Annotated in this window: 57 protein-coding genes and 1 pseudogene (1 of these 58 cut by a window edge); 27 read left to right on the forward strand and 31 right to left on the reverse strand. The window is 71.7% G+C overall.

The annotated features are described in order from the left end of the window. A pseudogene (locus tag ACIBR0_RS10875) lies at positions 1-294 on the forward strand (2-oxoacid:ferredoxin oxidoreductase subunit beta); the annotation flags it as partial. An 88-nt stretch (positions 295-382) separates the two neighbouring features. On the opposite strand, the gene ACIBR0_RS10880 reads toward ACIBR0_RS10875, so the two are convergent. The 3 genes from ACIBR0_RS10880 to ACIBR0_RS10890 are packed head-to-tail and all read right to left on the reverse strand — an operon-like array spanning position 383 to position 2,136. Further along, on the reverse strand, positions 383-562 hold the full coding sequence (locus ACIBR0_RS10880) for a ricin-type beta-trefoil lectin domain protein (RefSeq protein WP_396714887.1): 180 nt from the start codon (positions 560-562) through the stop codon (positions 383-385). Between the two features lie 16 nt (positions 563-578). Further along, positions 579-1,724 carry an RNA polymerase sigma factor gene (locus ACIBR0_RS10885; RefSeq protein WP_396714352.1) on the reverse strand — a complete coding sequence of 382 codons (1,146 nt, stop codon included), beginning with the start codon at positions 1,722-1,724 and terminating at the stop codon, positions 579-581. 4 nt (positions 1,725-1,728) lie between these two features. After that, positions 1,729-2,136 (reverse strand): YciI family protein, encoded by a 408-nt coding sequence (locus ACIBR0_RS10890; protein ID WP_396714354.1) that lies wholly within the window; start codon positions 2,134-2,136, stop codon positions 1,729-1,731. 214 nt (positions 2,137-2,350) lie between these two features. Here ACIBR0_RS10890 and ACIBR0_RS10895 point away from each other — a divergent pair, with 214 nt between their 5' ends. The 4 genes from ACIBR0_RS10895 to ACIBR0_RS10910 are packed head-to-tail and all read left to right on the forward strand — an operon-like array spanning position 2,351 to position 5,112. Beyond that, complete coding sequence (locus ACIBR0_RS10895; protein WP_396714356.1) at positions 2,351-2,680, forward strand: PadR family transcriptional regulator; 330 nt, start codon at positions 2,351-2,353, stop codon at positions 2,678-2,680. Positions 2,681-2,692: 12 nt separating this feature from the next. Beyond that, positions 2,693-3,550: a pentapeptide repeat-containing protein gene (locus tag ACIBR0_RS10900; protein ID WP_396714358.1), complete on the forward strand. Its 858-nt coding sequence runs from the start codon at positions 2,693-2,695 to the stop codon at positions 3,548-3,550. A 12-nt stretch (positions 3,551-3,562) separates the two neighbouring features. Continuing rightward, on the forward strand, positions 3,563-4,354 hold the full coding sequence (locus tag ACIBR0_RS10905) for an ABC transporter ATP-binding protein (RefSeq protein ID WP_396714360.1): 792 nt from the start codon (positions 3,563-3,565) through the stop codon (positions 4,352-4,354). After that, positions 4,351-5,112: an ABC transporter permease gene (locus ACIBR0_RS10910; RefSeq protein WP_396714362.1), complete on the forward strand. Its 762-nt coding sequence runs from the start codon at positions 4,351-4,353 to the stop codon at positions 5,110-5,112. The genes ACIBR0_RS10905 and ACIBR0_RS10910 overlap by 4 nt, the downstream gene beginning before the upstream one ends. A gap of 118 nt (positions 5,113-5,230) precedes the next feature. Here ACIBR0_RS10910 and ACIBR0_RS10915 read toward each other — a convergent pair whose 3' ends face one another. Genes ACIBR0_RS10915 through ACIBR0_RS10925 form a run of 3 tightly spaced genes read right to left on the reverse strand, consistent with a single transcriptional unit; the run spans position 5,231 to position 7,535 of the window. Then, the gene (locus ACIBR0_RS10915; RefSeq protein ID WP_396714364.1) at positions 5,231-6,220 is read right to left on the reverse strand and encodes a transporter; all 990 of its coding nucleotides are present in this window, start codon (positions 6,218-6,220) and stop codon (positions 5,231-5,233) included. Then, positions 6,217-7,107, reverse strand: coding sequence for an ABC transporter ATP-binding protein (locus ACIBR0_RS10920; RefSeq protein ID WP_396714889.1), 891 nt, complete (start codon positions 7,105-7,107; stop codon positions 6,217-6,219). Before ACIBR0_RS10920 ends, ACIBR0_RS10915 begins: the two co-directional genes overlap by 4 nt. A gap of 20 nt (positions 7,108-7,127) precedes the next feature. Next, positions 7,128-7,535, reverse strand: a complete 408-nt coding sequence (locus tag ACIBR0_RS10925; RefSeq protein ID WP_396714366.1) for a GntR family transcriptional regulator — start codon at positions 7,533-7,535, stop codon at positions 7,128-7,130. Positions 7,536-7,698: 163 nt separating this feature from the next. On the opposite strand from ACIBR0_RS10925, the gene ACIBR0_RS10930 reads away from it, so the two are divergent. Further along, positions 7,699-10,836, forward strand: a complete 3,138-nt coding sequence (locus ACIBR0_RS10930) for a BTAD domain-containing putative transcriptional regulator (RefSeq protein ID WP_396714368.1) — start codon at positions 7,699-7,701, stop codon at positions 10,834-10,836. On the opposite strand, the gene ACIBR0_RS10935 is transcribed toward ACIBR0_RS10930, so the two are convergent. Together ACIBR0_RS10935 and ACIBR0_RS10940 are read right to left on the reverse strand one after the other, a co-directional pair. Next, entirely contained in the window at positions 10,820-11,569 is a 750-nt protein-coding gene (locus tag ACIBR0_RS10935) for an ABC transporter permease (protein WP_396714370.1), read from the reverse strand. The genes ACIBR0_RS10930 and ACIBR0_RS10935 overlap by 17 nt on opposite strands. After that, positions 11,566-12,507: an ATP-binding cassette domain-containing protein gene (locus tag ACIBR0_RS10940; RefSeq protein WP_396714372.1), complete on the reverse strand. Its 942-nt coding sequence runs from the start codon at positions 12,505-12,507 to the stop codon at positions 11,566-11,568. The genes ACIBR0_RS10935 and ACIBR0_RS10940 overlap by 4 nt, the downstream gene beginning before the upstream one ends. A 138-nt stretch (positions 12,508-12,645) precedes the next feature. On the opposite strand from ACIBR0_RS10940, the gene ACIBR0_RS10945 reads away from it, so the two are divergent. Further along, positions 12,646-13,299 carry an MOSC domain-containing protein gene (locus ACIBR0_RS10945; protein ID WP_396714374.1) on the forward strand — a complete coding sequence of 218 codons (654 nt, stop codon included), beginning with the start codon at positions 12,646-12,648 and terminating at the stop codon, positions 13,297-13,299. Between the two features lie 50 nt (positions 13,300-13,349). Here the strand turns inward: ACIBR0_RS10945 and ACIBR0_RS10950 are convergent, their stop codons facing one another. Next, positions 13,350-13,847, reverse strand: coding sequence for a nitroreductase/quinone reductase family protein (locus ACIBR0_RS10950; RefSeq protein ID WP_396714376.1), 498 nt, complete (start codon positions 13,845-13,847; stop codon positions 13,350-13,352). A gap of 206 nt (positions 13,848-14,053) precedes the next feature. On the opposite strand from ACIBR0_RS10950, the gene ACIBR0_RS10955 reads away from it, so the two are divergent. Then, positions 14,054-14,581 carry a hypothetical protein gene (locus ACIBR0_RS10955; protein ID WP_396714378.1) on the forward strand — a complete coding sequence of 176 codons (528 nt, stop codon included), beginning with the start codon at positions 14,054-14,056 and terminating at the stop codon, positions 14,579-14,581. A 4-nt stretch (positions 14,582-14,585) separates the two neighbouring features. Here ACIBR0_RS10955 and ACIBR0_RS10960 read toward each other — a convergent pair whose 3' ends face one another. Continuing rightward, the gene (locus tag ACIBR0_RS10960; RefSeq protein ID WP_396714380.1) at positions 14,586-14,783 is read right to left on the reverse strand and encodes a hypothetical protein; all 198 of its coding nucleotides are present in this window, start codon (positions 14,781-14,783) and stop codon (positions 14,586-14,588) included. 88 nt (positions 14,784-14,871) lie between these two features. After that, a complete protein-coding gene (locus tag ACIBR0_RS10965) occupies positions 14,872-15,951 on the reverse strand; it encodes an epoxide hydrolase family protein (protein ID WP_396714382.1) in 1,080 nt (359 codons plus the stop codon). Positions 15,952-16,064: 113 nt separating this feature from the next. Here ACIBR0_RS10965 and ACIBR0_RS10970 point away from each other — a divergent pair, with 113 nt between their 5' ends. Next, positions 16,065-16,544: a MarR family winged helix-turn-helix transcriptional regulator gene (locus ACIBR0_RS10970; protein ID WP_396714384.1), complete on the forward strand. Its 480-nt coding sequence runs from the start codon at positions 16,065-16,067 to the stop codon at positions 16,542-16,544. Between the two features lie 30 nt (positions 16,545-16,574). Here ACIBR0_RS10970 and ACIBR0_RS10975 read toward each other — a convergent pair whose 3' ends face one another. The 3 genes from ACIBR0_RS10975 to ACIBR0_RS10985 are packed head-to-tail and all read right to left on the reverse strand — an operon-like array spanning position 16,575 to position 17,988. Then, positions 16,575-17,333, reverse strand: a complete 759-nt coding sequence (locus ACIBR0_RS10975; protein WP_396714386.1) for a cellulose binding domain-containing protein — start codon at positions 17,331-17,333, stop codon at positions 16,575-16,577. A 24-nt stretch (positions 17,334-17,357) separates the two neighbouring features. Beyond that, positions 17,358-17,732 carry an MmcQ/YjbR family DNA-binding protein gene (locus ACIBR0_RS10980; protein ID WP_396714388.1) on the reverse strand — a complete coding sequence of 125 codons (375 nt, stop codon included), beginning with the start codon at positions 17,730-17,732 and terminating at the stop codon, positions 17,358-17,360. Positions 17,733-17,784: 52 nt separating this feature from the next. Next, on the reverse strand, positions 17,785-17,988 hold the full coding sequence (locus tag ACIBR0_RS10985) for a winged helix-turn-helix domain-containing protein (protein WP_396714389.1): 204 nt from the start codon (positions 17,986-17,988) through the stop codon (positions 17,785-17,787). 237 nt (positions 17,989-18,225) lie between these two features. On the opposite strand from ACIBR0_RS10985, the gene ACIBR0_RS10990 reads away from it, so the two are divergent. Further along, on the forward strand, positions 18,226-19,344 hold the full coding sequence (locus tag ACIBR0_RS10990) for an MFS transporter (RefSeq protein ID WP_396714391.1): 1,119 nt from the start codon (positions 18,226-18,228) through the stop codon (positions 19,342-19,344). A gap of 53 nt (positions 19,345-19,397) precedes the next feature. Here the strand turns inward: ACIBR0_RS10990 and ACIBR0_RS10995 are convergent, their stop codons facing one another. From ACIBR0_RS10995 to ACIBR0_RS11015, 5 genes are all read right to left on the reverse strand, one after another. Continuing rightward, the gene (locus tag ACIBR0_RS10995) at positions 19,398-19,862 is read right to left on the reverse strand and encodes a MerR family transcriptional regulator (protein ID WP_396714393.1); all 465 of its coding nucleotides are present in this window, start codon (positions 19,860-19,862) and stop codon (positions 19,398-19,400) included. Beyond that, positions 19,862-21,361, reverse strand: coding sequence for a SulP family inorganic anion transporter (locus ACIBR0_RS11000; protein WP_396714395.1), 1,500 nt, complete (start codon positions 21,359-21,361; stop codon positions 19,862-19,864). Before ACIBR0_RS11000 ends, ACIBR0_RS10995 begins: the two co-directional genes overlap by 1 nt. A gap of 374 nt (positions 21,362-21,735) precedes the next feature. Next, entirely contained in the window at positions 21,736-22,035 is a 300-nt protein-coding gene (locus tag ACIBR0_RS11005; protein WP_396714397.1) for a BON domain-containing protein, read from the reverse strand. A gap of 19 nt (positions 22,036-22,054) precedes the next feature. Beyond that, positions 22,055-22,681, reverse strand: coding sequence for an STAS domain-containing protein (locus tag ACIBR0_RS11010; protein ID WP_357031971.1), 627 nt, complete (start codon positions 22,679-22,681; stop codon positions 22,055-22,057). 47 nt (positions 22,682-22,728) lie between these two features. Beyond that, the gene (locus ACIBR0_RS11015) at positions 22,729-23,145 is read right to left on the reverse strand and encodes an STAS domain-containing protein (protein ID WP_396714399.1); all 417 of its coding nucleotides are present in this window, start codon (positions 23,143-23,145) and stop codon (positions 22,729-22,731) included. Between the two features lie 153 nt (positions 23,146-23,298). Here ACIBR0_RS11015 and ACIBR0_RS11020 point away from each other — a divergent pair, with 153 nt between their 5' ends. From ACIBR0_RS11020 to ACIBR0_RS11030, 3 genes are read left to right on the forward strand one after another with little or no spacing between them, the layout of a single operon-like run. Further along, positions 23,299-23,988, forward strand: a complete 690-nt coding sequence (locus ACIBR0_RS11020) for a response regulator transcription factor (protein ID WP_357031977.1) — start codon at positions 23,299-23,301, stop codon at positions 23,986-23,988. Beyond that, complete coding sequence (locus tag ACIBR0_RS11025) at positions 23,985-25,340, forward strand: sensor histidine kinase (protein WP_396714401.1); 1,356 nt, start codon at positions 23,985-23,987, stop codon at positions 25,338-25,340. Before ACIBR0_RS11020 ends, ACIBR0_RS11025 begins: the two co-directional genes overlap by 4 nt. Then, positions 25,337-25,900 (forward strand): GerMN domain-containing protein, encoded by a 564-nt coding sequence (locus ACIBR0_RS11030; RefSeq protein ID WP_396714403.1) that lies wholly within the window; start codon positions 25,337-25,339, stop codon positions 25,898-25,900. Before ACIBR0_RS11025 ends, ACIBR0_RS11030 begins: the two co-directional genes overlap by 4 nt. Before the next feature lie 25 nt (positions 25,901-25,925). Here the strand turns inward: ACIBR0_RS11030 and ACIBR0_RS11035 are convergent, their stop codons facing one another. After that, positions 25,926-27,605 carry an ABC transporter permease gene (locus ACIBR0_RS11035; RefSeq protein ID WP_396714405.1) on the reverse strand — a complete coding sequence of 560 codons (1,680 nt, stop codon included), beginning with the start codon at positions 27,603-27,605 and terminating at the stop codon, positions 25,926-25,928. Then, on the reverse strand, positions 27,602-28,501 hold the full coding sequence (locus tag ACIBR0_RS11040; RefSeq protein WP_396714407.1) for an ABC transporter ATP-binding protein: 900 nt from the start codon (positions 28,499-28,501) through the stop codon (positions 27,602-27,604). Before ACIBR0_RS11040 ends, ACIBR0_RS11035 begins: the two co-directional genes overlap by 4 nt. Before the next feature lie 312 nt (positions 28,502-28,813). Here ACIBR0_RS11040 and ACIBR0_RS11045 point away from each other — a divergent pair, with 312 nt between their 5' ends. Then, positions 28,814-29,599, forward strand: coding sequence for a hypothetical protein (locus ACIBR0_RS11045; RefSeq protein ID WP_396714409.1), 786 nt, complete (start codon positions 28,814-28,816; stop codon positions 29,597-29,599). Positions 29,600-29,936: 337 nt separating this feature from the next. Here ACIBR0_RS11045 and ACIBR0_RS11050 read toward each other — a convergent pair whose 3' ends face one another. Beyond that, positions 29,937-30,323 carry a DUF2267 domain-containing protein gene (locus ACIBR0_RS11050; protein ID WP_396714411.1) on the reverse strand — a complete coding sequence of 129 codons (387 nt, stop codon included), beginning with the start codon at positions 30,321-30,323 and terminating at the stop codon, positions 29,937-29,939. Positions 30,324-30,530: 207 nt separating this feature from the next. Between ACIBR0_RS11050 and ACIBR0_RS11055 the strand changes: the two genes are divergently transcribed. Beyond that, positions 30,531-31,097 (forward strand): TetR/AcrR family transcriptional regulator, encoded by a 567-nt coding sequence (locus ACIBR0_RS11055; RefSeq protein WP_396714412.1) that lies wholly within the window; start codon positions 30,531-30,533, stop codon positions 31,095-31,097. On the opposite strand, the gene ACIBR0_RS11060 is transcribed toward ACIBR0_RS11055, so the two are convergent. Both ACIBR0_RS11060 and ACIBR0_RS11065 read right to left on the reverse strand, forming a co-directional pair. After that, a complete protein-coding gene (locus tag ACIBR0_RS11060; protein ID WP_396714414.1) occupies positions 31,094-31,957 on the reverse strand; it encodes a diacylglycerol/lipid kinase family protein in 864 nt (287 codons plus the stop codon). The genes ACIBR0_RS11055 and ACIBR0_RS11060 overlap by 4 nt on opposite strands. Before the next feature lies 1 nt (position 31,958). Further along, on the reverse strand, positions 31,959-33,524 hold the full coding sequence (locus ACIBR0_RS11065) for an FAD-binding oxidoreductase (protein ID WP_396714416.1): 1,566 nt from the start codon (positions 33,522-33,524) through the stop codon (positions 31,959-31,961). Between the two features lie 46 nt (positions 33,525-33,570). On the opposite strand from ACIBR0_RS11065, the gene ACIBR0_RS11070 reads away from it, so the two are divergent. Together ACIBR0_RS11070 and ACIBR0_RS11075 are read left to right on the forward strand one after the other, a co-directional pair. Continuing rightward, positions 33,571-35,097: a glycerol-3-phosphate dehydrogenase/oxidase gene (locus ACIBR0_RS11070; protein ID WP_396714418.1), complete on the forward strand. Its 1,527-nt coding sequence runs from the start codon at positions 33,571-33,573 to the stop codon at positions 35,095-35,097. A gap of 183 nt (positions 35,098-35,280) precedes the next feature. Continuing rightward, the gene (locus ACIBR0_RS11075) at positions 35,281-36,513 is read left to right on the forward strand and encodes a trypsin-like serine peptidase (protein ID WP_396714420.1); all 1,233 of its coding nucleotides are present in this window, start codon (positions 35,281-35,283) and stop codon (positions 36,511-36,513) included. A 91-nt stretch (positions 36,514-36,604) separates the two neighbouring features. Here ACIBR0_RS11075 and ACIBR0_RS11080 read toward each other — a convergent pair whose 3' ends face one another. From ACIBR0_RS11080 to ACIBR0_RS11090, 3 genes are all read right to left on the reverse strand, one after another. Beyond that, positions 36,605-37,252 carry a hypothetical protein gene (locus tag ACIBR0_RS11080; protein WP_396714422.1) on the reverse strand — a complete coding sequence of 216 codons (648 nt, stop codon included), beginning with the start codon at positions 37,250-37,252 and terminating at the stop codon, positions 36,605-36,607. Positions 37,253-37,658: 406 nt separating this feature from the next. After that, positions 37,659-39,251 carry an MFS transporter gene (locus ACIBR0_RS11085; protein WP_396714424.1) on the reverse strand — a complete coding sequence of 531 codons (1,593 nt, stop codon included), beginning with the start codon at positions 39,249-39,251 and terminating at the stop codon, positions 37,659-37,661. Positions 39,252-39,297: 46 nt separating this feature from the next. After that, positions 39,298-39,996 carry an SDR family oxidoreductase gene (locus ACIBR0_RS11090; protein WP_396714426.1) on the reverse strand — a complete coding sequence of 233 codons (699 nt, stop codon included), beginning with the start codon at positions 39,994-39,996 and terminating at the stop codon, positions 39,298-39,300. A 115-nt stretch (positions 39,997-40,111) separates the two neighbouring features. Here ACIBR0_RS11090 and ACIBR0_RS11095 point away from each other — a divergent pair, with 115 nt between their 5' ends. After that, complete coding sequence (locus tag ACIBR0_RS11095; protein WP_396714428.1) at positions 40,112-40,591, forward strand: winged helix-turn-helix transcriptional regulator; 480 nt, start codon at positions 40,112-40,114, stop codon at positions 40,589-40,591. 45 nt (positions 40,592-40,636) lie between these two features. Here the strand turns inward: ACIBR0_RS11095 and ACIBR0_RS11100 are convergent, their stop codons facing one another. After that, complete coding sequence (locus ACIBR0_RS11100; RefSeq protein WP_396714430.1) at positions 40,637-41,233, reverse strand: DUF6518 family protein; 597 nt, start codon at positions 41,231-41,233, stop codon at positions 40,637-40,639. A gap of 19 nt (positions 41,234-41,252) precedes the next feature. Between ACIBR0_RS11100 and ACIBR0_RS11105 the strand changes: the two genes are divergently transcribed. From ACIBR0_RS11105 to ACIBR0_RS11130, 6 genes are all read left to right on the forward strand, one after another. Then, positions 41,253-42,350, forward strand: a complete 1,098-nt coding sequence (locus ACIBR0_RS11105) for a threonine/serine dehydratase (protein WP_396714431.1) — start codon at positions 41,253-41,255, stop codon at positions 42,348-42,350. A 78-nt stretch (positions 42,351-42,428) separates the two neighbouring features. Further along, the gene (locus ACIBR0_RS11110; RefSeq protein WP_357034185.1) at positions 42,429-42,881 is read left to right on the forward strand and encodes a Fur family transcriptional regulator; all 453 of its coding nucleotides are present in this window, start codon (positions 42,429-42,431) and stop codon (positions 42,879-42,881) included. Beyond that, positions 42,878-45,154 carry a catalase/peroxidase HPI gene (katG, locus tag ACIBR0_RS11115; protein WP_396714433.1) on the forward strand — a complete coding sequence of 759 codons (2,277 nt, stop codon included), beginning with the start codon at positions 42,878-42,880 and terminating at the stop codon, positions 45,152-45,154. Before ACIBR0_RS11110 ends, katG begins: the two co-directional genes overlap by 4 nt. A gap of 540 nt (positions 45,155-45,694) precedes the next feature. After that, positions 45,695-47,626, forward strand: a complete 1,932-nt coding sequence (locus tag ACIBR0_RS11120) for a glycosyltransferase (RefSeq protein WP_396714435.1) — start codon at positions 45,695-45,697, stop codon at positions 47,624-47,626. Beyond that, positions 47,623-49,251, forward strand: coding sequence for a glycosyltransferase family 39 protein (locus tag ACIBR0_RS11125; protein ID WP_396714437.1), 1,629 nt, complete (start codon positions 47,623-47,625; stop codon positions 49,249-49,251). The genes ACIBR0_RS11120 and ACIBR0_RS11125 overlap by 4 nt, the downstream gene beginning before the upstream one ends. Further along, positions 49,248-50,285 carry a glycoside hydrolase family 6 protein gene (locus tag ACIBR0_RS11130; protein WP_396714439.1) on the forward strand — a complete coding sequence of 346 codons (1,038 nt, stop codon included), beginning with the start codon at positions 49,248-49,250 and terminating at the stop codon, positions 50,283-50,285. Before ACIBR0_RS11125 ends, ACIBR0_RS11130 begins: the two co-directional genes overlap by 4 nt. Positions 50,286-50,304: 19 nt before the next feature. Here the strand turns inward: ACIBR0_RS11130 and ACIBR0_RS11135 are convergent, their stop codons facing one another. Continuing rightward, a complete protein-coding gene (locus ACIBR0_RS11135) occupies positions 50,305-51,243 on the reverse strand; it encodes a helix-turn-helix domain-containing protein (protein ID WP_396714441.1) in 939 nt (312 codons plus the stop codon). 98 nt (positions 51,244-51,341) lie between these two features. On the opposite strand from ACIBR0_RS11135, the gene ACIBR0_RS11140 reads away from it, so the two are divergent. Beyond that, a complete protein-coding gene (locus tag ACIBR0_RS11140; RefSeq protein WP_396714443.1) occupies positions 51,342-52,466 on the forward strand; it encodes a saccharopine dehydrogenase family protein in 1,125 nt (374 codons plus the stop codon). Here the strand turns inward: ACIBR0_RS11140 and ACIBR0_RS11145 are convergent. Together ACIBR0_RS11145 and ACIBR0_RS11150 are read right to left on the reverse strand one after the other, a co-directional pair. After that, complete coding sequence (locus ACIBR0_RS11145) at positions 52,364-52,726, reverse strand: RidA family protein (protein ID WP_396714445.1); 363 nt, start codon at positions 52,724-52,726, stop codon at positions 52,364-52,366. The two genes, ACIBR0_RS11140 and ACIBR0_RS11145, sit on opposite strands and share 103 nt — an antisense overlap. A gap of 442 nt (positions 52,727-53,168) precedes the next feature. After that, positions 53,169-53,660, reverse strand: coding sequence for a MarR family winged helix-turn-helix transcriptional regulator (locus ACIBR0_RS11150; RefSeq protein WP_396714446.1), 492 nt, complete (start codon positions 53,658-53,660; stop codon positions 53,169-53,171). 112 nt (positions 53,661-53,772) lie between these two features. Here ACIBR0_RS11150 and ACIBR0_RS11155 point away from each other — a divergent pair, with 112 nt between their 5' ends. Then, entirely contained in the window at positions 53,773-54,822 is a 1,050-nt protein-coding gene (locus ACIBR0_RS11155) for an LLM class flavin-dependent oxidoreductase (protein ID WP_396714447.1), read from the forward strand. Then, positions 54,815-54,979 carry the beginning of an LLM class flavin-dependent oxidoreductase gene (locus tag ACIBR0_RS11160; RefSeq protein WP_396714449.1) on the forward strand. 867 nt of this gene lie beyond the right edge of the window, so the window shows 165 of its 1,032 coding nt (coding positions 1-165); it begins with the start codon at positions 54,815-54,817; its stop codon lies beyond the right edge, outside the window. Before ACIBR0_RS11155 ends, ACIBR0_RS11160 begins: the two co-directional genes overlap by 8 nt.

Here is a 54,979-nt window from a genome sequence, read left to right on the forward strand (position 1 = left end):
CACCCACCCGGCGGCTTCGGCCTGGAAGTCCAGGACACCACCTCCACCCCCGCCGGGGACATCGTCGTACACGACGCCACCGTCAACGACCCCGCGTACGCCTTCGCGCTGTCCCGCCTGCCCGGCTTCGACCTGCGGAACACCCCCATCGGCGTGTTCCGCTCGGTCGACCGCCCCTCCTACGACAGCGTCGTGCAGCAACAACTGGCCACCGCCCGAGCCACCATCACCGAAACCCCCGAACAGCAACTCGCCGACCTCCTCAACAGCGGCGACACCTGGACAATCGTCTGAACGTGTCCGTCGTCAGCGCCGCGTGTGAGCGCCATGGGTGGGCGTCCCGCTCGCCGCGACCACGGCGAGCGGGACGCCACCGCGTGAGTCAGCCGCGCGACCACCGTTGGTTGGCGGCGCCGTGGCAGGTCCAGAGCAGCACCCGGGCGGTGTTGCTCGTCGCCGCCCCGGCGACGTCGAGGCAGAGCCCGGACTGCTCGCCGACGACCGTGCCGTCGGCCCGCCAGGTCCACCGCTGGTTGGCCGACCACTGGCAGTCGTAGATGATCGGACGAGACGATGGGTCAGCGCCCCCGGCGGGCGTTGAGCCGGGCGGCCTGGCGCGTCAGGTGGTCGCGCTCGGCGAGGTTGGGGGCCTTGCGGGCCGCCTCGGCGTACAGGCGGGCAGCCCTCGTCAGGTCGCCGTCGCGCTCCTGGAGGTACGCCGCCACCGCCGTGTGGCGGGGGAGTGAGTCGTCCAGCGCCGCGAGCGCCGCCAGCCCGGCGCGCGGTCCGTCAGCCTCCCCGACGGCCACCGCGCGGTTGAGCCGGACGACCGGGCTGTCGGTCAGCCGCGCGAGTTCGTCGTACCACTCGACGACCTGCACCCAGTCGGTCTCCTCGGCGGTGGGCGCGTCGGCGTGCAGTGCCGCGATGGCGGCCTGGGCCTGGAACTCGCCCAGCCGGTCACGGGCCAGGGCCGCCTGCAGGATCTCGACGCCCTCGGCGATCGACGTGGTGTCCCATCGGCGGCGGTCCTGCTCGGCGAGCGGCACCAGGCTGCCGTCGGGCGCGATCCGGGTGGCGCGGCGGGCGTGGTGCAGCAGCATGAGCGCGAGCAGCCCCGCCACCTCGGGGTGGTCGATCGCGGCCGCGAGCTGCCGGGTGAGCCGGACGGCCTCGGCGGCGAGGTCGACATCGCCCGAGTAGCCCTCGTTGAAGACCAGGTAGAGCACGCGCAGCACGGTGGCGACGTCGCCGGGCTGGTCGAACCGTACGTGGGAGACGGTGCGCTTGGCCCGGCTGATGCGCTGCGCCATGGTCGCCTCGGGCACCAGGTACGCCTGGGCGATCTGGCGGGTGGTCAGCCCGCCGACGGCGCGCAGCGTGAGCGCGACCGCGGACGACGGCGTCAGCGACGGGTGGGCGCACAGGAAGTAGAGCTGGAGCGTGTCGTCGACCGCGGGCACCGGCCCGGGCGCCGGCTCCTCGTCGACGAGGTCCTCACGCCGGCGGCGGGCGGCGTCGGACCGGGTCGCGTCGAGGAACCGGCGCCAGGCCACGGTGACCAGCCAGCCCTTCGGGTCCCGCGGCGGGTCGGCCGGCCAGACGCGGATCGCCTCGACCAGGGCGTCCTGCACGGCGTCCTCGGCCGCCGCGAAGTCGGCTCCGCGGCGGACGAGGACACCGAGCACGGTCGGCGTGAGGCTCCGGAGGAGGGCCTCGTCCATCAGGTCACTCCGTGATCGTGGGCGGCGCGGTCAGGAAGGGGCGCACCTCGAGCCACTCGTGCAGCGGCTTCCCGCCCGCCCCCGGCGCGGCCGACAGCTCCCCGGCCAGCTCGAGGGCGCGCTCGTAGCTGTCGACGTCGATCACCATCCAGCCGGCGATGAGGTCCTTGGTCTCGGCGAACGGGCCGTCGGTGACCGGCGGGCGCCCCTCACCGTCGTACCGGACGAATGTCCCCTCGGGGGCGAGGGCCTGACCGTCGACGAACTCGCCGGTCCCCTCGAGCCGGGCCGCGAAGTCGTGCATGTACCGCATGTGCGCCGAGATCTCCTCCGGCGTCCACTGGTCCATGGGCACGTCGTTGACCGGAGTCGGACCGCCGCGGTAGTGCTTGAGCAACAGGTACTTGGCCATGGTGCTTCTCCTCGATGCCGATGCGACCCATTCTGGTCACGCTCACCCCAGGGACGGAGCCGGCCACGGGTTCTCGACATCCCGTCCGCTGATCTCCTGCTGCCTCTGGCCCGACCTTCCCGCTAGTACCACATGCGTCGGTGTACCCCGCCTCGCCAACTACCTTGACAGTCACAGTACCTCGACCATAAGGTGTGTCCTCGGAGGTGCTGATATGGGCACGAGCAAGGTCACATCCGATCTGCTGCGTGGGAACACCGACACAATGATCTTGAAGCTGCTGGCGGAATCGGACCGTTACGGCTACGAGATCGTCAAGTTGATCGCCGAGCGCTCGCAGGGCGAATACGAACTCAAGGAAGCCACGATGTACTCCAGCGTCCGACGCCTGGAGGCGGATGGCGACATCACGTGGTACTGGGGCGACGAATCGCAGGGCGGACGCCGCAAGTACTTCCGGATCACGGACAAGGGCAGAGCGACCTACGCACGCAACAAGACCAACTGGGAGTACGCCAAGCGCGTGCTCGACACATTGCTCTGAGGGGACAAAGCGATGAACGACAAACTGAACGCGTACGTGGACGGCGTCTTCGCCCCCTACGAGGGCGCGAGGAGCGTCACCGAGTTGAAGGCGGACCTCCTCGCGGACCTGCAGGAACGGTTCCGTGAGCTGCGCGCCGAGGGAAAAGACGAGGCGACGGCGTTCGATCTGACCATCGACAGCATCGGCGACATCGAGGAGACGGTGCGAGAGGTGTCGAATCTCTCCCGGGTCCTCGAGCGGCAGATGGTGACGCGGTTCGATGCGAGCGATCTGAAGGAGAGTGACTTCTCGGGCGTCGCAGTGCGGGACGGACGGTTCGAGGCGAGTGCGCTGCGCGGCTCCGACTTCTCGAACGCCGAGATCGCCGGCGCCAAGTTCAAGAGCAGCGATCTGGCGGACACCAACTTCGACGGTGCCCGGGTGAGCGATGCGAACTTCACGACGGCCGATCTGGCGCGCGCCAGCTTCCGGAGGGCGCGCCTGGTCCGCACCGACTTCAGCATGTCGGGGCTCGCTGGAGTCCGGTTCGCCGACGCCGCGCTCACCGATGTCGCGTTCCGCAAGACCGACCTGAGGGGCACCATCCTCGAACGCTGCACCTTCAACGGGGTGGACTTCTCCTACTCCGACCTGCGTGGCCTCAACTTCGACGGAGCCGCCTTCACCAGCGTCACGTTCGACCACGCGGCCCTCGAAGGCATCACGTTCCGGGGCGCGATCCTGCGCGACTGTTCCTTCCGCGCGTCGAGCAGGAAGTACTACAAGGCCCTGCGCACCGTGAACTTCGACGGGGCACGCATGGACAAGCTGACCTACGCCGGCCTCAAGAGCTTCAAGGTCGAGCCGTCCAACGTGATCGTCGAGTAGGGAGACACGGGCATGGACACGTCACCCCTCGCGATTCACGTCAAGGGATTGCACAAGTCCTACCAGAAGCTGCATGTCCTCAAAGGCGTGGACTTCGCGGTGGCCAGCGGGAGCATCTTCGCGCTGCTCGGCTCGAACGGCGCGGGCAAGACCACGGTCGTACGAATCCTCACCACCCTGCTCAAGCCGGATGGTGGCACGGCAAGCGTCGGTGGATTCGACGTTCTGTCCCAGCCGGCGCGGGTCCGGGAATCGATCAGCCTGACCGGGCAGTTCGCCGCGGTCGACGAGATCCTCACCGGCCGGGAGAACCTGGTCATGCTGGCCAGACTGCGGCAGGTGAAGGACCCCCGCCGGGTCGCGGGCGACCTGCTCGAACGATTCGGCCTCGCGGGTGCCGCCGGCCGCAGGGTGTCGGGCTACTCGGGCGGCATGCGCCGCCGCCTCGACATCGCGATGAGCCTCGTCGGAGACCCGCCGATCATCTTCCTCGACGAGCCGACCACCGGACTCGATCCGGAGGCGCGCATCGACGTGTGGCAGGAGATCCAGAATCTCGCGGCCAGCGGGACGACGGTCTTCCTCACCACCCAGTACCTGGAGGAGGCCGAGAAGCTGGCCGACCAGATCGCGATCCTGCACGACGGCACGATCATCGTGTCCGGCACGTTGGCGGAACTGAGAAGGCTGCTCCCTCCCGCCAGGGTGGAGTACGTGGAACGGCAACCCACCCTGGAGGAGATCTTCCTGGCGACTGTCGGAGGCGATGGGACTCCCGGCGGCGACAAGGAGGAGCAGCGATGACCACGCGTGTCCTCAGCGACACGGGCGTGATGCTCGGGCGTTCCCTGCGACACGTCACCCGCAGCACGGACACCATCATCACGGTGACGATCATGCCGATCGCGTTCATGCTGCTGTTCGTCTACGTGTTCGGCGGCGCCATCCAGTCCGGGACCGACAACTACACCACCTATCTGCTGCCCGGCATCCTGCTCATCGCCATCGCGAGCGGCGTCTCCTACACCGCCTTCCGATTGTTCAACGACCTGCAGAGCGGCATCTTCGAACGGTTCCACTCCATGCCGATCGCACGATCGTCCGTGCTGTGGGGACACGTGCTGACGTCTCTGGTGTCCAACGCCATCTCCGTGGTGATCATCGTCCTGGTGGGGCTCCTCATGGGCTTCCGCTCGTCGGCAGGAGTGCTGGCCTGGCTCGCCGTCGCCGGGATCCTGGCGCTGTTCACCCTCACGTTGACGTGGGTGGCGGTGATCGCGGGCCTGGGGGCGTCCTCGACGGACGGCGCCACCGCCTTCTCCTACCCGATCATCTTCCTGCCCTTCGTGAGCTCGGCGTTCGTCCCCACCGACACGATGCCCGGGCCGGTGCGGGCCTTCGCGGAGAACCAACCGGTCACCTCGATCGTCAACACGATCAGGGCGTTGCTGGAGCAGCAGCCGGTCGGCGGCGACATCTGGGTCGCGCTCGGCTGGTGCGTCGGCGTCCTCATCGTCGCCTACGCGTTCGCCATGGTGGCCTACCGGCGCAGAATCGCCTGACAGATCGGAAACGATCCGCCGGCCGGCCGGGAGTACCGCAAGGTGTGAGTAGGTGATCGCCGAAGGCCCGCTGACCGACTGGCCGGCCCCGCGGGTCCCGGCGACCACCGGGTCCGGGCTACGCGATGCGGCGCACCCGGCGGACGGCGAGGTAGAGAAGCAGCACGGCGAGCGCGACGAAGAGGCCGGTCTCGATGCCCTGGAACAGCCAGAACCGGTCCGCCGGTTGGTAGAGCTGCCAGTTGTACGCGCCCGGTTCGACGCCCAGCTCCGCACCGCAGGGCCGGCCGTCCGGGGCGGTCACGCCGGGCGGGCACTGGATGCGGGTGTCTTCCGCCACCAGCGTGCCGTCGGGGTTGCGGACGCCCTGGGCGAGGATCCAGCCGCCCCGCTCCGCCTGCGGTCCGTCGGTCCCGACGATGGGGAAGGTGAGGGTGCGGGCAGGCTGGTAGTGCGGTCGGGCCAGGATCGCCACCGCCGCCCGTACGCCGATGAAGGCGGCCAGGGTGACGCCCATCGCGGGCAGCATCCGCTTCCAGACGGTGCCGGCGACGATGCCGAGGGCCACCGCGAAGAGGGTGTAGCCGATCGGGACCACGCCCTGCAGGTCGAAGACGATCATGCCGAGTCGGCCCTCGCGTGCGGCCTGGGTCAGCGGCTCGACCCACCAGGACATGCCCAGCCCGTAGCCGACCGCCGCGAGGACCGCTGCCGCAGCGACCACCCCGAACTTCACCACCGCCCAGCGGGTGCGGCCGACGCCCTGGGTCCAGACGAACCGGTGCGTGCCCTGCTCCACCTCGCGGGCGACCAGCGGGGCGCCCCAGAAGAGGCCGACCAGCACCGGAAGGGTGAGCAGCAGCACCGCCACCAGGTTCAGGCTGCGGTAGCGGTTGGTGAACCGGTGGAAGCCCGCGTCGCAGGTGTCCCGGATGGTCGCGGCGACATTCGGATCGGCGAGTTGACGTACACAGTCGGCGAGGCCGAGGTCGGCCCAGGTGTTCCGCATCGACAGGCCGATCGGCACCATCAGGGCGGCCAGCGCGGCGAAGCCGAGCAGGGTGAACAGCGCCTGCCTGCGGTGTTGCCGCCAGGTCAACCAGATCATGCCGGCACTCCCCACTCGTCGTGACTGGTCCGCGTGCTGCCGTCGGCGAGGTACGCCAGCACGACGTCCTCCAGGCCGACCTCGCGGACGGTCCAGGCGGGATCGGTGATCGGGCCGTCGGTGCGGACCAGCAGGGTGGACTGCCGGTCGGTGTGGCTGGCGCGGACGACGGCGGCGACGCCCCCGATCGGGCCGCCGTCGTGTCGGGCGCCGATCAACTGCCGGTGCTCCTCGACCAGGTCGTCGACCGCCCCGGCGAGCTGCACCTGGGCGGCGTTGAGCACGATCAGGTAGTCGCAGACCCGCTCCAGGTCGGCCAGCAGGTGCGAGGAGAGCAGGACCGTGGTGCCGGCGTCGGCGACGCTGCCCATCAGCGACTGGAGGAACTCCCGCCGGGCCAGTGGGTCGAGGCTGGCGACCGGCTCATCGAGCAGCAGCAGCCGGGGCCGTTTGGCCAGCGCCAGGGCGAGCGCCACCTGGGCTCGCTGCCCACCGGAGAGCTTCCCGACCGGTCTGTCCGGTGGGATGCCGAGCTGGGCCAGGCGGGTACGGGCCAGTCCCGCGTCCCACCGCCGGTTGAGCCTGCCGCCGGCGACGACCAGTTCGGCGGCGGTGAAGTCCCGGTACAGCGGGGTGTCCTGGGCGACGAAGCCGATGTCGGCCAGGCCCTCCGTGTCGCCGTACGGCGAGCGGCCGAACACGCGTACCGCGCCGGCGTCGGGCTTGAGCAGCCCCACGGTCAGGTGCAGCAGGGTGCTCTTGCCGGCCCCGTTCGGCCCGACCAGCGCGGCGATCCGTCCGGCCGGCAGGTGCAGCGAACAGTCCCGTAACGCCCAGGCGCTGCCGTACCGCTTGCCCAGCCGGTCGGCCTCCACGACCACGTCCATGCTCTGTCCTCTCGTTTCCCTCACGCGGGTTCCTTCTGCTCGGCGTCGTCGGCGAGGGTGGCCCGCATGGTGGTCTCCACCAGGGCGACGACGTCCTCGGCCGTGAGACCGGCGGCCTGCGCCCGGTGCAGCCAGGCCACCAGGGCCTCGCGCAGCTCGGCCTGGTTGGGCAGGGACGCGCCGGCCAGGGTGCGTTGGACGAACGTGCCGACCCCGGGTCGGCCGCCGACCAGTCCCTCGATCTCCAGTTCGCGGTACGCCTTCAACACCGTGTTCGGGTTGATCGCCAGCGACTGCGCGACGTCCCGGACCTTCGGCAACTGGTCGCCCGGCACCAGCAGACCCACGCGGAGGGCCTGCTTCACCTGCTGCACGAGCTGCATGTAGGTGTTCACCTTGGACCGGCTGTCCAGCACAAACTCGATCACTCGAGACGATCCTTCCTGTTGTCCTACGACAGTAGGACTAATAGACAGGATCACGGTGGGCGGAACCTCTGTCAAGGACCCGAACGGGTTGCACGGACGCGGGGCCGCTGCTGTGCCGACAGCAGTGGGGAGCCGGTCGAACACCCGTGGCAGGATCTGCCAGGTGCAGATCGGCATGCTGGGACCGTTCGAGGTTCGTACGGACGGCGGCGCCCTGGCCGACGTGCCGGGCGCGCGGCTGCGCGGGCTGTTGGTCGCCCTCGCGCTCAGACCAGGTCACGTGGTCCCGAAGTCGACACTCGTCGACTGGATCTGGGGCGAACAGCCGCCCTCCGACGCGGCCAACGCCCTGCAACGCCTGGTTTCCCGGCTGCGCAAGGTGCTGCCGGCAGGGCTGGTCGAGGGGCAGACCGACGGCTACCGGTTGACGGTGGAACCCGACGCCGTCGACGCCGTACGGTTCGAACGCCTCGTCGGCCAGGCCCGCGACGACGAGGACCTGCAGCGGGTACGGCGGCTGCGCGAGGCCCTCGCCCTGTGGCGCGGTGCCGCCATGCAGGACGTCGGTCTTCCCGACAGTGCGGCGCTCGACGCGGCGGCCACCCGGCTCGAGCGGCTACGTCTGGCCGCCATCGAGGATCGGTTCGACGTGGAGACCAGGCTCGGCCACGGCGCGGAGCTGGTCGCGGAACTGACCGACCTGGTGGCCGCGCACCCGGTGCGAGAACGGCTCGTCATCGCGCTGATGCGTGCCCTCGCCGCGACCGGTCGCGACACCGAGGCGCTGCTCGTGTACCAGCGCACGAGCGAAACCCTGGCCGACGCGCTGGGCGTCGACCCCTCGCCCGAGCTCTCGGCACTGCACGTCGCGTTGCTGCGGGGCGAGTTGGGACGGCGGGAGGAGAACCGGAAGACCAACCTGCGTGCCGAGCTGAGCAGCTTCGTCGGCAGGGACGAAGCCGTCGCCGCGGTCGGCGCACTCGTCGCCGGACACCGGCTCACCACCCTGATCGGGCCGGGCGGCTCGGGGAAGACCAGGCTGGCCACGGAGACCGCGCGCACGCTGCTGGACGACCTGCCGGACGGCGCCTGGCTGGTGGAGTTGGCCGCCATCGGCGCCGACGGTGACGTGGTGCAGGCGACGCTCGGCGGACTCGGCCTCCGGGACGCCCTGCTCGGCGGGACACCCAACATGGAGCTGGTCGACCGGCTCGTCGCCGCGATCCGCGAGCGGGAGGCGCTGCTGATCCTGGACAACTGCGAGCACGTGATCGAGTCGGCGGCGGCGCTGGCCCATCGACTGCTCGGGGAGTGCCGGCGGCTGCGGATCCTGGCCACGAGCAGGGAACCGCTCGGTATCACCGGCGAGGCGCTGTGGCCGGTCGCGCCGCTGGCCCTGCCGGCCAGGGACGCCCGCCCTGACGAGATCGAGTCCTCGCCCGCCGTCCGGTTGCTGCGGGACCGGGCCGGCGCGGTGCGCAGGGATCTCGTGGTCGACGCCCGCACGTCGTCGACGATGGCGCGTGTCTGCCGGGCGCTGGACGGGATGCCGCTGGCGATCGAACTGGCCGCGGCCAGGCTGCGCACCATGTCCATCGAGCAGCTCGCCAACCGGCTCGACGACCGGTTCCGCCTGCTGACCGGCGGCAGCCGTACCGCGTTGCCCCGGCACCGAACGCTGCGCGCGGTGGTGGATTGGAGCTGGGAACTGCTCACCGACGCCGAACGGACCGTCCTGCGCAGGCTCTCGGTGTTCTCGGGTGGGGCGAGCCTGGAGGCGGCCGAGCGGGTCTGCGCCGGCGACGCGGTCGGGCAGGACGACGTGCTCGAACTGCTCACGTCGCTGGCCGAGAAGTCGCTGCTGGTCGCCGAGGGCGACGGCGCACCGCGCTACCGGATGCTCGGCACGATCAAGGAGTACGCCGCGCACCGGCTCACCGAGGCGGGGGAGTCGGACCTGGCCCGCCACGCGCACCTCGCGTACTTCACCGAACTCGCCGAGACCGCGGAGCCGCAGCTTCGCCGCGCCGAGCAGTTGACCTGGCTCGCCACGCTCAAGGTCGAGCACGACAACATCGGCTCCGCGATGCGCGGTGCGCTCGCGGCCGGCGAGGCGCACGCGGCGATGCGGCTGGCCGCGGGCGCCGGCTGGTACTGGTGGCTCGGCGGCCACCGGACCGAAGGCATGGAGCTGATCACCGCGGCCACGGAAACGTCCGGCGAGGTGACCGACGAGATCCGAGCCACGGTGTACGCGCTGGTCGTGCTGTTCGTGAACTCCGGGCCGGGCGACGAACACCGTGCGGCGGAGTGGATCCACAAGGCGTACCGGTTCAGCCGGCGCAGTCACGGCAGCCACCCGGGGACGGCGCTCGTCGTCCCACTGGAACGCATGTTGCGGGCGCCGGACGCGTTGCTGTCCGCGTGGGAGCCACTGCTCGACGACGAGGACCCCTGGGTACGCGCACTGGCCCGGCTGCACCTCGGCAAGATGCGGATCGTGCTCGGCAAGGACGGGCGGGAAGCGGAGGCGCACCTCGAATTGGCGCTCGCCGAGTTCCGAGCCCTCGGCGAACGGTTCGGGATCTCGTTCGCCCTGACCGAGCTGGCGGAGCTGATCGCCGCGCGCGGCGAGTTCGCCGGTGCGTGCGAGCACTACGAACAGGCGATCGCGGTCGTCGCCGAGGTCGGTGCCATCGAGGACGGCATCCGGATGCGGTCGCGACTGGCTCAGCTGTACTGGCTGCTGGGCGACGAGGACGCCAGCGCGACCGCCATAGCGGAGGCGCAGCGCTGCGCGGAGCGGGTCACGTGGCCGGGCGCGCTGGTGGAGCTGGCTTTCTCGCAGGCCGGACTCGCCCGCTGGCGCGGCGACGCCGAGGAGGCGGCCCGGCAACTCGGCGTCGCGACGACCCTGCTGGGCGACGAAGCCGAGCAGGCGCACATCCGCGCGGGGACGCACGACCTGCTGGGCTACCTCGCCGACGATCTCGGCGAGGCCAGAAGGTACCGCGCCTCGGCCTGCCAGGCGGCGGCCGAGACGGGGCACGCGCCCTCGATCGCGCAGGCCCTCGTCGGGGTCGCGGACCTGGCGCTCCGTGACGAACAGTACGAGCAGGCCGCACGCCTGCTCGCGGCGAGCACCAGCGTGCGCGGTAGGCCGGATCGTTCCCACCCGGATGTGGCCCGGATCGAGCAGACGGTACGGCGCCGCCTCGGCGAAGCGACATTCGCCGAGGCGGCGCGGGAAGGGGCCCGAACGAGTTGGAGTCAGTTGGTCGCGGTCACGCTCGCTTCGTGAACGTGGAGCGCGCCCAGAGGTACCCGACGAGAGCGATACCGACGCACCAGGCGATGGCGGGGATCACGTCGCCGGTGGACGGCGCGCCGTTGAGGAACCCGCGCAGGGTCTCGATGATCGGCGTGAAGGGCTGATACTCCGCGAACTCCCGGAGGCCCGGCCCCATCTTCTCCGCCGGCACGATCGCGCTGCTGAAGAACGGCAGCATGACCAGCGGTACGGAGGCCAGACCCGCCGTTTCCGGAGACTTCGCCGACAGTCCCAGGGCGACCGTGAGCCAGCCGGCCGCGAAACCGAGCAGCACGATGACGCCGATCGCGCCGAGCCAGTCGAGGAGACTCGCCGACGGGCTGAACCCCAGCAGGAAGGCCACCCCGACGAGGGCCGCGATGGCGACCAGGTTGGTCAGCACACTGGCGATGACGTGACCGGCCAACACCGCACCACGCGAGACGTGCATGACTTTGAACCGGTTGATGATGCCCTTCGTCATGTCGGAGTTCACCGCCGTCGCGGTGGCCCCCAGCCCGTAACAGACGGCCAGCAGCATCAGGCCCGGCGTCGCGTAGTCGATGTAGTCGACACCCACGTCGAAGGCGTCTCCGAACATGTACACGAACATCAGCATGAGGATGATCGGCATCAGGACCGCGTTGAACACCGAGGTCGGATTCCGGGCGATGTGTGTGAAGTTGCGACGCAACATGACCATCGAATGGGACTTGGTGCTCATTGTGCGGCCACCTCCGTGGAACGGCCCGTCAGGGCGAGGAAAACGTCATCGAGGTCCGGTGTCTGCACGGTGAGCCCGTCGGCGCTGATCGCGTACTCGTCGAGCCTGTCCAGCAGAGCCCGCAGCGACTGCGTCCCGCCGTCGCTGGGAACCCGCAGGGCCAGTGCCTCGTCGTCCCGCGTGGAGTCGCTGAGGACCCGCGCGGCCGCGTCGAGTTCGGCCACGGTGGTGAACCGGAGCCGGACGTGGGTCCCGGGAATCTGGCGCTTGAGGTCGTCGGGAGTGCCCTGGGCGACCAGGCGGCCCTGATCGAGTACCGCGATCCGGTCGGCGAGCTGATCGGCTTCCTCGAGGTACTGGGTGGTGAGGAAGATGGTCACACCGTCGGCCACCAGGTCACGGATGATCGACCACATCGTGCGACGGCTGCGCGGGTCCAGTCCCGTCGTCGGCTCGTCGAGGAAGATGATCCGCGGGTTGCCGACGAGCGTCATCGCCAGATCCAGCTTCCGGCGCATGCCGCCGGAGTAGGTCGACACCGGCTTCCGCGCCGACTCGACCAGGTCGAACCGCTCCAGCAACTCCGTGACGACCCGCCGGCCGTCCCGGACGGGCACCCGGCTCAGGTCCACCATCAGCTGCAGGTTCTCCTGGCCGGTCAGCAGCTCGTCCACCGCTGCGAACTGGCCGGTGACCCCGATCGCCGCGCGCACCGCCCTGGCCTCGGTCGCGACGTCATGCCCGGCGACGCGCACCGTTCCACCGTCGGCCTTCACCAACGTGGTCAGCACGTTCACCGTCGTCGTCTTACCCGCCCCGTTCGGACCGAGGAGGGAGAAGACCGTGCCCGCGCGGACGTCCAGATCGATGCCGTCGAGCACGACCTTGTCCTTGTAAGCCTTTCGCAGTCCGGAGACCGCGATCGCTGAACTTGTCATGCACCCACCATCGGCGCCCGTCCTGTCACGCACCTGACGCTGCCCTGACACGACCGCTGACACGGTCTGCCACCTCGTTGCGCGGGGCCCGGGACGCTGCGCGGCACACCGTGGCGGAAGCCGATAGGTTGCAGTCCCATGGGCCGAATCCTCTCTGTCAACCTGGCCGTGCCCGAGCGCAGCACGGCGAAGCGGGTCGGCATCACCGGCATCAACAAGCAGCCGGTCGACGGGCCCGTGACGGTCCGTGCGCCCGGCCCGAAGACCACCGGGCTGCACAGCGGTCTGGTGGGCGACCAGATCTTCGACGTCGAGCACCATGGCGGTGACGACCAGGCCGTGTACGCGTACGCCCGGGAGGACTACGACTGGTGGGAGGCCCACCTGGACCGGGTGCTGCCGGGCGGCGTCTTCGGCGAGAACCTCACCACGGCGGGCGTCGACGTGAACGGTGCGGTGATCGGCGAGACCTGGCTCGTCGGTGACAACCTCGTGCTGCAGCCGACGTTCGGGCGTATCCCGTGCGCCACGTTCCAGGCCAAGATGGCGGAGTCGCAGTGGGTGAAGAGGTTCACCCGGGAGAATCGGCCGGGTGCCTACCTGCGGGTCGTCGAGCCGGGAACCGTTCAAGCCGGGGACTCGGTGACCGTGGTGCACCGACCGGCGCACGGCGTGACGATCGCGGCTGCCTTCCGCGCGTACCTGACCGAGCCGGAGTTGCTGCCCGCGCTGGCGGAGATCGAGGGACTGCCCGACGACCTCCGGCACACACTGCGCAGCCGTCTGAGCTGAGTCGGAGAGCGCGAGAGCCGGTGGCCGCTGGGGTGGCGCAGCGGCGGCGATCAGCTTCCCGGCACCGTGTCCGACCCGCCGGGTCGGGGCTCCAGGACCACCACCGCGGTCTCGGAGGACCGGAGCGCCGCGTACGCGTCGAGGTTCGTGTCGATCTCGCCCCAGCGGGTCCACAGCCGCGACCGCTCGTCGCCTGTCGCGGCACGACCGCGTACCAGCCGCTTCTGCCCGCCTGCCAGATCGACGACCGCGTCCGGATGTGTCCGCAGGTTGAGCCACCAGGCGGGCTCACCGTCACCCCAGCCGTTCATCGCCAGTGAGACCAGGTTCGGCCCATCCTCGAAGTACCCGATGATGACGCTGCGCCGCTGGCCGGTGCGGCGCCCGGTGGTGGTCAGCCGTAGCGCGCCCCATCCGTTGCCGCGTGGCCGCCACAGCCCGACCCGACCGCCGCAGACCCGGTACAGGCGTCGGTGCACCCACCAGGCCAGGCGGATGAACCAGCGCGGTGGTAGGCGTGGCTTTCCGGCCCGATTCCCGAGAGACATGACGACCTCCCACTCCTGGCGTGCCATCCTACGAACAGGACGCCAGCCCTCGCGGTCACCAGATCGCGCGCAGGGTCGGCGCGGTCCGGAAGAGGAAGCAGGAACGCGACAGGCGCACGGTATTGACACCCTCACCGGCCAAGAGCAGATTCCTCAGTGGACCCGGCCGGTCGCGGCCGGGGCGTCCCCGTGGAAGGACGATCGCCATGCTGAAGATCAGGTCCACCGGCCGGTCCCGGCTCGTCTCTGGGCTGGCGCTGCTCGCGCCGTCGCTCGTGCTCCTGGCCGGGCCGACGCCGGCGTACGCCGCGGAGACGACCACCCGCATCCTGCGGGTTCCGATGGACCTCTCCGTCGTCCTGCCGTGCGCCAACGGCGGCCTCGGCGAGGTCGTCAACTTCGACGGCACGATCTCCGAGGTGTACCACGTGACCTTCGACGAGGCCGGCGGGTTCCACGTGCACATCGTCGAGACCCAGTCGAACGTGCACGGCATCGGTGCGACGACCGGGGACCGGTACGTCAGCACCCGGGCCAACCTCTTCGTCTACAACCAGGGATCCGGCTCGCTGCCGATCACCTCCACCCAGCAACTGGTGTTCCGGATCGTGGGGCCGGGGCCGGGCAACGACGCGTCCCTCCGCATCACCAACCACACCACTCTCAACGCCGACGGCACCGTCACCGTCGCCTTCGACACGTACACGGCGGAGTGCGAACCCACTTCGCCCTGACGGGTCATTCGCAGCGGTCTTCGGCGCCTCGGCCGTACGGCTCGCAGCAGTCCGGGCGGTGCCGGTAGACCCGCAGGTCGCGGCCGTGCCGGCGGTCGTACCCGGCCGTGATCTCGTAGAGGCACGCCCTCCACACCACGGTCTCGCCGCCGCCGGACACCACCTGTCCGTCGCCCGGCCCGCCGCGCAGCAGCACGTCCACCCTCCGACGGTACGTCTGCCAGGTCCGCGCGACGCCGCGTATGAAAGTCTCGGCCCGAGCGGGCGGAGCTGCCGGGGGACTGCTGGTCTCAGATGTGGTTGAGGAAGAAGTCCCGGACGTCGTCGGCGAACAGATCGGGCACCTCCATCGCGGCGAAGTGACCGCCGCGATCGAACTCCGACCAGTGCCTGATGTCGTACAGCCGCTCGGCCAGCGGCCGTACCGACTGCGTGATGTCGTACGCGAACACCGCCACGCCGACCGGTACCGGGCACGGCTCGATCCGTCGCGGAGCGTCGCGGTGCAGCCGCGCCGAGGAGGCCGCGGTGGCGGTCAGCCAGTACAGCGAGATGTCGGTGAGCATCCGCTCGTCACTGATCTGCGAGCGAGGGTCCGTCCACTGCGCGAAGCGTTCGGCGATCCAGGCCAGCTGGCCGACCGGCGAGTCGGTCAGCGCGTACCCGATGGTCTGCGGGGTGGTGGCCTGCAGGGCCTGGTACGGCGGGCGATTCGCCATCAGCTTCCGGATCTTGTCCAGCCGGGCTTCGTCCGTCTCGGACAGCTCGACGTCGGCGTCCGGAACCGGCCGGGTCGGCAGGTAGTTGACGTGCACCCCGACGACGTGCTCGGGTGCCACCGCGCCGAGGGCCGTCGAGATTCCCGATCCGAAGTCACCACCCTGCGCGCCATAACGCTCGTATCCGAGGCGGTGCATCAGTTCCGCCCAGGCCCGCGCGACGCGGACGACGTCCCAGCCGCGTTCGTGGGTCGGCCCGGAGAAGCCGTAACCCGGGATGGACGGGATCACCAGATGGAAGTCGCGCGACAGCGGCTCGATCACGTCGAGGAACTCCAGGAACGAACCGGGCCAGCCGTGGGTGAGGATCAGCGCGAGCGCGTCCGGTTTCGAGGACCGGACGTGGACGAAGTGGATGTTCTGGCGATCGATCTCGGTGGTGAAGTGTGGAAGCGCGTTGAGCGCGGCCTCGTGCTCGCGCCAGTCGTATCCGGTGCGCCAGTAGTCGGCCAGTTCCTTGAGCCGCGCCAGCGGGAAGCCGTAGTCCCACCCGGCGTCGGCGACCTCGTTGGGCCAACGGGTGCGGGAGAGCCGGTCGGTCAGCTCGTCGAGGTCGGCCTGGGGGATGTCGATGCGGAACGGCTTGATCATGGTCTCAACTCCAGGTGGCGTCGTTCAGGGACCCATCGTTAGTGCAATAAACGTTAGCGGCACGAACGATACCGTAATCGTTAGTTCCACCAACGATTCGTTAGGCTTGTCACATGGAGACCGCCGCCGAGAAGACACCCGCCAGGTGGGAGAGCCTGCCCAGCTGGCTGCTCGCCCAGACCGCCCACCACGCGCAGCGGCTGGTGGCCGACGGGTTCTCCTCCGTCGGCGCCCGCGGCTACCACTACCGCCTCCTGGCGACACTGAAGGAGTTCGGCCCGGCCAGCCAGGCCGCACTGGGCCGCCGGAGCGGCATCCACCTCAGCGACATGGTCGCGGCGATCAACGAGCTCGCCGATCGCAAGCTCGTCGAGCGCGCCCCGGACCCCTCCGATCGGCGGCGCAACGTCATCTCGCTGACCGCGGCGGGTGGGCGGCACCTGCGGCGACTGGAGAAGCAACTGGCCGAATGCCAGGACGAACTGCTCGCTCCGCTGTCCCCGGAGGAGCGACAGCGGTTGACCGAGCTGCTGGCCAGGCTGTTGGACCACCACAACCGGCGAACCGGCACCCCCGAGGAGCCGCGGCGATGACCGCGAGCGGGTACGTGGCCGGGTGACCGGTCAGTCGGCCAGGCCGGTGCAGGCGGCGCCGTCGATGCTGCACGCCGTGGGAGCCGAGCCGACCGCCGCGCCGTTGACCCGGAACGTCACCCCGACCGATCCGCTGCCCGGCACCTGCCCGGTGCTCCCGGCCGGTACGAACGTCCACACCGCACCGTCACGGCTGGCCTGCGCGCCGTCGACCGAACTGACGTACAGCGACTCCCGCGGCAGGGTGACGACCAGCTTCCACTGGGGCACCGGCACCTGCCCGGGATTGCTGATCGTCACGGCGGCGCCGTAGCTGAGCAGAGCCCGCTCCGGGATGGCGAAGTCGGCGCGCAGGGCGGCCGGCGTGGGAGCGGCCGGCGTGGGAGCGGCCGCCGAGGCGGTCGGTGACGGCGCGCTGGCGGACGGCCCGGCGGTGGGCTCGGCCACCGTGGCCGCTGCGGCTGTCGGGAGCGCGGACGGCGTCGCGTCGGTGGCCGCCGGTTGTGCCTGTCCGCCCGAGGGACCCACCGACGGTGTGCCCACCTCGTCCGCGGGCGGCGGCGGGTCGAGGGCCACCGGTGGCGGCCCTTCCGACGTGCGCGGGGCGCCGATGACGGCGAAGGCCATCGCGACCAGCAGCCCGGCCGCGGCGACCAGGGCCACCCAGGTGGCCCGCGAGCCGCGGCCTCGACCGGGGAGCGCCCGCCGTACGGCCCGGGCGATCGCCACGATCCGGTCCAGCACGATGACCGCCGCGGTACGCCGTGGTTGGGGCGGTGTTGCCGGCACTGCCTTCCTCCCCCTCCGGTGGTGTCAGCGCACGGTGCTGTCGTGGTCGCTGGTGAGCGAGTCGGGGGCACGCATGCGCCAGGCGTCGGTGACGAGTTCCTCGAGACGATCGACGCTCACCGGCGTCAACCGCAGCATGACCAGGGGGAACCCGTCGTACGCGGGCGTGGTGAAGAAAAGCTCGGGCTCACCGAGGAGTAGCGCCTGTTTCTCCGCCTCGTCGCCGACGTACAGCACCGCGACGTCGGTCCGGATGAGGCGTGGCATTCCGGGCCGGCGCTCGGGGTAGGACCAGACGAAGCCCTGGCCGGCGACTCGGAAGTCGAAACCGTCGCTCTCGATCTCCACCACGTGAGGCAGCGCGAGCGCCAGCTGACGGACATCGTCGGCGTCAGCCATCGAGATCGCTCCACGGCACCGCCCGCTGCATCGGTACAGCCTAACGGGCCACTCAACCCTGGTCGGTCGGGCGGTGCCGGGCCGGGGGATCGGCAGTCGCGTCGGCCAGGGTGGCGCCGAGTGCGGTTCGCCAGTAGAGCACCTCGCGTCCCGAACGCCGCTTGGTCACCACCCCGGAATCGAGCAGCACCCGGAGATGGTCGCTGACCGACCCCAGGGACAGCCCGGTGAGGGCCGCCAGGTGCGACGTGCTCACCGGTGTGCCGAGCAGCCGGAGGATGGCCGCCCGGTTCGGGCCGATCAGCCGGTCCAGCCCGTCCGGCGCCGGCCAGGGCGGCGCCGGCCAGGATGCCGCGGGCCGGATAGACCATGCCGAAGCGCGTGGGCTGGTCCCACACCACCCAGCCACGGACGCAGTGCGCGGGGACGAACACCAACTGCTCGGCCCGCGCACACCAGCTCCGCGCTGGCCCTCGGCTCGCTGACCTACGCCGTGACCGGTTCGGCGACGCTGACCGCGCTGAGCATGTTCGGCGCACCCCTGGCCGGTGTGCTGGGCAACTTCACCCTGCTCTCCGTCGCGGACAGCCTGCCGCCGCGCCGGGCGTTGACCCTCGCCGCGCTGGTCGCGCTCGCCGGCACGGCGATCCAGGCTGTCCCGGAGCTGCCGATCGGAGTCCGGCTCGCCGTCGTCCTGCTCGTCGCCTACGTCAAGTCGATCACCGGTGGCGCCCGCTGGTCGCTGCTCAACGACATCCTGCCGCCCGGGGCGTACGTGCTGGCCCGATCGACGATGAACGCCAGCGTCGGCGGGATGCAGATCGCCGGATTCGGGGTGGGTGGGCTGCTGCTGGTCTGGCTCGACCCGTACCAGGTGTTCCTGATCGCGACCGCGCTGCGGGCGCTGGCGGCCGCGATGACGTGGTTCGACCTGCGGGAGCGGCCGGCCCGGACCGGCGCGCGGGCCTCGACGGCCCGGACCCTACGGGTCAACCGGGATCTGTGGGCGGACCGCGGACGCCGGTCGCTCTACCTCAACCTGTGGCTGCCCAACGGACTGGTCGTCGGCTGCGAAGCGCTGTTCCTGCCGTACGCGGGGGACCGGGCCGGTTTCCTCTTCGCCGCCGGCGCGCTCGGCATGCTGGCCGGCGACGTGCTGGTGGGGCGGTTCCTGTCGCCGGCCGCGCGCCGGCGGTGCGTCCTGCCGCTGCGAGTCCTGCTGCCCCTGCCGTACGTCGCCTTTCTGCTGCACCCGGACCTTCCGGTGGCGATGCTGCTCGCGCTGGTCGCCTCGGTCGGTTTCGCGGCCTCACTGCCGTTGCAGGAATGGCTGATCGACCGGTCGCCGCCGGAGTCGCACGGTCAGGCGCTCGGCCTGCACCAGAACGGGATGATGGCCGGGCAGGCGGTCTGCGCGGCACTCGCCGGAGTGGTCGCCGACGTGCTGCCGACGCACCGGGCGGTGGCGCTGCTGGCCTGCCTGTCGCTGGCGATGACGCTGCTGCTCACACGGAGCCTGCGGTACGCCCGACCGGCACCGCCGCCAGCCGCGGACACCGTGCCGGATCGGAAGGGAGCCGTGGCCCCTCGCGCGAGTCGACGGGTGGCGTGACCCGGCACCACGGGTGACTCCCCGAGGCGGCCACCGCACCCCGGACGGCCGGTTCAGCGGTCTCGTTCCGGCAGGTGACCGCCGTGGTGGTCGAGTTTGGCGCGGAGTGTTCCGGCGAAGCCTTCGGCGGTGGCGAGTTTCTCGCGCAGCGCGGTGACGCGGGTGGTGGCGGCGGTGTGGAACATGTCGAGCCGGTCGAGCAGGGCGGCCCGGTCGGTGCCGGTGGTGGTGTCGAGGGCGTCGAGGAGGGCGAGGAGGTCGCGCATCTCGTCGAGGGTGAAGCCGAGGGGCTTCATGCGTTTGACCACGGCGAGGCGGTCGAGGTCGGGTTCGGTGTAGAGGCGGAAGCCGCCCTCGCTGCGCGCGGAGGGGACGATGAGGCCGGCTTCCTCGTAGTGGCGGATGGTGCGGATGCTCAGCCCGACCCGTTCGGCTGCCTCGCCGATCTGCATGAGCCGGCCGGTGACCGGGCCGGAGGCGTGCCGCTCCGGCCCGGTGTCGCGGCTGGTGGCGGCCATCAGTGGCCGACGCCGAGTTGGCCGGCGAGGGTGTCGTGGATGCGGGCGCTGGGCTTGTTCAGCTCGATGATCTCGACGGTCTTGCCCCGGTTGGCGTACCGGGTGGTGATCGCGTCGAGGGCGGCCACGGAGGAGGCGTCCCAGACGTGGGCGTGGGTCATGTCGATCACCACCGTGTCAGGGTCGCCCGCGTAGTCGAACTGGCTGACGAGGTCGTTGCTGGAGGCGAAGAACAGCTCACCGTGCACGGAGTAGATCCGGGTGCCGCCGTCGGGGTCCAGGACGCTGGTGACCTCGACGAGGTGGGCGACCCGCCGCGCGAAGATGACCATGGCGGTGAGCACGCCGGCGACGACGCCGACGGCGAGGTTGTGGGTCGCCAGGGTGGTGGCGACGGTGGCCAGCATGACGATCGTCTCGCCGTACGGCATCCGCTTGAGCGTGGCCGGGGCGACGGAGTGCCAGTCGAACGTCGACACCGCCACGATGATCATCACGGCGACCAGGGCGGCCATCGGGATCACCGCGACCACGTCGCCGAGGGCGACGACGAGGATCAGCAGGAACACGCCGGCCAGGAACGTCGACAGCCGGGTACGGGCACCGGAGGCTTTCACGTTGATCATCGTTTGGCCGATCATGGCGCAGCCGCCCATGCCGCCGAAGAACCCGGTGACGATGTTGGCCACGCCCTGACCCCAGGACTCGCGAGTCTTGCTGGACGAGGTGTCGGTGATGTCGTCGACCAGCTTCGCGGTCATCAACGACTCCATCAGCCCGACCAGCGCGATCCCGAGGGCGTACGGGGCGATCAGGGTGAGGGTGTCCATGGTCCAGGGGATCTGCGGCAGGCCGAGGGTGGGCAGGCTGTCCGGCAGGGCCCCCTCGTCACCGACGGTCGGCACGGCTACCCCGACGGCCACGGTGACCACGGTCAGCGCCACGATGGCGACCAGCGGCGCCGGGACCGCGCGGGTGAGCCGGGGGAGTCCGACCATGATCGCGAGGGCGACGGCGACGAGCGGGTAGACCAGCCACGGCACGCCGAGCAGGTGCGGCACCTGGGCGGCGAAGATCAGGATCGCGAGGGCGTTGACGAAGCCGACCATGACGCTGCGCGGGATGAACCGCATCAGCTTCGCCACGCCGAGCGCCGCCAGGAGGATCTGGATGGCGCCGCCGAGGATCACCGCCGCGATCAGGTGGTCCAGCCCGTGCTCCTTCGCCAGCGGCGCGACCACGAGGGCGATCGCGCCGGTCGCGGCGGAGATCATCGCCGGCCGGCCACCGCAGATCGCGATGGTCACGGCCATGGTGAACGAGGCGAACAGCCCCACGCGCGGGTCGACCCCGGCCAGGATCGAGAAGGAGATCGCCTCCGGGATCAGCGCCAGGGCGACGACCAGGCCGGCGAGGACCTCGGTGCGGAACACCTTCGGCGACAGCCAGGACGGACGGGACGGGCGCGGCCGGGAGACCGCGGACAGCACAGAAGACATACAGCCATTTCCACTCGGGCGCCTCGCGGACGCGCACAGTTCCCGCCCCGAACAGGGCAGACCACCTGCTCACGGCCCGGCGGCGGCCGGCTCTGGCGCTAGACCCCGGCGGGCGTCTTCGTCTGAGCAGCAACACGGTCGGGGGAGAGGGGCACCCCGTCCCGCCGACGACTGCGATCGAACCCTACCCTCCCGTGAGGGTAGGGTTCGCAGCCCGTGATGATCATCACGGGCGGCGGTGACAAGGCGCGAGTCCCCTGCGAGGGCATGTCCGTGAACCCGGGAGCCTCCCGTGGCCACTGTCAGGATGGCGCGGAGCCGGTCACGCCGACGGCGGCGGACCCGGGCACTCCGTCCGGTGGGAACGGCATCGGTCAGCGGCGGCCACGCCGCGCGTTCCTGGGTCGCAGCGTGTTGCAGACGTCGACGACACCGGGGACGTCCCAGGCCAGTTCCCCGGCGACCTGTCGTGCGTCCGTGCCGCTCACCAGCCCGGAGAGGATGACGACCCGGTTCTGCACGGAGACGCTGATCTGCTGCCGTCGCGTGGTCCAGTCGATGCTCAATCGCTGCGCGACCAGCGCCTCGATGCGCAGATCCCCGCTGTCCGGCTCGGCCTGGTCGCCAGTGCCGGCGAGCCAGTCGTCGTCCGGCAGTGGCCATGGCATGGACACGGCGATCTCCTTGTCTCGATCAGGAACCGGAGCGCGGTCCGGCCGTCGTGGCGTCGGCGGCCGTGGAGGTGCACAGCACGCGCTCGGACAGGCCGCTGAGGGCGTCGTCACGGCTGTCGAAGATCGGGAAGGCCCCGTCCAGGCGCATGGTGTGCAGCACGGTGCGGATGAACCGCGACGGCGCGGCGAGGCACAGCGTGACACCGCGCTCGCGGGCGTCGCGGTGGGCACGCACGAGCAGGCCGAGGCCGGTGGAGTCGATGACGTGTACGCGGCTCAGGTCGACCACGACGTGTCCGCCCATCTCGGCCGCATGACGCAGCGCGGCGCGCAGGGTGTCGCCGGTGTCGAGGTCGATGTCACCGGTGACGGTGACGACGGTCGCGTCGTCGAGGTGGTCGATGCCGAGGATGCCGCCGGGACCGTGGCTGTCGCACGACGCGTGCGCGCGACCGGAGGGGGGCAGCAGGCTGCAGCTCGGGCAACGGTGCGGGCCGGTGGCGAACGGGGAGCCGCTCCAGCCGTGCTCCGACACGAGGGTCCAGACGACCTCGGCGTCGGGGAGCACGCACGCGGTGGCCGTGACGGTGTCGCCGCAGGTGTCGCAGATCAGTGTCATCAGGTGGTCGTCCGGGACGACAGTCATGCTGCTGGTCCTTCCTGTGTCCGGTGTCTGGCCGGCCATGGTTGACGTCAGTGACGAGTGGTCACGGATGCCCGGCCCTGGGCGGTCGGCGCGGGCCGGTCTGGTCGGGGGTCGTGTCCCGCCGCCGGGACGTCCGGCGGCGTCGGCGACGGTTCGGTGACGATCGGTAGGACCTGGTCCAGGCGGGCGGTGTGCAGGATGCGCCGGATGCGGGGATTCGGGTCGCGCACGACGAGGACCCCGTCGGTACGGGCCAGCCGCCGGTGCACGTCGAGCAGCAGGCCGATGGCGGCGGCGTCGATGTGCCGGCAACCCGACAGGTCGACCACGACCCGCTGGGGTTGCAGGGCAAGGAGTCGATCGAACACGGCTCCGGCCTCCGGCAGGCACGCCAGGTCGAGCTGCGTGATGCACACCTCAACCAGCGGCAGCGCGCACGGCGTGGGTCCCAGTGGCCCTGTCACGGTCGTACCCCTTCCCTCGCCGACCTGGTCGCCCGCCACCGTGCCGGGCGGGCTTGGCGGTCACCGCGCGGATCTGTGACAGTTGAGTGACAAATCCCCAGGCCGGCGGACACGATTGGCGACGGGGCCGGTGACCTGGGGATGATGCCTGTTATGACGGCCGTACTGGTGATCGAGGACGACGACCGGATCCGCCTGGCGCTGCTGCTCGCACTCGAGGACGAGGGGTACGACGCTCTGGGTGCGGCCACCGCCGAGGAGGGCCTGCGCGCCCAGCGCCGCGACCCGGCCGACTACGTACTGGTCGACCTGATGCTGCCCGGCCTCGACGGCTTCGAGTGCATCCGGCAGCTCCGCCGTGACGACGACGTGCCGATCGTGGTGGTGAGCGCCCGCGACGACACCCACGACATCGTCGCCGCCCTCGAAGCCGGCGCCGACGACTACCTCGTCAAACCGGTGGCGATCAAGGAACTGACCGCGCGGCTGCGCGCCCTGCGCCGCCGAGCCCGTACCGGCGTCGTGGGACCGGCACCGGATGCGGTGCCCGTGCTGGCCTTCGGCGAGTTGGAGATCAGCCCCGACGCGGGCGAGGTACGCCGTGCCGGCCAGCCCGTCGCGGTGACCCGCACGGAGTTCCGGTTGCTGTGCGAGCTGGCCGAGCACGCGGGCCGGGTGCTGTCGCGCCAGCAGTTGCTGCAACGGGTATGGGGGTACGACAGCGGAGACGAGCGCCTGGTCGACGTGCACGTCGGCCGGTTGCGGCAGAAGATCGAGCCAGACCCGGCAACCCCCCGGCACCTGGTCACCCTGCGGGGTCTGGGCTACAAACTCCAGCGATGAGACGCCTCGGACTGCGTACCCGGGTCATCGCCGCGTTCGCCGTCGGCGCGCTCCTGCTCGCCGCGTCGATGGCCCTGGTCTCCTACGAGCTGACCCGCCGCTCCCTGATTGACGAGCGGGAGCGCACCGCCCTGCGCGCCGCCTACTTCGACGCGACCGTCGTCCGTGCCGGGATCGACACCGACACTCCCGACGTCGTGGAGGTGCTCCGGTCGCTGGACACGGGGGGCGGTCGCCGCCCCGTGCTCCACCTGAACGGCGAGTGGTACGGCCGCAACGCCGACCCTGGCATCACCACCGCCATCCCCGCCGACCTGCGTCGGGTCGTCGCCTCCGGGGAGCCGGCAGTGCAGCGCGTACTCGTCGATGGTCAGCCCGCCCTGGTGGTCGGCGTGCCCCTGTCCCCGACAGCGACGTTCTTCGAGGTCAACTCCCTGCGTGAGTTGGAGCAGACGTTCGACGTTCTGGCCCTCGCGCTGACCACCGTCGCGGTCCTGGTCGCCGGATCCGGCGCCGCCCTCGGGTGGTACGCCACCCGGCACGGGCTGCGCCCGCTGACCGCGGTCGCCGACGCGGCGGAGAAGATCGCCGCCGGCGACTTCACCGCACGGCTCGACCCGGCGACCGACCCCGACCTGACCCGCCTCTCCTCCTCGTTCAACCAGATGGTCGACCGGCTTGCCCACCGCATCGAGCGCGATCGCCGCTTCGCCGCCGACGTCAGCCATGAACTGCGCTCGCCTCTGCAGACCCTCGCCGCGGCGGCCAGCGTCCTGGCCCGCCGCCGGGAACACCAGGACGAACGAACCGCCATCGCGGCCGGGCTCGTCGCCGACGAGATCGACCGTTTTCAGCGGCTGGTCAACGACCTGATCGACCTGGCCCGCAGCGACCAGCCCGCCCACCGGGCTCCGGTGGACGTGGTGGCGCTGGCGCGGGACGCCTGCCACACCCTCGACCTGCCCGCCTCGCTCGTCCGCCTCGCACCGGACGTGCCCGCGACGTGGCAGGTCGAACGGCGGCGTGTCGCACAGATCCTGGTGAATCTGCTCGACAACGCGGTGACCTACGGGGGTGGCCCGACGACCCTCCTGCTCAGCCGGGACGGTGGCGTCGGCGTCATCGAGGTCGAGGACGACGGCCCGGGCGTGCCCGTCGAGGACCGCGAGGTGATCTTCGACCGTTTCGTCCGGGGGCGGGCCGCCCACACCCGTGGTGCCGGTGACGGCACCGGGCTCGGCCTCGCGCTGGTCGCCCAGCACGCCGCCGCGCACACCGGGCACGTCACCGTCACCGACCGCCCCGGCGGAGGCGCCCGGTTCCGAGTCACCCTGCCGGAAAGCCTGACATGAACCACCACCGTCTCGTCGCACTGGCGCTGGCCGCGTTGCTGGCCGGCTGCGGCATCCCCACCGAGGACACGGCCCGTAGGGTGCAGCCGCCGAGGGGCCCGTTCCAGAGTTCTGCCCCCGCCGACACGGCGGAACCGGCCGGCCCTGCCGTCGAGACCCTCTGCCTGGTCCGCGACAACCGCATCATCCCCGTGGTCCGGCGTGTCGACCGTCCGCCGACGGCCGACGACCACCTGAAGGATCTGCTCGCCGGGCCCACCGAGGCCGAGCGCGACACCGGTCTGACCAGTGCCCTGGCGGGAGCGGTCAACGCCGCCGGTACGACAGTGACCGGCATGCAGGCCCAGGTCGCGGTCGAGGCACCCGACGAGGCCGCCGGCCGCAGCGACGAGGTTCTCGCCTTCGGGCAGATCGTCTGCACCCTCACCAGTCGCGACGACGTCACCACCGTGGCGTTCCTTCGCGACGGCAGACCACTCGGCGTGCCCCGCGCCGACGGCTCACTGTCCGAACAACCGCTCGTCCGCGCCGACTACGCCCCGCTGATCGCCCCACGGTGACCTGCTCACATCGGCCCTTCGGTCCTCACCGGATCAGGGTGGCGCGACGTGCGGTGACGGCCACGACGATCAGTCCGGCGGCGCCCCAGGCGGCGAGCACACCCAGATCACCCCAGGCCGGAGCGGACCCGGCCGTACCTGCGAGGGTGTCGTCCAGGGCGTGGACGAGGTGTGTGAGGGGCAGGACGTCGCCGACGGTCGCCAGCACGGCGGGCATCTGGGCGCCGACCACGAACACGTCGGAGATGAAGCCGAGGGGCAGCAGCGTGCCGAGCGCCACCGCGGTGACGGTCTGGCCCCGGCGGACCAGCCCGAGCAGGGCGAACCCGAGGGCACCGAAGCAGCCGGTACCGATCGCGAGGACCGCCACGAGGGCCGGCAGCCGCGCGGGTCGCACGTCGACGCCGTACCCGGTCACCGCCACGGTCGTGCTCAGGGCCGCGATCGTCGCGACCACCGCACCCATCGCCCCGACCCGCCCGGCGACGTACGCCCACTCCGGCATCGGTGTGCCGCGCATCCGCCGCAGGACACCCCTTTCACGCGCCTCGGCGACCCCGCTCGGGATGGTGACGAAACAGACGATCGCCACTCCGTACGCCGTCATGGCGGGAAGCATCACCTGGGCGGCCTCCGTCCGTCCGTCCCCGGACCCGGCCATGAGGGCCGGCAGCAGCGCCACCAGCAGCACGGGGAAGACCACCGCGAAGAACACGCCCGTGCCGTCGCGGCTGAGGACCCGCAGCGCGTAGCCCACCTGGACGGCCACCGACGCCCACGGCGTGGGCCGCCCCCGCGCCAGGCTGCGGGGGAGCACCTCGGACGCGGTCGACGTCGACAGCCCACCACGTACCAGGGCCGGCGAGCGTCCGTCACCGGTCGGGGCCCACCGGAAACGCCGGCGGGCGACCGCCAGCGCGGCGACCGTCCACAGAGCCAGCACGGCGAGATGATCGCCGGCGAAGCCGTTACCGGGCAGGAACGGGTTGAACGCGTCGGCGAGCGCGTTGGCGAAGTGCTTGAGCGGGAAGACCCAGCCGACGGTCTCCAGCCAGGTGGGTGTGCGTTCGCTGATCGTGAAGACGTCCGAGATGACGGCCAACGGGATCAGGATTCCGTTGGTGAACGCCTGCGCCGCCGTCGAGCTGCGGACGAGCGACACCACCGCGACACCCAGCGCCGCGAAACACGCCACGCCGAGCAGCACGGTGACGGTGGCGGCGAGCGCGGTGCGCCCGATGAGCTGGACGTCGTACGCGAGGACGCCGAGCCCGATGACGAGCACGGCGGCGAGCAGCGCGAAGACCGCCGCGGCGCAGACCCGCGCGGCGAGCACCGCCCACGGCGGCACCGGGGTCCCGCGCAACCGCAGGAGCACGCCGCGTTCGCGCAACAGGGCGGTGTCGACCGCGAGTACGCAGAACGCTGCTTCGGCGACGCCGAAGACGGCGAGGACGGGGGTGAAGAACTGCGCCACCCGGACGCCCTGGCGTGGCTCGACGATCTCGTTGCCGAACAGCGCGCCGATGATGACGAGGAACAGAACCGGCAGACCGAGGGTGAAGAGCGCGGCCACCGGCGTACGCAGGAACGCCCGTACGCCGTGCGCCGCGAGGACCGCCACGAGTTTCCACGTGCCCGGGCGGCGCCGGGTCACCGGCGGCGGCGAGGTGGCCACCGGCGGCGGGTCGAGTTGGGTGGTCATCGCGTGCCCTCCTCCACGAGCCGCAGGTACACGTCCTCCAGGCTGGGCCGGGTCAGGGTGAGGTCCGGCAGGTCGACGCCGTGGTCCAGAGCCCAGCCGGTGAGGGCGTTCGCGTCCCTCGTGGGCGAGGTGGTGCGGAACTCGACCACGTCGCCGACGACGGCGAGGTGGCCGTCGAGCCGGGGGAGGTCCGCCGAGGCGAGCCCGGTCGGCAGCCGGAAGCGAAGGACGCTGCCGGCGTCCGTCGTCAGGGCGTCGGGGCGGCCGGTGACGAGCAGGCGTCCACCGCGCAGCACGGCGACCCGGTCGGCGAGGCGCTGAGCCTCCTCGATGTAGTGGGTGGTGAGGAGGATCGTGGTTCCCAACTTCCGCAGTCCGGCGACCAGGTCCCACGCGCGATGGCGGGCGGACGGGTCGAAACCGGTGGTGGGCTCGTCGAGGAACAGCACCTCGGGGCAACCGATCAGCCCCAGTGCCAGGTCGAGGCGACGGCGTTGCCCGCCGGACAGGGTCTTGATCCGAGCTCTGCTCTTGTCGGCCAGGCCGACCAGCTCCAGCACCTGGTCCGGGTCGTGCACCCGTGGATACAGGCGGGCGTGCAGGCGGGCCGTCTCCCGGACCGTGAAGTCCTCCTCGAACCCCGCGCTCTGCAGGACGATGCCGATACGTTCACGGTAGGCGCGGCGGCCCTGCGCCGGGTCGTACCCGAGAACCGACACCCGTCCGCCGCTACGGTCCCGGTATCCCTCCAGGATCTCCACCGTGGTGGTCTTGCCGGCACCGTTCGGGCCGAGCAGTGCCAGGACCTCGCCCTGTTCCACCGTGAAGCTGACGTCGTCGACCGCTCGCAGGGCGCCGTAGTCCTTGCACAGCCCTTCGACCTCGATGACCGCCATGACGGTCTCCTCCCGCTGGATCCACCACCCCAGTGGAAGCCACTCCCCGGCCGCCGGGGCAGGGCCGTAGTGCCCGTTCCGACGGGCCGGCCCGGCCCGGCGACAGCGCACCGTGAAGCCGGGACCTTCGCCCTGACAACGCCCGTCCGGTGCGCCGGGACGGGCCGGTCCCGGCAGTTCCGGGGCGCCGGCCGGCGGTGCTGGTCGTCGCGGTGGCCGGGCTGGCCACGGCGATCGCGTCCGCCTCGCTGGTGGGCCCGTTGGTGCTGGATCTGATGCGGTACCGCACCTCGCCGACGACCCCTCAACCAGTTGCTCGGCAGCGACGCGGCGGCGCTGTTCGCCGTGGCTCCGCTCGCCGTGGTCGCGGCCGTGCTGGTGGCTCGGCGTCAGGTGGCAGGCGCCGTGCTCGCCACCGGCGTCGGCGTGTTCGCCCTGTACACGCACGCGCAGGTGATCGTCGGTCAGGAGTATCTGCGGCTACCGGGCAACGTGGAGCGGTTCTTCCCGCTGCTTCTCGCCGTCTTCCTGCTGGCCGAGGCGACCCTGGTCCTCGGGTGGCGGGCGGTGCCCGCCGACCTGCCGGCGCCCCCGCGCCGGGTGGAGCGCGTCGCCGGCGGTGTGCTCGTGGCGGTCGCGGTCCTCCTGGTGTTCGGTCTGCACCTGCGGCCGATGCTCGTCGCCTGGTCCGACGCCGCGTCCCTGACCGAGTACGCGTCGAGCCCGACACCGTTCTGGCTGGTCAAGCTCATGGACCTGGGCATCGTCGTCCCCGTCGCGACCGTCACCGGGATCGGCTTGCTGCGCCGGGCGGCATGGGCCCGGCGGTTCGCGTACCCACTGCTCACCGCCTGCACCCTCCTCGGCGTGTCCGTCACGGCGATGGGCGTGGTGATGAACCTGCGATCCGATCCGGACGCCTCCCTCGTGCTGACCGCGGGCTTCGCGGCGTTCACCGTCGCCTTCGCCGCGCTGACGGCGGCGCTGTACCGGCCGCTGTTCGGCCCTGCGGGGACCTGCCAAGCGCAGCAGGTCCGGCCGGGCGGGAACGGTCTTGAGGCCGGCGACCGGTCCGCTGATCGCGCTCAGTCACGATGAGCTACATCCTCGCTATGTGGCGGACGGTGACCGCGGCTCCGCCCTCCCGCATGGGTCCATCGCCACTTTGCTCTGCACCCTGGGATGCGCCACGGGCCTGAGCAGGGCGTCTCCGAGATGAGGCGAGGACGGCCTTCGGCCGCGCAGCGACTCCGCGTTACCGGTGCGCATCGGGGTGCAGAGCAAAGTCGCGAAGGGGGGCGTGGCCGGGCGGCGGTGTGCGCCGTCCGCGCCGCCGTCACCTGAGTTCCGTATCGGTGGACGTTCCATTTATGGGAGCGCGCCCGAAGGCTCTGACGCGCACGAGTCTGCGCCGCCCGGGTGTGGTCTTTCGGCGTCAGGGCTTGCGCGGCACAGGCTCGGCCAGAGAGCGAATCGGCGCGGGCAGTTGCGCCATCGCGTCCTCGAACTCTCGGTGTCCGACCACCCGGTGCAGGGTCTGCAGGACGGCCCGTACGCCCCGCTCCGCGGTACTCCGGTCGACCCCCGCGCGCTTCTCGACCCGCCACAGGAACTCCTCGTACCCGAAGGTCTCCGGATCCTCGGTGCCCTTGACCAGCAGGGGGCTCAGCTCGGCGGCGAGGTGGCCGGCCATGGCCGCCGCCTGGCCGCCGCTGATGCGCTCCGCGAGGGTACGCAGGGCGGCCTGCGTCAGCAGTGGCGCGGCCTCCGGCGGGACATCCGCCCGGGCGGCGACCTTGTCGTAGAAGCTCAGCTCGGCCATGCCGCCTCCTTCCGTCCGAGGCACCGTGGCTACCCGCGCCGTCAGGCGGCAAACGCCCAGCCCTTTCCGGGGTCCGTGTGGGAACGGTCCGGGCCGCTGCTCGCACATCGTCTACCTGTCGGTGTTCGGCGGCGACTCGGCGAGAGGCCCGTCCGGCGAGCCGGGGGAGGACCGGGTCAGCCGGGGCGGGCGTGGTAGACATGCCGCGTGGACGACCTGGTGCTGGACGCCGCCCGAGACTGCGTACTGGCCTACGGGGTGCGCCGTACGACGTTGACGGACGTGGCGCGTCGGGCCGGGGTTTCGCGGATGACCGTCTACCGGCGCTGGCCCGACGTGCAGTCCCTGATCGGGGACCTGATGAGCCGGGAGTGGCATCAGGTGCTGGTGGCCACCGGCGAGGACGAGCACGACGGGCCGGCCCGGTCCCGCCTCGTGGCGCGGCTCACGGCGGGGGCGCGGCTGCTGCGGGAGCACCCCCTGCTGTGCAAGATCCGGGACGTCGACCCGGAGGTCCTGCTGCCGTACCTCCTGGACCGGCGCGGCGGCGGTCAGGACGAGATGCTGCAGTTCCTCGCCACGGCGGTGGCCGGCGGTCAGGCCGACGGCTCGGTCCGGCCCGGCGACGCCGCGCTCCTGGCCCGCGCGGTCTACCTGACCACGCAGTCCTTCGTGCTCTCCGTCCGGACGGTCGCCGACGGCGTGCCGGTCGCCGAGTTCGACCGTGAGCTGGCCCGCCTGGTCGACGGCTACCTGCGCCCCGACCAGGCCTAGCCGGCGATGATCCGCAGCGCCCTCGGCCGTACCTCGACGTGCACCTCCGCTCCCCGGCCCACGGGGTCCCCGTCCCCGTACACGGCGACCGGACGGTCCGCGCGCACGGTGACCGAGCTGCCGCGGTACGAGGTGACCTGCCGCAGCCGCACGTGCGAGCCGGTACGCATCCGCCACAGGGCGATCGGGAACAGCAGCCGGCTGGCGTGCCGGATCACCACCACCTCCAGGGTCCCGTCGTCGGGCCGCGCCGCCGGGGCGACGTGGAGCCCGCCGCCGTAGTACCCGCAGTTCGCGGCGACGACGGTGTACGCGTGCACCTGCTCGGTCCGGCCGTCGAGGGTGATCGTGTACCGGGTGCGGGGCCAGCGCAGCAGCGCGCGCAGCCCGGCGGTGGGGTACACCAGCGACGCGGGCAGGCGGGACCGGTTGGCCAGTTCGTTGGCGGCGGCGTCGATGCCGGCGTAGACGCTTCCGACGATCGTCTGCCCCGCGACGCGCAGCACGTCCAGCTGCCGGGGCCGACCGTGCAGCAGCAGGTCGGCGACCTCGGTGGGGGAGTGCGGCAGCATCAGCTGACGGGCCAGGTCGTTGCCGCGCCCGGCGGGGACGACGCCGAGCAGCCCTCCGGCGTCGACGACGGCACCGGCGAGCAGTCGGATCGTGCCGTCCCCGCCGGCGGCGACGACGACCTCGCCGGCGTCGACCGCCTCGGCGGCGCACCGGCGGGCCTGCTCGGTGGTCTGCGTGTACTCCACCCGGATCCGCGCGCCGGCGGCCCGCAGGTGGTGGGCAACCGGCATCAGGCGGGACAGTCCCCGGCGCGCGGCCGGCCCGAGGATCACCGCGAAGGCGCGCACCTCACGGCACCAGGATGCCGGGGTTGAGGATGCCGGCCGGATCCACGTGCCGCTTGACCGCCCGGAGCAGGTCCACGGCGACGTCGCCGATCTCGGTGGCGTACCACGTCCGGTGGTCGGCGCCGACCCCGTGATGGTGGGTGATGGTGGCGCCCGCGGCGACGATGGCGTCGCCGGCCGCCGCCTTCGCGGTGTGCCAGCGGCCGATCGGGTCCGACCCCGGGGAGCAGATGACCGTGAAGTACAGCGAGGCGCCGGTCTCGTAGACGTGGGACACGTGACCCAGCACCAGCGCCCCGTCCGGCAGCGCGTCGAGGAGGGCCTGCCGGACGTGGTCGTACACCCGCAGCAACGTCGACCAGTACGCGGCAGTCTCCAGGGTCTCCGCGAACGCCCCGGCGTCCAGCAGCGCGTCGCGCAGGTACGGGGCGTCGAAGCGGTGCCGTGCCCACTGCTGCCCCGCCTCCGCTCCCAGCGGCACACCGCCGTGCGCGGCCAGCACGTCGGCGGCCGCCTCGGCGGTGGACCGGACGTCGGTGCCCTCGTACCCGGCGATCAGCAGGCATCCCCCGTCGGAGCGGCCGGAGCCGGCGGCTCCGATTATGGTCTCGACCTCGTCGGAGAGCCGCAGCACCGTGGGTCGGGGCCCGTCCTGCGCCAACCGGCGTACGGCGTCCAGGCCGGCGGCGAACGACTCGAACCGCCAGCCCTCGTGGTGGGACTGTGCCGGCAGGGGACGTACCCGCACGGTGACGTCGGTGATGATGCCGAGTGTTCCCTCGCTGCCCAGGAAGAGCTGCCGCAGGTCGGGGCCGGCGGCCGAGGCGGGCGCGCGACCGATCCGGAGGGTGCCGCGGGGCGTGGCGACCGTCAGTGCCGTCACCATGTCGTCGAAACGGCCGTAGCCGGCCGAGGCCTGGCCGGAGGAGCGGGTGGCGGCGAATCCGCCGATGGTCGCGTACTCGTAGGACTGGGGAACGTGGCCGAGCGTCAGCCCGTGCGCGGCGAGCAGCCGCGCGGCGCGGGGGGCGGGCAGCCCCGCCTGCAGGGTGGCGGTCCGGGACACCGGATCGACGGCGACGACCTGGTCGAGCCGGCCGAGGTCGACGGTCACGTGCCGGGCCACGCTGGGCGTGAGTCCACCCACGACGGAGGTGCCGCCACCGAAGGGGACGACCGCCACGCCGTGCGTGGAGCAGACGTCGAGCACGGCCACGACCTCGGCGTGGTCGGCCGGCCGGACCACCGCCTGCGGGGCGAGGGCCGGCCGGCCGAGCCGGTCGCGCAGCAGGTCGGGCGTCGACATCCCCGCCGCGTGCCACGCCCGGGACCGCGCGGTGGTGACCACGTGTTCGTCGCCCACCGCGCGCCGCAGCGCGTCGAGAACCGCGTCGTCGAGCGCGCAGTCCGGCAGCACGACCTCGTCCAGCGGCACGGCCGGCGGTGGCGGCGCCAGGTCGAGCACCTGCGCCAGCAGTCTCCGCGCGCCGTCCGGCAGCTCCCTCGCGGCCTCCGCCGTTCCCCAGCGGCCCCATCCGGCGCCCGACACTTCCCCTCGCTCATTCATGTGTGACAGAGTTACATCCAATGTCACTTGGAATCAAGGAGTTCAGGTGGAGGCATCGCTGACCGGCGCCCGGCGTGACCACGACCTGGACGAGCTGGCCGCCGGCACCGCCGTTGACGTCCTCGTGGTCGGGCTGGGCGTCACCGGCGCCGGGGTGGCGCTCGACGCCGCCAGCCGTGGGCTGTCGGTGGTCGCCGTCGACGCCCACGACCTGGCGTACGGCACCTCCCGGTGGAGTTCCAAGCTCGTGCACGGAGGGCTGCGCTACCTCGCCCACGGTCAGGTCGGCGTCGCCTACGAGAGCGCCGCCGAACGCCACCTGCTGCTGACCCGTACCGCCCCGCACCTCACGCGCCCCCTGCCGATGCTGCTCCCGTCGACCGGCTTCACCACCGGGTGGCAGGATCGCGCGGCGGCGGCCGGGTTGCGCGCCGGAGACCTGCTGCGTACCTGCGCCGGGACGTCCCGCCGGACCCTTCCCGGCACCCGCCGGCTCGGCGCGGCCGAAGCCGGTGCGATGGCGCCGGCGCTGCGCCGGGCCGGACTACGCGGGGCGCAGCTGTCCTGGGACGGCCAGCTCTGCGACGACGCCCGACTAGTCGTCGGCCTCGCCCGCGCGGCCGCGGCCCGCTCGGCCCGCATCCTGCCCCGCTGCCGGGCCGTCGACCTGCACTCCGACGGTGCCACCATCGAGGACACCCGCACCGGAGCCCGGCTGCACGTCGCCGCCCGCGCCGTCGTCAACGCCACCGGCGTCTGGGCGAGCGACCTCACCCCGCACGTCCGCCTGCGCCCCTCGCGCGGCACGCACATCGTCCTGTCCGCCGCCCGCCTGGGCGGGCTCTGGACGGGGCTGACGATCCCGGTGCCCGGTGAGTTCACCCGGTACGTCTTCGCCCTGCCCCAGACCGACGGCCTGGTCTACGCCGGCCTGACCGACGAGGCGGTGGACGGACCCGTCCCCGACGTGCCGGAGCCCACCGAGGCCGACATCGCGTTCCTGCTCGACGTGCTCAACAGTGTCCTCGACGCGCCCCTGTGCCGCGGCGACGTGCTCGGCGCGTACGCCGGGCTCCGCCCGCTGCTGGCCGACGGCGACTCGCGGACCGCCGACATCTCCCGGCGGCACGCCGTCATCGACGATCCGGACGGCATCATCAGCGTGGTCGGCGGCAAGCTCACCACCTACCGCCGGATGGCGCAGGACGCCGTCGACACCGCGGTACGCGCGCGTCGGCTCACCGCCGGCCCCTGCCGTACCCGGCGGCTTCCGCTGCCCGGAGCCGCGAGCAGGGCGCAGCTGGCGCGGGTGCCGGCGCCCCGCCGGCTCGTCCAGCGCTACGGCACCGAGGCGGCCGACGTCCTGGCCGGGGCACCGGCCGAACTCCGCCGGCCGATCGGGCCCGACATCCCGGTCACCGGGGCCGAGCTGCTCTGGGCCGCCCGGCACGAACTCGCGCTCACCGTCGACGACCTGCTCGACCGGCGTACCCGCATCGGGCTCGTCCCGGCGCACCGGGAGGCCGCGCTGCCCGTGGCGCGGGACGTGCTCGCCCTGGCCGCGCGGGGCTGACCGCGCGGCCTCTCCGTGCCGGCTGCGGAATGATCGCGCTCCGGTGACCGATGATGAACCGGCGTCGAACGCCTTTGCCAGCACCCTCAGCGATCCCAGACATAGATACATTTACATGTAACGCTCCTGCGTGTATGAAGGCTGCAAGCACGCCTAGGTGCTGGTTCCTCGGGAGGAGCGACGATGAAGAATGCTCTGCGCCGCCTGCGAACGGCGGCTGTCGCGCTCGGCGCCTGCACACTCGGGCTGAGCCTGCTGTCGATCCCCGCCGCCGAGGCGTACTCGGGTCAACCCCTCGCGCCGAAGTCGGAGCGGGCACCCGAGTCACGTCAGTTCTCGGTGGAGGGTGTCCCCACGGTCGGCGAACTCCGCACCGTCGACAGCTCGCTGTCCTACGCCCGGAACGGCCGGACACAGATCATCCGGCATCCCGGCGCCGCGTACGTCAAGGTGCATTTCAGTGCGCTGCGACTGGCGCCCGGCGACCACGTGACCGTGTCGAGCCCCGACGGCCGGGAGAGCTACCGGTACGACCGCCACCTGAACCGGGCGACCGGTTCGGACTACACCACCGACGGTCAGCCGGGCTTCTGGGCGATGTCGGTCGAGGGCGACACCGCGGTGGTGACCCTGCACAGCAACCGCCACTCTCGGGGCAACGCCGCGACCATCGACCGGTTCTGGCGCGGCTACGACCGCGCCGAGATCAGCCAGCACAACCTCTCCACGCAGTCCGTCTGCAGCACCGACGCGCGCCGCGACGTGGTCTGCTACCAGGCCAGCCACCCCAGCGAGTACGCGCGGGGCCGGGCGGTGGCGCGGCTGCTGATCAGCGGCGGCGGGCTGTGCACCACCTGGCGTGTCGGCAACACCAACCGCATGCTGACCAACAAGCACTGCTTCTCGACGCAGGCCGCCGTCAGCGGCAGTGAGATGCAGTTCAACTACCAGTGCGCCACCTGCGGCGGCGCGAATCCCGGCCCCGGCACCAAGGTGAGCGGTGCCACCCTCTACAGGGTGAGCAGCGGTGGGTCCGGCGAACTGGACTACGCGCTGTACTCGGTGAACAACTTCACCAGCATCCAGGGGTACGGCACGCTGTACCTGGCGACGACCGCCACCAGCACCGGCACGCGGATGTACATCCCGGGGCACGGCGACGGCAGCCCGAAGCGACTGTCGATCTACGAGAACACCCAGGGCGGCACGACCTGCACCGTGAAGAACGCCAACTACAACAGCTGGAACATCAGCTACAGCTGTGACACCTCGGGCGGCAACTCGGGCTCGCCGGTGCTCAACGCCAGCCACCGGGTGATCGCCCTGCACCATCTCGGCGGTTGTCCGTCCAACCAGGGCGCGAAGGCGCACCTGATCTACAACCAGATCGCCAGCCTGATCGACAACAACGGCTGACGACACCTGACGACGACGGGCCGTCGAGGGCGTGCACGCGCCCCGGCGGCCCGTCGGCACTGCCCGGCTCACGACGGCCGGGGGCTGGATCTCAGCGGCGACGGTCGGTGGGCTGGAGGCTCTCCCGCGGCAGCCAGCCGAGAAAGCGGGTTCGCAGGTCCTGCCTGTCGGCCCGGGGCAGGTCGAACAGGGCCGCGCTGAAGCAGGAGCCGAGGTAGATCCCGAGCGCGGGCCCGGTTCCGCCGAACTCCGCGAGGAGTTGGGTCTGCTTGCTGGCGCAGGGCCATTCCTGGGCGCAGCCGCTGCAGGCCCACGTGGGCGGCATGGGTAGGTGCGACCCGGATCGGGCGGCGGCCGGTCGGGTCGGCCCGCCACGGTGCGGGTTCCGATGGGAGGCATCCGCACCAGGTAGGTGACAGGTCGCGGCGGCGAAGGTGGCTCCGGTACGCACCAGGGCCTCCGGGCCGGGCTGCTGCGCGAGCAGCGCGGTGAGGGTGTGGTGCGCGAGCAGGTCCAGCCCCGCGCGGTCGATGTCCAGTGTCCTGCACAGGGACACGAGCACGAGGGGTCCGGGCCAGGTGTCGCCGGTCACGACGGAGGTCATCATGTCGTTGAGGAGCGCGCCGACCGCCTGGGCGTGTTCGGCGAAGACGGGTGGGGCGGTGGGGTCCCGACCGATGGTGGACATGGTCTGCCTCACCGTGTGGTGGATGATCGAGGTGCCGCGGTCCACATCCACTGGTATCTCCTCGTCAGCGACGTCCAGAAGCGTTAGAACGACGGCCGGGGAACCGACCCTCGAGGGACGACTGCCCGTGGTTGGGCCGTCGTGGTGGTCCGCCCCGATGGTAGGAAGATATTTCGCTGCGCGGCGCGGATCGACGCAATGGCTGACTGATCAGTCAGTTGCTGGAGGTCCCCTCGGCCCTGAATGAGTTCCCGCGCAAGCTGCTGGCCGGTCAGGCGCTGAGCCACGGCTCCGCGCTGCTCGGACGGCGGAGCGGTGGAGGGCGGCGACGGCGGCAGAGGCGACCATGTGAGGTGTGCGGTCCTGCGGGCTGCTGCCGAGGTCCGCGGCGAGCGCGGCGGCGAGGAAGTTCTCGATGCGTGCCATGACGCTGGTGCGGTCGGCCCACCGGCCGGGATCACCCGCGGTCGTCGGACGCCGGCTGGTGCCGGTGCGGCCGGTTGCGGACGAGGGCGAGCGCGAGGACGGCGGCGGCGAGGAAGACGACGGCGTTGACGCGCAGCCCGGCCTGCACGCCAGCGGTGAGGGACTCGGCGAGCGCCTGGCGCACGGGCCCGGCCGTCGTCGCGGTCTCGCCGGTGCCGGCGCGCGCGGCCGCCTGCACGGCGCTCCGGCTGGATTCGGGTACGCCGTGGGCGGCGAGCCGGCCCGGGAGGTCGGCGATCAGCGTGGTGCTGAGCAGCGTACCCAGCAGCGACGCGCCCATCACGGCGCCGAACTGGCGGGCGGTGTTGACCGCCGCGGCGGCCATGCCCGCCTGCGGGGGCGCGACGCTGGCCAGCGCCGCGGCGGTGGCGGGCGCGGCGACCAGGCCGCAGGCGGCGCCGAAGAGCGCGAGCAGCGGCCAGCTCTGGCTGAACGGGGTGCCCGGGGTGTGGGTGGACAGTCCGAGGCTGGCCAGGCCGCCGAGCAGGAGCCCGAGGGTGAGCGGTGCCTTGAAGCCGGTGCGGCGGATCGCCTGACCGGCGGCGAAGGCGGTGAGGGCGTAGAGGCCGAACACCGCCAGCATCCGCCAGCCGGTGTCGAGCGGGCTGAGCGCCTGGGCGCGTTCGTGGAAGAGCACCAGAAGGATCGACACGCCGGTGAAGCCGAACAGCGATACGGCGGCGACGAGCACGACGGCGCTGAAGGACGGCGACCGGAACAGCCGGACGTCCAGCATCGGCGCGGCGGTACGCAACTCGACCACCACGAAGGCGACGAGTGCGCCGGCCGCGGTGAGCCACGCGGCGGCCACCGTGGGGCTGGTCCAGCCGTGGCGACCGCCCTCGATCAGCGCGTGGACGGCGGCGGCGACGGTGAGCGTGCCCAGCAGCAGGCCGGGCAGGTCGAGACGGCTGGTGGGCTGGCGCGACTCGGCCACCCAGCGGGTGGTGACGGCGAGGGTGAGCACGCCGAGCACCACCGTGGACAGGAAGACGCCGTGCCAGTGGACGTGCGCCAGCAGCGTCCCGGCGATGAGCGGGCCCACCGACAGCCCGACACCGGACGCCGCCGCCCAGGCGGTGACGACCTCGGTACGGCGGTGCGGGTCGGTGAAGGTCACGCCGAGGATGGCCAGGCTGTTCGACAGGATCAGCGCCCCGCCCGCGCCGGCCACGAGCTGTCCCGCGACGACCCAGCCGAGGGTGGTGGCCAGGGCGACCACCCCCGCTCCGGCCATCATGGCGGCGACGCCGACGCCGAACATCCGCCTGCGGCCGTACCGGCTGCCGAGCGTGGCGGCGGAGAGGACGAGGCTGGCCAGCATGAGGGTGTAGGCGCTGGGGATCCAGACCAGGCTGGTCGGGTCGATCCGCAGGTCCCGCTGGATCGTGGTCAGCGTGGAGACGGTCGCGGTGAGGTGGAGGAACGTGACCATCGCGCCCAGGCACATGGCGACGAGGGTCGCCGCGTGCGAGCCGCGGACGGGTCCCGTCCGCGCCGGTGCGGCGGCGACGGGCGCGGACGGCTCCCGCCACCCGGTGGTGGCGGTCCGCTTTTCAGGCACAGCTACTCCTTGCAGGGTGAGGGGGGTGCGTCGGGGCCGGGCTCCGCTACGACAGCTGCGGGTAGACGGCGGCCACGCCGCCGGCGAGCCTGGTGCGTACGTCCCGGCTGAGGTCGTCGGCGAGGATCTCGTACGCGTCCGCGGCGACCTGGTCGACCGTGTACGCCGCCACCGCGGCGGGGTCGAGCTTGGGAGCGGTGACCGCTCGGGTCATGTCGGTGTCCAGGTAGCCCACGTGCAGTCCCGCGACGCGGATGTTCGCCGGAGCGAGCTGCAGGCGCAGGGCGTTGGTGAGGCTCCACTCGGCTGCCTTCGCCGCCGCGTACGCGCCACCGGTGGGCAGGGCGAGCCAGGACAGCACGGACAGCACGTTGAGGACGGTGCCGCCGCCGTTGCCCGCGATGACGGGGGCGAACGCCCGCACCGCGGAGAGGGTGCCGAGGTAGTGCGTCTCCATCTCCAGGCGGATCTGGTCCAGGTCGCCGGTGAGCAGGTCGGCGCCGGTCGCCGAGCCGGCGTTGTTCACCAGCAGCGTGACGTCACCGGCGGCGGCTGCCGCCGCCGTCACGGAGGCCGGTTCGGTGATGTCCAGCTCCAGCGGCCGGGCGCCGGGAAGGTCGATCTGGGCGGGGTTGCGGGCGGCGGCGTACACGGTGGCGCCCCGGGCGAGGAGTTCACCGGCAAGGGCGCGGCCGAAGCCCCGGTTCGCGCCGGTGACCAGTGCGGTCGTGGTCGAGATGTCCATCATTCATCCTGTCTGCGCGGTGCACCCGGACGGCCTAACTTCTTTCATGAGAAGTCAGCTCGGCCAGTGAAGCACCTGACTAGCGTTGGCGCAAGTCAGCCCGTACGCTGAGGGCATGCAGGATCTGCGGGAGGACCGGGAGGCGTGGTCGATGGCCAACTGCTCGATCGCCCGGGCCATGGACATCGTGGGCAGCAGGTCGGCGATGCTCATCATGCGCGAGGCGCTGCTCGGCACCCGCCGCTTCGACGACTTCGTCCGACGGGTGGGCATCGGCGAACCGGCGATGGCGGCCCGCCTACGTGAACTGGTCGCCGCCGGCCTGCTCGAACGGACTCCCTACCGCGAGCAGGGTCAGCGCACCCGGTACGAGTACCAGCTCACCCCCAAGGGGCAGGAGCTGCTGCCGGTCGTCACCGCCCTGCGCCACTGGGGTGACACCTGGGCCGCCGACGAGACGGGCCCGCCGTTGCTGGCCACCCACCGCGACTGCGGCTGCGCGGTCCGCACGGTGCTCCGCTGCGAGCAGGGTCACGAGGTCGACGCCGGCGACATCACCATCGTCGCCGGCCCCGGGCTGATCGCCCGGGACTAGACGGCGTCACCGCCCCGGTCGGCGCCCGTCCTGCCCGAGCGGGGGTCAGCGAAAGCCGCCGACCAGGAAGGCTCCGACGCCGGCCAGGGTCAGGGGAGCGGCCGCGGCCAGGGCGAGGAGCCGCTGGCGGTTCGTCCGGCCGGCCAGCACGATGACCAGGGCACCGAGCACGGCCCGGATCGCGGCGTGTGCCAACGGGTCGTCACCGTAGTTCGGGTTCCCGATCCGGCGGGCCTGCATCACCGCCTCGGCGAACAGCACCGCGCCCGGTAGCGCCACCCCGAGGACCTGCCGCCACCCCTGCCCACGCGCCCAGGTGCCGGCGGTACCGAACACCACTCCGGCCAGGACGCCGAAGCCCATCCACAGCACGGACGGCGCAGCCCACAGCACGGCCAGGTCGTCGCCCTGGACGAGTGTCGCGGTGAGGTAGTAGCTGGGTACCGCGATGACCAACGCCACGGCGGCACCGACGGCCGCCCACAGCCAGCTGGACCGGAGCCGGTACGCGAAGGCGAAGGCGGCCACGGCCCAGACGGCGCTGGAGTTGCCGAGGTCACCGAGGGGAAAAGGCACGAACGTGATCCACAGGAAGTCGACGAACCCGAGCAGAAGACCGGCGGGCGGTGCGGTTCGAGCCACTCGCCCGAGTTGAGATCGCATGGGCGAAGCATACCGAGTATGCATCGCCGGGCAGCGGCGAGGTGGCGTCGCTCGCGGTCTCCCGGAGTGCTCGTCGCTCCCGGGCGTCGAGCTGCGCGTCGGCCGACGTGGTGACAGCCTGGTCGAACTGACCGATCTGCGGTGGGAGGACAGCTCGATGATCATTCGTGCGGACGTGGAGGACGCCGCGCGGCGTACCGCCGGGCTGGTCCGGCGCACGCCGGTCGTGACCGCCGGCCCGGACCTCGTCCCGCCGGGGACCGTGTTCAAGCTCGAATTCCTCCAGCACACCGGATCGTTCAAGGCGCGCGGCGCGCTCAATCGGATCCGGTCCGCCAAGGAACAGGGCCACCTCGACCCGTCCGTCGGCGTCGTGGTGGCCTCCGGCGGCAACGCCGGTCTCGCCAACGCCTACGCCGCGGCGCACCTCGGCGTGCCCGCGACGGTGTTCGTCCCGCAAGGCGCGCCGCCGGTCAAGGTCGAGCGACTGCGGGCGTACGGTGCGACGGTGGTCACGCGGGGCAGCGAGTACGCCGAGGCGTACGAGGCCGCTGTCGAGTACGCCTCCACGACGGGCGCGGTGTACTGCCACGCGTACGACCAGCCGGAGATCGTCGCCGGCGCGGGCACCCTCGGTCTGGAGTTGCGGGACCAGACCGACGGTGCGCTCGACACCGTCCTGGTGGCCGTGGGCGGGGGCGGACTGATGGCCGGGGTCGCGGCGGCGCTGGAGGGCGACGCCCGGGTGGTCGCGGTCGAACCGGCGGCCGCTCCGACGCTGCACGCGGCGCTGGCGGCCGGAACGCCGGTCGACGTCGGCGTGGCCGGGGTTGCCGCCGACTCGCTCGGCGCCCGCCGGGTCGGCGCCATCGCCTACGACGTCGCGGTACGCACCGGTGTCCGTTCCGTGCTGGTGGCCGAGGACGACATCATCGCCGCCCGCCGGAGACTGTGGCGGGACTGGCGGATCGTCATCGAGCACGGCGCGGCCGTCGCCCTGGCCGCCCTCACGTCGGGCGCCTACGTGCCCGAGCCGGGCGACCGGGTGGCGGTCGTGCTCTGCGGAGCGAACACCGACCCGCGCGACCTGCCGTAGCGGGGTCGGGTCGGGAATCCTTGAGTTGAGATCGCGCAAAACTTGATTCATTCCAGAAAAGTGGACTATGTTCGTGGGGTGACGTCCGACTTCGAGACCCAGTTGCGGGCGGTCTCGTTGCGCGTGACCCGGCCTCGGTTGGCGGTGCTCGCGGCGTTGCGCGACCACCCGCACGTCGACACCGACACGGTGATCGCGCTGGTGCGGGCGGACCAGCCCACGGTCTCCCACCAGACGGTGTACGACGTGCTGCGTGCGCTCACCGACGCCGGTCTGGTGCGGCGCATCCAGCCCGCGGGTGCGACCGCCCGGTACGAGTCGCGGGTGAGCGACAACCACCACCATGTCGTGTGCCGCTCCTGCGGCGCGATCGCCGACGTCGACTGCGCCGTCGGCCATGCTCCCTGTCTCACCGCCTCGGGCGACCACGGTTTCGTGGTCGACGAGGCGGAGGTCGTCTATTGGGGCACCTGCCCCGACTGTGCGACCGAACACTCCCAGTGGTCCGCCAGTTCGGAAGGAAGCAGATGAGCGACACCCAGGACAACGTCCCCTCCAGTGCGCAGGGCGTGGACAAGAAGGAGGCGGCCGGCTGCCCGGTCGCGCACGACTCCGTGACCGCGCACGGCAGCGAGAGCGAGAACCCGGCGATCGACTCGCCGACGCCGAAGACCGGTGGTCGCCCGCGCACCAACCGGGACTGGTGGCCCAACCAGCTCGACCTGTCGGTGCTGCACGCCCACTCGTCGAAGGGCAACCCGCTGGGGGAGAGCTTCCGCTACGCCGACGAGTTCACCAAGCTCGACGTCGAGGCCCTCAAGCGGGACATCACCGAGGTCCTCACCACCTCGCAGGATTGGTGGCCGGCCGACTTCGGCCACTACGGCGGCCTGATGATCCGGATGAGCTGGCACGCGGCGGGCACCTACCGCATCGAGGACGGTCGCGGTGGAGCCGGTGACGGCGGCCAGCGGTTCGCCCCGCTCAACAGCTGGCCGGACAACGCCAACCTGGACAAGGCCCGCCGGCTGCTGTGGCCGGTCAAGCAGAAGTACGGCCAGAAGATCTCGTGGGCCGACCTGCTGGTGCTCGCCGGCAACGTCGCCCTGGAGTCGATGGGCTTCAAGACCTTCGGCTTCGGTTTCGGCCGCGAGGACGTGTGGGAGCCGGAGGAGATCTTCTGGGGTCCGGAGGACACCTGGCTCGGTGACGAGCGCTACGCCTCCGAGAAGGAGATGACGGCCGGTGTCGGCGCGACCGAGATGGGTCTCATCTACGTCAACCCGGAGGGTCCCCGCGGCAACGCGGACCCCCTGGCCGCGGCGCACTTCATCCGGGAGACCTTCCGCCGGATGGCCATGGACGACGAGGAAACCGTCGCCCTCATCGCCGGCGGCCACACCTTCGGCAAGACCCACGGCGCGGGCGTCGCCGACGACCACGTGGGCCCCGAGCCCGAGGCCGCCCCGCTGGAGACGCAGGGCCTGGGCTGGCTGAGCACCCACGGCAGCGGCAAGGGCGCCGACACGATCACCAGCGGCCTCGAGGTGACCTGGACGGACCGGCCGACGCAGTGGAGCAACCGGTTCTTCGAGATCCTCTTCGGCCACGAGTGGGAACTCACCACGAGCCCCGGCGGCGCGAAGCAGTGGGTCGCCAAGGACGCCGAGGCGATCATCCCGGACGCCCACGACCCGTCGAAGAAGCACAAGCCGACCATGCTCACGACCGACCTGTCGCTGCGCGTCGACCCGGCGTACGAGAAGATCTCGCGCCGCTTCCTGGAGAACCCCGACGAGTTCGCGTTGGCGTTCGCCAAGGCCTGGTACAAGCTGCTGCACCGCGACATGGGTCCGGTCAGCCGCTTCCTCGGGCCGTGGGTCCCGGAGGCTCAGCTGTGGCAGGACCCGGTGCCGGCCGTCGACCACGAGCTCGTGGGTGACGCCGACGTCGCCGCCCTCAAGGCGAAGGTCCTGGAGTCCGGCCTCACCACCGCCCAGCTGGTCTCCACCGCCTGGGCGTCGGCCGCGAGCTACCGCTACACCGACAAGCGCGGTGGCGCCAACGGCGCCCGGATCCGGCTCGAGCCGCAGCGCGGCTGGGAGGTCAACCAGCCCGAGCAGCTCGCGACGGTCCTGGAGACCCTGGAGGGCATCCGGCGCGACTTCAACTCCGCCGGCGGCGCGAAGATCTCCCTGGCCGACCTGATCGTGCTGGCCGGTTCGGCCGCCGTCGAGAAGGCGGCGCGGGACGCGGGTGTCGAGGTGACGGTGCCGTTCCGTCCGGGCCGCACCGACGCCACCCAGGAGCAAACCGACGTCGAGTCGTTCCGGGTCATGGAGCCTCGTGCCGACGGGTTCCGCAACTACCTGCGTGCCGGCGAGAAGACCCAACCGGAGGTGCTGCTCGTCGACCGCGCGTACATGCTCAACCTGACCGCGCCGGAGATGACCGTCCTCGTCGGCGGCCTGCGCGCTCTCGGCAACAACGTCGGCGGTGCGCGGCACGGTGTCCTCACCGACCGTCCCGGCGTGCTCAGCAACGACTTCTTCGTCAACCTGCTCTCCCCGGGCACCCGGTGGAAGGCGTCGCAGTCCGACGAGCACGTGTACGAGATCCGGGACATCGCCACCGACGAGGTGAAGTGGACCGCCACCGCGGTCGACCTCGTCTTCGGTTCCAACTCCCAGCTGCGGGCCCTCGCGGAGGTCTACGCCAGCCAGGACGCGCGGGACAAGTTCGTGACCGACTTCGTGGCGGCCTGGACCAAGGTCATGGAGCTCGACCGGTTCGACCTCGCCTGATCCCCGCTCCGCCCGACGAGCCCCGGTCGATCCGCCCGATCGACCGGGGCTCGCCGCCCTTGTTCCCCCGGTGCGCGCCATGATCGATGATGGCGCGCACCGTCTCTGTCTCTGACGCGTGCTCTCAGGGTGACGCCGAGGGCGCGGCACGTACACGACCACCGACGCGGCGGATCGCGGCGCAGGACCCGAACAGGGGCCAGCACCACACCGGGCGACGGGCCTTCGGCCACCGGGCGAGACCGACCCGCCGGACGATCCCGGAAGCGCCGCAGCCGCCGCCTCCGTTACGTCGTCCCGCCGGATTGTGGCCATCGTCATGACGACGATTTCCCCTGGTCGCGAGGGGTAGGAGCAGCACTGACCCGATGTGGGAGCTTCCCCACCGGGTCGCACCGTGTCGGGTCGGGCCCGGTGTTGATGCGTGGCGGTCCGGTGCCGCCCTGTGGCATCACCGCCGCGGATCCCGCTCCTGCGGCCCCTCGCCGCAGCTCGCCAGTTGCGCCGTTTCCCCGGCTGCTGACATACCGGAAGGACAGCGTGCGAACCATCATCCGCCTTGCCCGGCAGCCCGAGCCGTGGCTCTTCCTCACCATCGGCGGTGCCGTCGCGGTCCTCGGCCACGGCGTGCTGCACATGCTGATCTCCCGGGGAGTGGCCCCGGCGGTCGCCAACGGTGTGCAGCTGGTGCTGACCCTGCAGCTCAGCTTCGTCGCCCACGACCGGCTGACCTGGCGCCGGCGTACCGCGCACCAGTCGACCGGCCGGACGGGCCGCTGGTGGCGGTTCCAGACGGCTCGCGGCTCCAGCGCCCTGCTCAGCCTGGTCGCGTTCCCGTTCCTGGCACCGGTCACCGGCACGGCGGTCGCCTACTGGGGGCTGCTCGCGGCCGGCACCGTCGTCAACTACTGCTCCGACCACTTCTGGTCGTTCTCCCGCAAGGCAGGTACCAGCATGACCGCACCGTCTCCCGGCCCCGGCTACCGCGGCGCTCACCGCCGCCCGTCGCCGCCGGCCCGCCGATTCCTCGGGATCGCCGGGCCGCTGGCCGCGCTCTGTGTGCTGGCCGTCCTGTTCCTGGACGTCTTCGTCGTGGCCGTCTCGGTGTTCATGCTGGTGGTGGCGGTCACCACCCTGGCCTTCCAGCTGTACAAGTGGTGGCTGCCCGAGCACAACGATCCCGACCGGTACGGCGAGCCGAACGAGCCTCGACTGCCCGGCGTCATCCTGGTGCCGATGCGGCACGAGGAGGCCGTCGCGGGGCACACCCTGGAGCGGCTCGCCACGCTCGACCATCCGGACTACTGGGTGGTGCCGATCATCGACCATCCGGACGACCCGGGCACGGCGGCGATCGCACACGCCGCGGCGGCGCGCTGGCCGCACCGGGTGCTGGTGGCGCCGTACCCCGAGGACACCGCGGTGCACAACAAGCCGATCGGGCTCAACGCCGCGGTTCGGGAGCTGAACGATCTCGGGATCCCTTACGAGTGGATCGGCATCGCCGACGCCGAGGACCTGTTTCACCCCCGGCTGCTGCGGATGGTCGACTACCGATTCCGAAAGACCGGGGCGGGCATCGTGCAGTGCGGTGTGCAGCTGATGAACTTCAGCGCCGACCCGCGTACGCTGCCGCTGCCGTCGGGACGGCTGCCCCGGCTGCGGCGCTGGCTGCGGGCGAACGGCTCCGGCTGGTGGCGCGCGGCGAACGTGCTGGAGTACTACAAGTGGTTCCAGTCTCGGCTGAAGCTGCAGGCGGCGACGAAGGTGATGCCGCTGGGCGGCAACACGGTCTTCTTCCGACGGGAGTTCCTGGAGGCACTGCGCAGGCGGTACGGCGCGTACTGGGACGAGGACTGCCTCACCGAGGACTGCAAGATCGGCATGGTCGCCTCGGTGCTCGGCTACGACGTCGACGTCGTCTACATCGACGAGATGGTCACCCGTGAGGAGACCCCCGACACCCTGCGTGGGCTGGTCCGCCAGCGAGTGCGCTGGATGCAGGGCTTCATCCAGGTCTTCACCGAGCGGGAGTGGCTGGCCCTGCCCCGGATGTGGCAGAAGGTGCTCGCCGTCTACGTGCTCGGCTTCCAGTTCTTCCAGGCGTTCTCGGTGGTCTTCGCACCGGTCGCGCTGGCCCTGGCGCTGGCCCACAAGTCGCCGATCGTGGTGGCGCTGCTGGCCAGCGTGCCGCTGGGGATCACCCTGCTCACCGTCGCCCTCGACGTGCTGATGCTGCACCAGTTCGGGCGTACCTTCGGGCAGAAGGTCCGGCTGCGTGACTACGTGGGGGTGGTCGTCGGCGGCTACCCGTACCAGCTGGTCCTGTCGGTGGCCGGGGTGTGGGCGCTGCTGCGGCACCTGACGGGGCGTACCAACTGGGTGAAGACCGCGCACAGCGGCGCGCACCTGGGCGCGGCGCCTGCGCCCGACGGTGATCGGGTTCCGGCGACGGCTGGGGTGGGCGCGTGACCAGGACGCTGGAGAACACGACCCTCGACCTGCGAGCCGTCACCGACATCGACCGGGCGCTGCCGCCGCACCGGCGGGCCCGCGTCAGCCTCCAGGTCTGGTTCGCCCGGCACGCCCGCAGCCTGGCCGTGCTGACGCCGCTGCTCGCCCTGGTCGCGGCCGTCCACGCCGTCGGCATGTCGAACTTCCCGGGGTACGTCGACGACCCCGGCACCTACCTGTCCCAGGCGTGGTCGTTGCGGTACGAGGGCGAGCTCTCGCCCTATTCGTACTTCTACGACCACGCGCCGGCCGGCTGGATCCAGATCGCCGCCTGGGCCGCGCTCACCAACGGCTTCGACCGGTACGACTCCGCCATCGCCTTCGGCAACGAGTGCATGCTGATCGCCCGGGTGGTCAGCGCCGGTCTGCTCTACGTGCTCGGCCGCCGGCTCGGCCTCGGACGGGTGCCCACCTCGGTGGCGGTGCTGCTGTTCGGCCTCTCCCCGCTGGCCGTGGTCTACGGTCGCTGGACCTTCCTCGACAACCTGGTCACCCCGTGGCTGCTGCTGGCGTTCGTGCTGGCGTACTCGCCGTGGCGCAGCATCGCCGCCGGCATCGGCGCGGCCCTCGCCTTCGCCATGGCCGCACTGACCAAGGAGACCACGCTGCTGCTGCTACCGGCCTTCGGCTGGGCGTTGCTGCAGAACACCGACCGGCGCAACCGCCCGCAGGTGCTGGTGACCGCCGCTTTCGCGGGCATCCTGCTGATGGCGATGTATCCGCTGTTCGCGCTCTTCAAGGGCGAGTTGCTCCCCGGCGAGGGGCACAACAGCCTGCTCGGCACCGCGCAGTGGCAGCTGGACGGGCGGGCGTCCAGCGGCTCGGTGCTGGACGCCGGCAGCGCGACCCACCAGCAGGTGCTGAACTGGCTTCAGTACGACCACTGGCTACCCCTGCTGGGGCTGGCCGCGATTCCGCTCGCACTGCTGGTCCGCCGGCTTCGCCCGGCCGCCCTTGCCCTGGTCATCGGCTGGCTGGTGCTGGTGCGCGGCGGCTACGTCCCCTTCATGCACGTGATCAACCTGCTGCCGTGGAGCGCCCTGCTGGTCGCCGGCGTGATCGCCGCGCTGGCCGGCAGCCCCGGGCTGGTGCCCACCGGCTGGCTGCGCCGGCGCGCGGAGCAGGGCTTCGGGTACGGCTTCCGGGTCACCCTGGCGGGCCTGCTGGTGCTCGGGCTGGCCGGCGTGGCCGCCGTGCACTGGACCCCGGAGCTGCGCCGGATGATGACGGTCGCCGAGCAGCCGCCGCTGCGCTCGGCCACCGAGTGGGTCGCCCGCAACGTGCCGCGCGACAAGACCCTGGTCGTGCACGACGCGATCTGGACGGACCTGGTGCACCACTACGGGTACGACCCGCGACCGGTGATCGTCTACAAGCTCGACACTGACCCGGCGGTGCAGGCCACCGTCAAGCGGGTCGACTATCTGGTGGTGCCGGACTGGTACTACCGCACCGCCGACGCGGCCGAGAAGTACCCGACCCTGATGGAGGCCCGCAAGCACGCGGTGCAGGTGGCCAGCTTCGGCACCGGGGACGACCGGGTGCGGGTGTTGCGGGTCAGCGAACACTGGGAGCTGCCGTGACCCGCCGTCGCCGGCACCTGCCGGCCGCGGTCCTCGCGGTCGTTGTCGCCCTGGCCACAGGCTGCGCCGACCGGCCCGACACCGCGCTGCGCCCCGACCCGCCCGCGATCACGTACGCGCCGCCGAAGCAGCCGTTCCGGGACGCGACGCTGCATGTCGACGCCGACACCGCGGCGGCCCGCTGGCAGGCACGCAACGGCGCGGACTGGCTGGACCCGATCACCGACCGGCCGCAGGCCCGCTGGGTCAACGATCCACGCGACGTGCCGCCGGTCCGTCAGCTGGCCGCGCGGGCCCGGCAGCGCGGCGAGCTACCGGTGCTGGTCGCCTACTGGATACCCAACCGGGGCTGCGCCAACTCCCGTGAGGGCGCGCCGGACGTCCAGGCGTACCGGGACTACATCGGGGCACTCGTCGCCGCGCTCGGGAACACCCGGTCGGTGGTGGTGATGGAGCCCGACGCGATCGCGGCGGACTGCTTCGACGCCGCCCGCGCCCGGGTGCTCACCGACGCGACGATGCGGCTTGCCGCCGCCGGGCACGCCGTCTACCTCGACGCGGGGCACTCCAGGTGGCGCTCGACCGGGGAGACCGCCGAGCGGTTGCTCGCCTCCGGCATCACGTACGCGGAGGGTTTCGCGGTGAACGTCTCGAACCGGCAGACCACGGCGGACAGCTACCGGTGGGGGCGGGAACTCTCCGACCTGGTCGGGGACCGGGAGTTCGTCATCGACACCTCCCGCAACGGCGCCGGCCCGCCGCCGGACGAGCCGGGCCGCGACGACGAGTGGTGCAACCCGAAGCGGCAGGCCCTCGGGGAGGCACCCCGGCCGGTGACCGACCGACCGGGCCTGGCCGCGCTGCTCTGGATCAAGGCGCCGGGGGAGTCCGACGGGGTGTGCGGCGGCGAGAAGACGTACCTGTTCACGCCCACGCAGGCGCGTACCCTGATTGCCGATGCCCCGTGGCTGTCGGCGGCCGATCGGGCCGCCGCACGGGCGGCCCGGCCGGCGCCGGTCGTCGACCAGGAATGACGGCTCTGCGGGACCGCCGTCAGGCGTTGCGGAAGGTGCGACGGTAGGCGTCGGGAGTTACGCCGATGGTGCGGGTGAAGTGCCGGCGCAACGTCGTGGCGGTTCCCATGCCGGCCGCCCGGGCGATGACGTCGACGCTGGTGTCGGTGTTCTCCAGCAGTTCCTGGGCCCGGCGGATCCGCTGCGTCGACAGCCACTGCAGCGGGGTGGTGCCCGTCGCCGACCGGAAGTGGCGGGCCAGGTTGCGTGAGCTCATGTTCGCCTGGCGAGCCAGGTCCTCCACGGTCAGCGGACGGTTCAGCCGTTCCATCGCCCAGGGGAACAGGTCGGCGAGGGGATGGTCGTCGCGCGCGGGCACCGGGGTGGTGACGAACTGGGCCTGGCCGCCGGCGCGATGCGGTGGCACGACCAGGCGGCGGGCGACGGCGTTGGCGACCGTCGCGCCGTGGTCGCGGCGGATCAGGTGCAGGCACAGGTCGATCGCGGCGGCCTTGCCGGCGGAGGCGAGCACGGTGCCGTTGTCGACGTAGAGCACGTCCGGGTCGACCTGCACGCGGGGATAGCGGGCCGCCAGCGCCTCGGTGTGGGCCCAGTGCGTGGTCGCGCGCAGCCCGTCCAGCACCCCGGCGGCGGCCAGCACGAACGCACCGGTGCACAGCGAGACGATCCGGGCGCCCGCCTCGTGGGCCGCGCGGACGGCGTCGAGCAGGTCGGGTGGCAGGTCCGCGTCGATGTCCTCCACGGCGGGGACGATCACGGTGTCGGCGCGGGCGAGTCGGTCCAACCCGTCGTCCGGCTCCAGGTGGAACCGGCCGATCCGGACCGGACCCGGGCCGCAGACCACGAGGTCGTACCACGGGTCTGCCAGGCCGGAGGGGTCGCGGACGAAGACCTCGCAGGCCATGGCGAGCTCGAAGTGCAGCATCGCGTCGGTGGCGGCGAGCGCGATCGTGGCCATGTCCGAAAGTGTACGGGGCATGGCGTTCCCGACACTGGTCCGGGCCGGCCACTGCGGAGAGGATCTTCTCAGTCGATCTTTTCGAGGAGGAACCGCAGATGGATTCAGGTCAGACCGTAGCGGTCTTCGGTGCGTACGGACACACCGGTCGTTTCGTGGTGACGGAGTTGCGCGATCGCGGGTTCGTCCCGCTTCTCCTCGGTCGCGACCCAGGCCGGCTCCAGGCGCTGGCGGCGTCGCATCCGGGGCTCGAACACCGGGTGGCGTCGGCCGACGATCCGGCCTCGCTGGACCGGGCGTTGACGGGCGCGGCAGCGGTGGTCAACTGCGCCGGCCCGTTCGCCTCGACCGCGGCCCCCGTGATCGAGGCCGCCCTGCGCGCCGGGATCCCGTACGTCGACGTGGCGGCCGAGATCGAGGCCAACCTCGACACGTTCACCCACTTCGCCGACCGCGCCCGGACCGCGGGCGTCGCGGTGGTGCCGGCGATGGCCTTCTTCGGTGGACTCGGTGATCTGCTGGTCACGACGGCGATGGGCGACTGGACGGCGGCCGACGAGGCGCACGTCGCGTACGGGCTGAGCAGTTGGCACCCCACGGCCGGGACCCTCGCCTCCGGCACCGTCTCGCGGGAACGCCGGGACGGCCACCGTGTCCGCTACACCGGCGGCCGGCTGGAGTACTACGTCGCCGAGGGCGACCTGCCGACCCTGGAATGGGAGTTTCCCGCTCCGGTCGGCCGCCGGACCGTCCTCGGCGAGTTCACGATGGCCGACGTCGTCACGGTCCCCAGCCACCTGTCCGTCACCGAGGTACGCACCTACATGACCACCCACGCGGCCACGGACCTGGCCGCCCCGGACGCACCCGCACCGACGGCGGTCGACGAGCGCGGCCGGTCGGCGCAGACGTTCACCGTGGACGTCGTCGTGCGCGCCGGCCACACGGAACGACGCCTCGTCGCCAGCGGCCGGGACATCTACGCCATCAGCGCACCGCTGGCGGTCGAGGCCGTCCGTCGCATTCTCGCGGGGCAGACCAGGACGAGCGGGGTCGCCTCGGCCGGTGAGATCTTCGACGCGCCCGACTTCCTCGACGCGCTGTCTGCGCACCTCTCGCTTCAGCCGCTTGTTTCCACCACGGCGTCGACCTCGAACTCCACCAGCCACTCCGGATCGATGAAACCGGAGACCTCCACGAACGTGCACGCCGGTCGTATGTAAGCGAACCGTTCGCCGTGTGCGCGCGCCGCCTCCCGCCACCGGTCGATGTCGACGAGCATGACCCTCGTCCGGATGACGTCTGCCAGCGTCGCTCCGGCCTCGCGCAGCGCCTGCTCGGCGATGTCCAGGCACCGCACGGACTGGGCGTACACGTCTCCCCGACCGGCGGTGGCGCCGTCGTCCGCGATCGGCGCGGTGCCGGCCACGGACACGTACGGCCCTATCCGCACGGCGCGGGAGAAGCCGATCTCCGGTTCCAAAGGTGATCCTGAGCTGACCAGGCGGCGGAATGACGTCACGTACGAAAGCATCGCAGCGCATTCGCCATGCTGGCCAGTCGCTCACCGTCACTTCCCTGCTCGGATACTGACGGTGACGCCGTTTCGTCGCCCCTCACGCGAGGGTGGCCGGCGCTTGCTCGAACGTGACGCAGCGTGCCGCCTGTGGAGTTCGGCCACCTGGTGGCCGATGCCGTGCGGGTCGCACCGGCATGACGTGGACGCAGCCGCCTGATCGCAGGCTGGCGGTCCACCTACCGGCTGTCGCGCAGCAGACCGGCCGCCGTCGTGGCGTCGGGCAGCCCGGCGGTGTTGAGCACTCCGACGTCGACTGGCGACGACGGCGACGCGACGGGCGGCACGACGTGCAGCACGGCCCGCCCGGGTGGCGCGGCACCGGTCTGCCTCGCGGCCGGGAGGCTGTTCAGCGGCGTCCGCGGAGTCCCGCGAGATGGGCGCGCAGCGCTGCGGCGACCTCGCCCGCAGCGACCAGTTCGTCCGGCGTGAGGGCGTCGACGAAGAGTTCGCGCACCGCCCGCAGGTGCGGCACCGTGGCGTCCCCGAATGCCTCGGCGCCGGTGGTCGTGAGCACGACCTCGGCCCCCCGGCTGTCGGCGGCGCACTCCTCGCGACGGACGAGGGCACGCCGTTCCATGCGGCCGAGGTGATGCGACAGCCGGCTGCGTTCCCATCCGATGCCCGCCGCGAGCTCGGAGGAGCGCATCCGTCGCCCCTCGGCCTCGCTGAGGGCGAGCAGGACCACGTAGTCGCCGGGCGACAGCGAGGACTCGCTCTGCAGCCGGGACGACAGCTCGGACCTGAGCGCTTCCGCCGTCTCGATGAAGTCGCGCCAGATCCGTAGCTGCTCCGTCGTCGGCAGCTGCCGTTTGCGCTGCTGGCGTGTGTTCTCCGTCATCCATCCTCCAATTGACGTGTCAATCATACCGGGCATAATTGACACGTCAATCAGGTTGGCGATCACAGGGCGGGACACGCCGCACCCCCGGGTAACGGAGCAGGAGGACACCATGGGCGCCGAAGGCTTCGAACTGGGGCTCAACACGTTCGGCGAGGTGGCCACCGACGGTGACCGTGTCCTGAGCGACGCCGAGACCCTCCGGCTGATCGTCGAGGAGGCGCAGCTCGCCGAATCGGTCGGCCTCGATGTCTTCAGCGTGGGGGAGCACTACCGGGAGGGCTTCACCGACTCGGCGACGCCCGTGCTGCTCGCGGCGATCGCGACGGCCACCGGGCGCATCCGGCTCGGCACCTCGGTCACGGTGCTCAGCACGAACGACCCCGTCCGGCTCTACCACGAGTTCTCGACACTCGACGCGGTGTCGAACGGCCGCGCGCAGCTCATCCTCGGGCGCGCCTCGGCGACCGAGTCGTTCCCGCTGTTCGGCTACGACCTGGCCGACTACGAGCAGTTGTTCGAGGAGAAGCTCGACCTGTTCGTGCGGCTCCAGCGGGAGGACCCGGTGACCTGGTCGGGCACCGTCCGCAGCCCGCTGGTCGGGCAGCGCCTGCACCCGCGCATGCGGCCGGGTGGCATCCCGGCCTGGATCGGTGTGGGCGGCAGCCCGAAGTCGGTGATCCGCGCCGCCCGCTACGGGCTTCCGCTCATGCTGGCGATCATCGGCGGGCGCCCGCAACGGTTCGCCGGCCACGTCGACCTCTACCACCGTGCGCTCGACCAGTACGGGCACTCCGCGCAGCCGGTCGGGCAGCACTCGCTCGGCCTCGTCGCCGACACCGACGAGGAGGCCGCGGAGACCTGGTGGCGCTACTGGCAACCGGTCGTGCGGCAGGTCGCCCGGGAGCGCGGTTTCTACAAGCCGACCCGGGAACGGTACGAGGCCGAGATCGACACCGGAGCACTCTTCGTGGGCTCGCCCGAGACGGTCGCGCAGAAGATCGCCACGATGGCCCGCGACCTGCGGCTCAGCCGCTTCGACCTGAAGTACGACGTCATGCACCTACCCCGCCAGGCCCGCGCCCGCAGCATCGAACTGCTCGGCCGCGAGGTCGCCCCGCGCGTGCGGGAACTACTCGCCGAGGAGCCCCTCCATGTCTGACCTCCTGTTCGGCCTCGACACCTTCGGCGACGTGCCGGAGGACGACGCGGGAACCCCGGTCTCGTACGCCGCCGCGATCCGGCAGGTCGTCGACGAGGCGGTGCTGGCCGACGCCCTCGGCGTCGACGCCATCGCCGTCGGCGAGCACCACCGACCG

Origin of the sequence: Micromonospora sp. NPDC049497, from assembly GCF_044465805.1 — a bacterium.
GTDB lineage: Bacteria > Actinomycetota > Actinomycetes > Mycobacteriales > Micromonosporaceae > Micromonospora.

Excerpts from the sequence above, each read along its gene's own strand:
- ACIBR0_RS10885 (WP_396714352.1), bottom strand. The coding sequence starts at position 1,724 with ATGGACGAGGCCCTCCTCCGGAGCCTCACGCCGACCGTGCTCGGTGTC.
- ACIBR0_RS10890 (WP_396714354.1), bottom strand. The coding sequence starts at position 2,136 with ATGGCCAAGTACCTGTTGCTCAAGCACTACCGCGGCGGTCCGACTCCG.
- ACIBR0_RS10895 (WP_396714356.1), top strand. The coding sequence starts at position 2,351 with ATGGGCACGAGCAAGGTCACATCCGATCTGCTGCGTGGGAACACCGAC.
- ACIBR0_RS10900 (WP_396714358.1), top strand. The coding sequence starts at position 2,693 with ATGAACGACAAACTGAACGCGTACGTGGACGGCGTCTTCGCCCCCTAC.
- ACIBR0_RS10905 (WP_396714360.1), top strand. The coding sequence starts at position 3,563 with ATGGACACGTCACCCCTCGCGATTCACGTCAAGGGATTGCACAAGTCC.
- ACIBR0_RS10910 (WP_396714362.1), top strand. The coding sequence starts at position 4,351 with ATGACCACGCGTGTCCTCAGCGACACGGGCGTGATGCTCGGGCGTTCC.
- ACIBR0_RS10915 (WP_396714364.1), bottom strand. The coding sequence starts at position 6,220 with ATGATCTGGTTGACCTGGCGGCAACACCGCAGGCAGGCGCTGTTCACC.
- ACIBR0_RS10920 (WP_396714889.1), bottom strand. The coding sequence starts at position 7,107 with ATGGACGTGGTCGTGGAGGCCGACCGGCTGGGCAAGCGGTACGGCAGC.
- ACIBR0_RS10935 (WP_396714370.1), bottom strand. The coding sequence starts at position 11,569 with ATGAGCACCAAGTCCCATTCGATGGTCATGTTGCGTCGCAACTTCACA.
- ACIBR0_RS10940 (WP_396714372.1), bottom strand. The coding sequence starts at position 12,507 with ATGACAAGTTCAGCGATCGCGGTCTCCGGACTGCGAAAGGCTTACAAG.
- ACIBR0_RS10945 (WP_396714374.1), top strand. The coding sequence starts at position 12,646 with ATGGGCCGAATCCTCTCTGTCAACCTGGCCGTGCCCGAGCGCAGCACG.
- ACIBR0_RS10950 (WP_396714376.1), bottom strand. The coding sequence starts at position 13,847 with ATGTCTCTCGGGAATCGGGCCGGAAAGCCACGCCTACCACCGCGCTGG.
- ACIBR0_RS10955 (WP_396714378.1), top strand. The coding sequence starts at position 14,054 with ATGCTGAAGATCAGGTCCACCGGCCGGTCCCGGCTCGTCTCTGGGCTG.
- ACIBR0_RS10965 (WP_396714382.1), bottom strand. The coding sequence starts at position 15,951 with ATGATCAAGCCGTTCCGCATCGACATCCCCCAGGCCGACCTCGACGAG.
- ACIBR0_RS10970 (WP_396714384.1), top strand. The coding sequence starts at position 16,065 with ATGGAGACCGCCGCCGAGAAGACACCCGCCAGGTGGGAGAGCCTGCCC.
- ACIBR0_RS10980 (WP_396714388.1), bottom strand. The coding sequence starts at position 17,732 with ATGGCTGACGCCGACGATGTCCGTCAGCTGGCGCTCGCGCTGCCTCAC.
- ACIBR0_RS10995 (WP_396714393.1), bottom strand. The coding sequence starts at position 19,862 with ATGGCCGCCACCAGCCGCGACACCGGGCCGGAGCGGCACGCCTCCGGC.
- ACIBR0_RS11000 (WP_396714395.1), bottom strand. The coding sequence starts at position 21,361 with ATGTCTTCTGTGCTGTCCGCGGTCTCCCGGCCGCGCCCGTCCCGTCCG.
- ACIBR0_RS11010 (WP_357031971.1), bottom strand. The coding sequence starts at position 22,681 with ATGACTGTCGTCCCGGACGACCACCTGATGACACTGATCTGCGACACC.
- ACIBR0_RS11020 (WP_357031977.1), top strand. The coding sequence starts at position 23,299 with ATGACGGCCGTACTGGTGATCGAGGACGACGACCGGATCCGCCTGGCG.
- ACIBR0_RS11025 (WP_396714401.1), top strand. The coding sequence starts at position 23,985 with ATGAGACGCCTCGGACTGCGTACCCGGGTCATCGCCGCGTTCGCCGTC.
- ACIBR0_RS11030 (WP_396714403.1), top strand. The coding sequence starts at position 25,337 with ATGAACCACCACCGTCTCGTCGCACTGGCGCTGGCCGCGTTGCTGGCC.
- ACIBR0_RS11035 (WP_396714405.1), bottom strand. The coding sequence starts at position 27,605 with ATGACCACCCAACTCGACCCGCCGCCGGTGGCCACCTCGCCGCCGCCG.
- ACIBR0_RS11040 (WP_396714407.1), bottom strand. The coding sequence starts at position 28,501 with ATGGCGGTCATCGAGGTCGAAGGGCTGTGCAAGGACTACGGCGCCCTG.
- ACIBR0_RS11050 (WP_396714411.1), bottom strand. The coding sequence starts at position 30,323 with ATGGCCGAGCTGAGCTTCTACGACAAGGTCGCCGCCCGGGCGGATGTC.
- ACIBR0_RS11065 (WP_396714416.1), bottom strand. The coding sequence starts at position 33,524 with ATGAATGAGCGAGGGGAAGTGTCGGGCGCCGGATGGGGCCGCTGGGGA.
- ACIBR0_RS11075 (WP_396714420.1), top strand. The coding sequence starts at position 35,281 with ATGAAGAATGCTCTGCGCCGCCTGCGAACGGCGGCTGTCGCGCTCGGC.
- ACIBR0_RS11090 (WP_396714426.1), bottom strand. The coding sequence starts at position 39,996 with ATGGACATCTCGACCACGACCGCACTGGTCACCGGCGCGAACCGGGGC.
- ACIBR0_RS11095 (WP_396714428.1), top strand. The coding sequence starts at position 40,112 with ATGCAGGATCTGCGGGAGGACCGGGAGGCGTGGTCGATGGCCAACTGC.
- ACIBR0_RS11105 (WP_396714431.1), top strand. The coding sequence starts at position 41,253 with ATGGGCGAAGCATACCGAGTATGCATCGCCGGGCAGCGGCGAGGTGGC.
- katG (WP_396714433.1), top strand. The coding sequence starts at position 42,878 with ATGAGCGACACCCAGGACAACGTCCCCTCCAGTGCGCAGGGCGTGGAC.
- ACIBR0_RS11135 (WP_396714441.1), bottom strand. The coding sequence starts at position 51,243 with ATGGCCACGATCGCGCTCGCCGCCACCGACGCGATGCTGCACTTCGAG.
- ACIBR0_RS11140 (WP_396714443.1), top strand. The coding sequence starts at position 51,342 with ATGGATTCAGGTCAGACCGTAGCGGTCTTCGGTGCGTACGGACACACC.
- ACIBR0_RS11150 (WP_396714446.1), bottom strand. The coding sequence starts at position 53,660 with ATGACGGAGAACACACGCCAGCAGCGCAAACGGCAGCTGCCGACGACG.
- ACIBR0_RS11155 (WP_396714447.1), top strand. The coding sequence starts at position 53,773 with ATGGGCGCCGAAGGCTTCGAACTGGGGCTCAACACGTTCGGCGAGGTG.